The sequence below is a fragment of the Ensifer sp. Root1252 genome, from assembly GCF_001425885.1.
GTDB lineage: Bacteria > Pseudomonadota > Alphaproteobacteria > Rhizobiales > Rhizobiaceae > Ensifer > Ensifer canadensis.
Genome location: NZ_LMDT01000032.1, coordinates 1 through 40,936, shown reverse-complemented (window position 1 = coordinate 40,936; position 40,936 = coordinate 1). Strand labels below are relative to the sequence as shown.

Here is a 40,936-nt window from a genome sequence, read left to right as displayed (position 1 = left end):
GGCCGAGGCGCGGGCATATTCCCCGATCACGTCGTTGGTGTCGGACGGATTGATATTGGCAACGCCATCACCGCCAACCCATTCGCCGGCAATCAGGTTTTGGTGCAATGTCATGGGCCTCAGCCTCCTTCATCTACTTTTCGCGGGCAACCGCGCCTGTCGCGGCCTGCCACTGGCATACCGCATATGTCAGAGCTGATGTATGGCGACCGGTTCGGCGGCGGCGATTGCGAGCGGATTGCGCAAGGGAAGGCCGAATTCGGCAGCCTCGATCTCGAAGACATCCCCCTCTTCCGTGCGGATACCATCGCCGAAGGAGAGCGTCGCCGTGCCGAACATGTGGACGTGGATGTCCCCCGGCTGGCGGAACAGGCCATATTTGAAATGGTGATGCTCGAGGTTGGCAAAGCTGTGCGACATGTTGGCTTCGCCCGATAGGAACGGCTTTTCCCACAGAACCTTGCCGCTCCGCAGGATACGCGAGGTGCCTCTGATATCGTCGGGTGCTGCGCCGACGCGGATTTCCGGCCCGAAGCTCGCCTGGCGCAGCTTCGAATGCGCGAGCCAGAGATAGTTGACCCGCTCGGTCTTGTGATCGGAAAACTCGTTGGCGACGGCAAAGCCGATACGGAACGGCATGCCCTTGTCAGAGATCACGTAGATGCCGGCCATCTCCGGCTCCTCCCCACCGTCTTCGGCAAAGGCCGGAGAGACGAGCGCCGAACCGGGCGCGACGGCGGAGGTGCCGTTACCCTTGTAGAACCATTCCGGCTGCACGCCGGTTTCGCCCGGTTGCGGCTTGCCGCCTTCAAGGCCCATGCGGAACATCTTCATCGAGTCGGTCAGCGTCTCCTCCGCCGCCTCGGTCGTCTTTTTGTGCATGGCGTCGCGGGTCGCGGCTGAACCAAGATGCGTCAGCCCCGTTCCGGTCAGATGCAGGTGCGCGGGGTCGGGGTGGGTGATCGGCGGCAGAAGACGGCCTTCGGCATAGGCCTTTTCGAGATCGACGGCAGCACCAAGACCCTTTGCCTCGATCGTGTCCTTGAGGCTACGCCCGGCATTGGCCGCGTCCATCGCCAGTGCATAGACGCTCGCCGCGCCGTTGACTGCGCGGGCAACCTCGCCCGGCGCGCGTACCGCGACCGTTGTCGATCCGTCTTCGTTCCTGATCTGAGAAATCAGCACGATCCTGTCCTTCCTTGCATCGTTCGGGCCTTGCTCGCGCCTGATCTCAGGCAAACCGCGGCCCCTCGGGTGGCTCTCGCCACCCAATCCTGACAGTCCGGGCTGTCACTCCCGGCAGCCGGAGCTGCCCGTTCAATGGTACTGGTTCGATCCGGGCCGTTCGGTCGCTGGTCAGCCCTTGTTCTTGTTGTAGACGTCGAAGAAGACGGCAGCGAGCAGCACCAGACCCTTGATCAGCTGCTGGTAGTCGATGCCGATGCCCATGATCGACATGCCATTGTTCATCACGCCCATGATGAAGGCCCCGATCACCGCGCCGATGATCTTGCCGACGCCGCCGGACGCTGAGGCGCCGCCGATGAAGCAGGCCGCAATCACGTCGAGTTCAAAGCCTTGGCCGGCCTTCGGCGTTGCCGAGTTGAGGCGGGCGGTGATGATCATGCCGGCAAGTGCGGCCAGAACACCCATGTTGATGAAGGTGTAGAACGTCAGCCGCTCGGTGTTGATGCCGGAGAGCTTCGCCGCCTTGACGTTGCCGCCCATGGCATAGATGCGACGGCCGATCGTCGAGCGCGTGGTGACGAAGGTATAGAGCGCGATCAGCACGCCCATGGCAATCAGCACGTTGGGCAGGCCGCGATAGGTCGAAAGCTGATAGCCGATGAACAGCGCAACGACGGCGATGACCGCCATCTGGATGGCGAAGAAGACGAAGGGCTCGTTTTCGCTACCGTGCTGCTCGTTGACCCGGCGATTGCGCACGCCCGCATAGATGGCGTAGCCGACGAGTGCCAGCACCGCCACCAGCGCCACCATGTTCTGGATGAGGTCGGGCCTCGGATTGAGGAAGTAGAGGAAATCCGGAACGAAGCCTGTCGAAAGCAGCTGAAACTCCTTCGGGAACGGACCGATCGGCCGGCCGCCGAGCACCACGTAGGTGAGCCCGCGGAAGACCAGCATGCCGGCAAGCGTGACGATGAAGGACGGGATCTTCTGATAGGCGACCCAGTAACCCTGCGCCGCCCCCATGATGCCGCCGACAACAAGACAGGCAGGAATGACGACGAAGGCCGGCAGGCCCCACTTGACCAGCATGATCGCCGATATCGCCCCGATGAAGGCGACGATCGAGCCGACCGAAAGGTCGATGTGTCCGGCGACGATGATCAGCAGCATGCCCAGCGCCATGATGACGATGAACGAGTTCTGCAGCACCAGGTTGGTGATGTTGACCGGGCGGAACAGCACGCCGTTGGTGACGAACTGGAAGAACAGCATGATGACCACGAGCGCGACCAGGAGGCCGTATTCGCGGATGTTGTTCTTGAGATAGTCCCCGATCGAGGGTTTGTTCGGTTGGGTGCTCGTATCGGCGACCATTAGTGTTTCTCCCCTGAACGCATGATGGCACGCATGATGGATTCCTGGCTCGCTTCGGCCTTTGAAAGCTCGGCGACGATGCGGCCCTCGTTCATGACGTAGATGCGGTCGCAGGTTCCAAGCAGTTCCGGCATCTCCGATGAAATCATCACGATGCCTTTGCCCTCGGCTGCAAGCTGGTTGATGATGGTGTAGATCTCATACTTCGCGCCGATATCGATACCGCGTGTCGGCTCGTCGAGGATGAGGACTTCCGGATTGGTGAACAGCCACTTCGACAGCACCACCTTCTGCTGATTGCCGCCGGAAAGATTGACCGTTTCCTGATAGATCGAGTGCGAGCGGATGCGCAGCTTCGAACGATAGTCGGAGGCGACCTTGACCTCCTTGCGATCGTCGATGACGCCGTTGGACGCCACCGCCTTCAGGTTGGAGAGCGTGGTGTTCTCCTTGATGTTGTTGATCAGCACGAGACCCAGTTGCTTGCGGTCTTCGGTGACATAGGCGAGACCAGCGTCGATGGCGCGGGGGATGGTGCTGACGTCGACCGGCTTGCCGCGCATCAGGACGTCGCCGGTGATCTTGTGCCCCCAGGACTTGCCGAAGATGCTCATCGCCGTTTCGGTTCGCCCCGCCCCCATCAGGCCGGCGATGCCGACGACTTCGCCGGCGCGCACGGTAAAATTGACGTCGTGCAGGAACTGCCGGTCGCGGTGATGCTGGTGGAAGACGTTCCAGTTCTTCACTTCCAAGAGCGTCTCGCCGATCTTGGGCTCGCGCGGCGGGTAACGATCTTCCATCGCACGACCGACCATGCCCTTGATGATCCGGTCTTCGCCGATATCCTCGGTCTGACAGTCGAGCGTTTCAACGGTTCCGCCGTCGCGCAGGATGGTGATCTGGTCGGCGACCTTGCGGATCTCGTTCAGCTTGTGCGAAATGATGATCGAAGTCATGCCCTGCGCGCGAAACTCCATCAAGAGCTTCAAGAGCGCGTCAGAATCGTTTTCGTTGAGCGAGGCGGTCGGTTCGTCGAGGATCAGCAGCCGCACCTTCTTCGACAGCGCCTTGGCGATCTCGACCAGCTGCTGCTTGCCGACGCCGATGTCAGTGATCAGCGTGGCGGGCGGCTCGCTCAGGCCCACCTTTTTCAGAAGTTCCTGCGTGCGGGCAAAGGTCTGCGGCCAATGGATCACCCCATTGGTGGCGATCTCGTTGCCGAGAAAGATGTTTTCGGCGATCGACAGCAGCGGAACCAGCGCCAGTTCCTGGTGGATGATGATGATGCCGAGATGTTCGCTGTCAGAGATGGTCGAGAAGCGGCGAGGCTCGCCGTCGTAGTAGATCTCGCCGTCATAGGTGCCGGCGGGATAGACGCCGCTCAGTACCTTCATCAGCGTCGATTTGCCGGCACCGTTTTCACCGACCAGAGCGTGGATCTCACCTTCGCGAACCTTGAAGCTGACATTGTCCAGCGCCTTGACGCCCGGAAACGTCTTGGTGATGCCACGCATTTCGAGAATGATATTGTCCATGTTCAGTCATTCCAGCGGCAGTCGGCAAGAGAGTACAGGCTCCCTCACCGGGATAAAAGGGTCCGCGATGGATCGCGGACCCTCAGGTGCGTCATCCTATCAGTTGTTGATCTGATCTTCGGTGTAGTAACCGGAGGAGACCAGCACATCCTTGATGTTGGACTTGTCGACCGCGACCGGCTTCAGCAGGTAGGACGGAACGACCTTGACGCCGTTGTCATAGGTCTTGGTGTCGTTCACTTCCGGCTCCTTGCCTTCCATGATCGCATTGACCATGCCGACCGTGACCTTGGCGAGTTCGCGCGTGTCCTTGAAGATCGACGAATACTGTTCGCCGGCAAGGATCGACTTGACCGAAGGCAGTTCGGCGTCCTGACCGGTAACGGCAGGCATCGCCATGTCGCCGGAACCATAGCCGACGCCCTTCAGCGCCGAGATGATGCCGATGGACAGGCCGTCGTAGGGCGACAGAACGCCATCGACCTTGGCATCGGTGTAGTTGGAGGACAGCAGGTTTTCCATGCGGGCCTGGGCAACGGCACCATCCCAGCGCAGCGTGCCGACCTGGTCCATGCCCTTCTGGCCGGACTTGACGACGATCTTGTTGCTGTCGATCAGCGGCTGCAGGACCGACATCGCACCGTCGTAGAAGAAGAAGGCGTTGTTATCGTCAGGCGAACCGCCGAAGAGTTCGACGTTCTTCGGCTCGGTCGCGCCGTCGAGCTTCAGGCCCTGCACCAGCGACGTTGCCTGCTGCACGCCGACCTGGAAGTTGTCGAAGGTGGCGTAGTAGTCGACATTGCCCGAATCGCGGATCAGACGGTCGTAAGCGATGACCTTGACGCCGGCGTCATGGGCCTTCTGCAGGATGTCGGAAAGCGTCGTGCCGTCGATGGCGCCGATGACGAGAACCTTGGCACCCTTGGTCACCATGTTTTCGATCTGGGCGAGCTGGTTCGGAATATCATCGTCGGCAAACTGCAGGTCCGGCGTGTAACCGGCTTCCTTGAACAGCTTCTCCATGGTCTCGCCATCGGAGATCCAGCGGGTCGAGGTCTTCGTCGGCATGGAAATGCCAACCGTGCCTTTGTCCTGTGCGAAGGCGGGCGCAGCAAACGACGCGACGGAGATCGCGGCCGCTGCGAGAAGCGAAGTAATCAATTTCATCTGGTCTCTCCCAAAAGTGTTGAAGCCGGCAGGCCCGCAGCCTCCCCGTCCTATGCGCAGCGATCCACCGGCCCGGAGATCGCGTCTCCGGCGGTGGATCCAGGTGAAGGAAGTCCTCCCCGCCCGCATGCTCCCACATGCACTGGCACATGGGGAAAAACTGGAATCAAAAGCCATAACTGTCAAATACAATATCGCTTTGCTACCATACCAATATTGATATACTACTCGAAAACAGTGTGATTTTTGAAACATCCTGAAAACTGGATTGCCCACGATGATGAAAGAAGGAAAGCCCGGCACGACAGGGATTGCCGCCGAACAGTTCGACAGCGGGCTCTTTCGCTCAGGGCTGAAGATCAATCACCTCCGGCTGATCCTGGCGATCGACGATCATCGTCGCATCAGTGCGGCCGCCGAGACGCTCGGCATCTCCCAGCCCGCCGCCTCGCGCATGCTGGCGGAGATCGAGACGATCCTGAAGGCGCCGATCTGCGAGCGAGTGGCACGCGGCGTAGAACTGACCCGCTACGGCCAGGCGTTGGCGCGGCGGGCGCGCACGATCTTTCTGGAACTGCGGGAGGCCTCGCGCGAGATCAGCGAACTGAAGACCGGCAGCGGCGGCTCGGTGTCGATCGGCTCGGTGACCGGGCCGGCGCTCAACCTCGCCGTTCCGGCAATCCGCCAGGTCATCACCGCCTATCCCGGCATCGAGATCAACATCCAGATCGAAAACAGCAATGTGCTGACGCGCGAGCTGCTCGCCGCCCGCCACGACTTCGTCGTCGGACGCATCCCAGACGATCTCAGCCCGCGGCTCTTCAACATGGTCGAGATCGGCTACGAGGAGGTCTGCCTGATCGTGCGCGACGGCCATCCGCTGCTCGACAAGCCCATTGCCGGCGCCGAAGATCTGCCCGCCTACGACTGGGTGTTCCAGCCGCCGGGAACGCTGCTGCGCCGCGCCGTCGAAGACAGCTTCATGTCCGCGGGTGTGCGCCTACCGGCGACCGTCATCAACACCTCGTCGATCATCCTGACGCTGTCGATCGTGCGCAACACCAATGCGATTGCGCCGGTGGCGCTCGATGTCGCCAACCTGATCGCCGACAACGGCACGCCGGCCGGCGAGATCCGCATCCTCAAAACCGAGATCCCGATCCGCATCAAGCCCTATGGGTTGATCACCGCCGAGGGACGCGCGCTGCCGCCGAGCGCCAAGCTGCTCTACGACCTCATTCTCAAACAGGGACGAGCATGATCAGCCAGCATTGGTTGATCAGCCTGGGCATGATCAAGTTGATCAGCCTGGGATAATCTCCATCCGGCATTTTGCGCCGGGATAGCGGAGGCTGCATGTTCGGAATGTCGGTGTTTCAGTCCGTGCTCGAGCGGCTGAAGACGGAAGAAGACGAGGAAGAGACCGCCAATGCGGAGGTTTTCGCGACGTCGCGCACGCCTCTGTTCGCAACCACGTTCGTCGCCGGCGGCGCCGACAGCGCGTCTGCTGCGCGCAGCGCCGTCGAGCGAGCCTATTTCGATGCGTCCTTCGTCGAGCCGCCGCCGATAGAGCCGATGCCGGAATTTCTCAACCGCATCAGCCTTGCCGAAGTCGCCGAGGAACTTGACCTTGGTGAAGGGGAGACATTGACGACGCTCGCTGCCAAGCGGCGAAGCTTCGCCGCCGCCAATCATCCCGATCGCCTGCCGCAGGACTACCGCGCCAATGCGACGGTCCGGATGAAACTCGCCAACATGCTCATCGACGAGGCGTCGCGCCAATTGCAGGCGGCCTGACCGCCGCTCACGCGTCGTTGTCAGCCTTGGGCGTCTCGTCTTTTGACGCCGAGCCCTCAGCACCGGCAGTCTTGTCTGTCGGCTTGTAAAACAGCAGCAGAGAGGACCCGACATAGGCGGCGATCGCCAGAGCGATGATGCTGAAGAACGGCTGGTCGTGATAGAATTCGAGCGCCGCCCAGCCGGCGCAGACTAAAAAGATCAAAACCCGCCGCCACAAGGGACGGTAAAAGGCGTGGTCCGGGTCGATGAGTTTGATCATCCTGTCCTCTGGGTGCTTGCGCTCGTGATCGGCAACGGATGTCTTGTAGGGGAAATCCACCGGCCGCCGCAAGCCCGCGACCGCATCACGCCCTTGACGGGCACCATGAAAATAGAATAAAAATTCCGAAATTGTTTTCTTCGACCATTTCATTCCGAACAGATGGCGCCGGACGCCCGCACGGAAGAAACGGTCGGGCAAGGGAGAGGAAAGCGCGCGGCATCCGCTCGGGCACCATCGCTGACAACCACCTTGCAACCCAATCGCGGAATTGCCCCTCCGCGGCGCCTTTGCGCGATGAGCGCCGATCATCACGCACCTTCCCGGTCGAGGACCGGATTTCGAGAGAGACAGAGATGACAGTGAGATTTGGTCTTCTGGGCGCCGGACGCATCGGCAAGGTTCACGCAAAGGCCGTCAGCGGCAATCCCGATGCCGTGCTCGTCGCCGTGGCCGACGCCTTTCCGGCCGCCGCCGATGCCATCGCCAAGGCCTATGGCTGCGAGGTCCGCACCATCGAGGCAATCGAAAAATCGGCCGATATCGACGCCGTTGTCATCTGCACGCCGACCGATACCCATGCCGACCTGATCGAGCGTTTCGCCCGCGCCGGCAAGGCGATCTTCTGCGAAAAGCCCATCGATCTCGATGTCGATCGCGTGCGGGCCTGCATGAAGGTGGTGGCCGAGACCAAGGGCAAGCTGATGGTCGGCTTCAACCGCCGCTTCGACCCGCATTTCATGGCCGTCAAGCAGGCAATCGACGCCGGCAAGATCGGCGACGTCGAGATGGTGACGATCACCTCGCGCGATCCCGGCGCGCCGCCGGTCGACTACATCAAGCGCTCGGGCGGAATCTTCCGCGACATGACGATCCATGACTTCGACATGGCGCGCTTCCTGCTCGGCGAAGAGCCCGTATCGGTAACGGCGACCGCCGCCGTCCTCGTCGACAAGGCAATCGGCGAAGCCGGCGACTACGACAGTGTGTCCGTCATCCTGCAGACCGCCTCCGGCAAACAGGCGATCATCTCCAACTCGCGCCGCGCCACCTACGGCTACGACCAGCGCATCGAGGTTCACGGCTCCCAGGGTGTCGTCTCGGCGGAAAACCAGCGCCCGGTGTCGATCGAGATCGCCAATGGCGAAGGCTACACCCGCCCGCCGCTGCACGATTTCTTCATGACCCGCTACACCGAAGCCTATGCCAACGAGATCGAGAGCTTCATCTCCGCGATCGAAAAGGGCACGGAAATCACCCCGTCGGGCAAGGATGGCCTGGCAGCGCTCGCGCTTGCCGACGCAGCCGTGAAGTCGGTCATCGAAAAGCGCCAGATCAGCGTCGCGTAAAGCATTTCGAGGAAAAGTGCGAAGCGGGTTTCCGTTTGGCAAAGACAAACGGCCGGGCGCGACACGCCCGGCCGTTTCGTGTTTCAGTTCATTGCCTCAGCCGTCCGCGCGCAATGGCGCATTCTCCCATCCGCCTGACTGCTCCTCCTGCCCGGTGCTCGGGGCAACGCCGGGCCTGCCAGTGAGAAAGCCCTGAACCTGGAGGCAACCCTCGTCGACCAGGATCTGCCTTTGCCGCTCCGTTTCCACGCCTTCGGTTACGACAGGCAGGTTGAGGCTGTTGCCAAGCGCAATGATCGCCCTGACGATCGCGTGCGCCGAAGGGTCCTTGTCGATCACGGCAGTGAAGCTGCAATCGATCTTCAGCTTGTCGAACGGGAACGTCTGCAGGTTGCTGAGCGAGGAATGCCCGGTGCCGAAATCATCCATGACGATGCGCACCCCATGTATCCTCAGTCGTCCGAGGGTGGCGAGAACGTCTTCGCGATTGTGCAGAAGGGCCGCCTCGGTGATCTCCAGCTCCAACCGGCGCGGCTCCAGCCCCGTTCGCCGCAGGATACCAAAGATCTGATCGAAAAGATTGGGAAGCAGGAACTGCACCGGCGAGATATTGACCGAAACCGGTAGAGGCTCGTTCCATTTCGCCGCCTCCCTGCAGGCCTGCTCCAGCACCCATTCGCCGATCTGGATGATCGAACCGCTTTGCTCGGCGATCGGGATGAAGACATCGGGGCTGATGAGGCCACGCTCCGGATGCATCCAGCGCAAGAGCGCCTCGTAGCCCAGGATCCGATCGCCGCGCAGATCGACAAGCGGTTGATATTCAAGGAAGAGCTGCCGGCGAAGCACGGCATGGCGCAGGTCGTTTTCGATCTGCCGTCGCGTGCGCACGGTCTCGTCCATTTCCGTGTCGAAGAAGCAGGCGATCCCCTTGCCCGATTGTTTGGCGCGGTAGAGAGCGGTGTCGGCATTGTTGCGCAGCCGGTCAGCCGTGTCGCCATCAGCAGGGTAGATCGCAGCACCGATGCTGACGCCGACGGCGGTCGGATCGCGGTTCGTATCCATCTCGGCGGCAAAATAAGTCAGGATGCGGTCCGACAGGTGACGCGCCGCGTCGGGCTGTTCGCCACCCACCTGAAGAATGGCAAACTCGTCGCCGCCCAGCCGGGCGACGGTATCCCCCTCGCCGACCGCCTTGCGCAGGATGTCGGCGACCTTCATGAGGATGCGGTCCCCCTCGCCATGGCCGAAAATGTCGTTGACGGCCTTGAAGCGGTCGAGGTCGAGGCAAAGGATGGCAAGCTGCTCGTTCTTCGCCGCCGCCACCGTCATGACCTGGGCCAGGCGCCGGTCGAAGAAACCACGATTGGGAAGATCGGTCAGCACATCGTGGTGGGCCAGATGCTCGATAGTGCGCTCGGCTTCCTTGCGCGCGCTGAGGTCGCGCACGAAGATCACCTCGCATTCGCGGCCGCGATACTCGACCGTCCGGCACATGAACTCGACCGGCACGGACTGGCCGGCCACATTGATCAGATCGATTTCGCCGGGGCCGTCGCCGCGATGATGGCTCTGCAGCCCTTCCTCACCGAAGGCGAAAACCTCCGCCGGTTCTCGGCCGGTGAGCTCCGAAACCTTCCATCCCGTCAGGCGCGCAAAACGCTCGTTGGTGTCGATGATGCGGCCTTCATGCACGATGGCCATGCCTTCCAGCGATGCATTGGCAAGCCCGCGCAGGTCGGTCAGATGCCGATCGACGAACAGCGCGCCGAAGGCCAGGATGATCAGCATGGTCGAGGCAGCAATGACCCCGCCGGCAAGCCAGGCCGGATGGATGGTATCGGCTGCCGGAATATCCGGCGCCGGTACCAGCGTGATGCCACTCATCGAGGTGAAGTGCAGGACGCAGATGGCAACGACGAGCAGCAGCGTCGAGACGACAAGCCTGCGGGCGTTGCGCAGCACATGAAACGCATGCAGCGCTGCCATCGCCAGCAGGGTGCCGGCGACGATGCCGAAAACCGTGAACCTTGCATCGTAGACAATGTGTCCCGGCATCTCGAGCGCCTGCATGCCGGTAAAGTGCATGGCGGCAATGCCGCCGCCCAGGATGACACCGCTAGATGCAAGGGCGTAGTGCGAGCGAGCGCCAAGCCCGACCGTGAAAGCAACCCAGGCGGCCGCGATCGCGAGAACGATCGAAAGCGTCGTCCCCCAGGCGCCATAGGAAACCGTCATCCCGCCATCATAGGCGAGCATGGCAATGAAATGAGTGGACCAGACGCCGATGCCGCAGGCAAAACCACTGACGGCGGTCCAAAGACCGCGCTGACTGCCTTCGCTTCGCTGGGCACGCAGCAGCAACAGCATGGTTGCGACGCAACCGGCCAGGCAAACCACGGCCGCCACCAGCACCAGACGCCAATCGTGATCATCGCGTATGCATGCAATCACTGAAAACATCATCGTCTCCCGCGTCAATGTCACATTGACAAGGAGTTGCTAAATAACTGTAAATTGTATTAGCTGGTTTGTTCGCCCTTGATACAACCCCAAAAATGGTTGCCTCGCCCGTCTCGCCAAAGCGGCTGTTCCTTAGTGCGATCCGGCCGTAGCAATCTCGCTGTCGATCTTGCCCAGAGCACGCTCGAGATGGCCGTCGAACACGAGCCGCTGTTCGTCGAGCACGACCGATATCTCGGGCGCGCCCTGAAGCCTGAGCTGGAGTGACTGGGATACGCCCTCCTCCAACCCGCCGCGCAAGAGATCGAAGTAGCGCGTGCCGGGGCCGGTAACGTAGATCGGCATACGCTCGTAAAGACTGAGCATGCGCGAGACGCCGTTGCCGAGCGCGATGCCAGCTTGGCGAAAGGCATAGCCGGCCATGCGATGCCCCTGGCGCGCACTCGCTGCGATCTTGTCCATTTCGGCAATTGGCACGAATTTCGCCGGGATCGTGTCGGCCGGCACTTCGAAGGCGGCCCGCAGAATGCCGTAGAAACCGGCAGCCGCTTCGATGCAGCCATAGGCGCCGCAACGGCACAGTCCGGCCGATGGCGCATGCAGCATGTGGCCGAAATTCGGCGCCGTCACGTCGATCTCGCCGAACCTGCCCTTGCGGGCAACGCCGAGGCCGATGCTGTGGCCGAGCGAGATGGCGGCAAGCGATCGAAATCCGCCGTCCGGCGCGCGCTCCGCTTCGGCCGCCAGCGCCTGTGCCACCAGCAGGGTCTCATTGTTGAGCATCACCCTCGCTCGCCATTCCGGCGCAAGCAACGCGGCAAAGTCGAGCTGCTCGCTGCCGAACACCGGAGACCAGAGCAGCCGTGCCGCGTCCGTATCGGCGTCGACCAGCCCCTTGCTGCTGATGGAGATGGCCAGCACGCGGTCGCGCGTCAGGCGCGAGCGCTGCAGCAGGCGCTCCAGCGCCTCGACGAAGGTGCGCGCAAACGCGTCCGTGCCGCGCTGGTCGTGATTGCGGCCCTCCTCGAAGCGGTCGAGCAGCGTGCCGCCATAGTCGGTCAGCGAATACTGCACCACATCCGAAGAGATACGCACGACGACGATGTAACCGCAGTCGCGACGTGGCGTGAACAGGACGCGCGGGCGCCCTCGTCCGCCCTGCACATGCTGTTCCGCCTTGGCGATCACTCCGGCGCGCTCGAGCTCGGCCGTGATCGCCGACACCGTCGCCGAGGCGAGCCCGGTTGCGGCGGAAATTTCGGTATGCGAGAGATTGCGGGCGCGCCGGAGCGCGGCAAGGACCAGCGCACTGTTCTGCTGACGCACGAGCTCAGTGCTGGACTTGGTCAGCATCATACGTCCTTGCCGGTGGCGGGTCCTTCGAACACATGCCCTCCCAAAGCATCTGTTGCACGGCGAGGCAAGGCACTGATCGCCTTGTCGACACCTCGTCAATCTCTGCCATTGATTTTCTCGACTGTCGAGAAATAATCCACAGACCCTTTCCGGCAGCGATGAGTGGCAATGAACTTGCTCGGCGCTGAGCGAGAAGGCTGTCATCAGAGCTGAAACGCACGGCCATTGATCAAGACCGAGCGGGATCGCCGGCAAATCACGCGGCACCCGACCCGAGCTTGGCGGCCGGAACTGTTGAAATGACACAACAATCCCCTTCCCGCCTGCGTCCGTTTCACCCGGACCCTCACCGCACCCCCGGTGACGAGCCCAGGAAACCGGCGCATCGGCAGTCCATACGCAACCGGGTCGGCCGTGTTGACAGGCCGTGGATTCTCTGACATTCATTTTCTCGACTGTCGAGAAAATAAAACCGGACGATGTTTACGGTGGCATTTCGACAGCGTTGCAAGGCTGGTCGAGGATGGTGCGGGAGGTTCGCACGCTCAGCCGGCCGCCACTCGGGAGGATGAAATGAAATCCGTTTTGAAGCTGATGGCAGGGGCTGCCATCATCGCGTCGATGCATTCCGCAGCCATCGCCAAGGATCTGGTGGTCGGCGTTTCCTGGTCGAACTTCCAGGAAGAGCGTTGGAAAACCGACGAAGCCGCCATCAAGGCAGCACTTGAGGCATCCGGCGACAAGTACATTTCCGCTGACGCCCAGTCTTCCGCTGCCAAGCAGCTGACCGACGTCGAGTCGCTGATCGCCCAGGGTGCCAACGCTCTGATCGTGCTTGCACAGGATAGCGACGCCATCGGCCCGGCCATCGAAAAGGCTGCCGCCGAAGGCATTCCGGTTGTCGGCTACGACCGCCTGATCGAAAATCCGGCCGCCTTCTACATCACCTTCGACAACAAGGAAGTGGGCCGCATGCAGGCTCGCGAAGTGTTCAAGGTCAAGCCGGAAGGCAACTATGTCTTCATCAAGGGCTCGTCTGCCGACCCGAACGCCGACTTCCTGTTCTCCGGACAGATGGAAGTGCTGAAGGAAGCTGTCGACGCCGGCAAGATCAAGAGCGTCGGTGAAGCCTACACCGACGGATGGAAGCCGGAAAATGCCCAAAAGAACATGGAGCAGTTCCTGACCGCAAACGACAACAAGGTCGACGCGGTCGTCGCTTCCAACGACGGCACCGCTGGCGGTGCGATTGCAGCCCTCGATGCCCAGGGCCTCGCCGGCTCCGTTCCGGTCTCCGGCCAGGACGCCGACAAGGCAGCCCTCAACCGCGTCGCCCTCGGCACCCAGACCGTTTCGGTCTGGAAGGACTCGCGTGAACTCGGCAAGCGCGCAGCCGAAATCGCCGCCGAACTGGCGAGCGGCAAGAAGATGGAAGAAATCGCCGGCGTGACGGCCTTCAATGGCGGCCCCAAGGGCGTCGCCATGCAGTCGGTCTTCCTCGCACCGCTTCCGATCACCAAGGAGAACCTCAACGTCGTCATCGACGCCGGCTGGATCTCCAAGGACGAAGCTTGCCAGGGCGTCAAGGGCGACGTCGCTGCGTGCAAATAAGCCGCCCGGACAGAGTTGAGCTCTAACCTTCGACAAGCGCCGCAACGCAACCCGTTGCGGCGCTTGCGCAAGGTGTGACCGGGGCGGACAATGCCCGCTGCATGATCCCTTAAATCGGAAGCGATCTGAGGAGAGGATCATGAAGCATGCTTGAAGTTTTACAGCGTCCTTAGCGCGTCATATTTCACACGCGGCGCTGTAAGACCTTCAGGCACGCGTTGGCACGAACGAGAGAAGCGCTCGACAACTGTCTTCATCATCAGACTTGTCGCGTCCCATTCCGGTCTTTGGCGCCGGCGGATGCGGTGACATCAACAGAAAGTGGGGGGAAGGCACGTCCATGGCCGACATCACACAAGGCAATCAGACACAGAGCCAGGCCAACCGTGCCCGCAACGCGGACGAGAACCCGGTGAAGCGCTTCTTCCGCGCCACCGAGATCGATACCCGCTTGCTCGGCATGGTCGGCGCGCTGGCCATCATCTGGCTCGGCTTCGAGATCATGACCGGCGGCCTGTTTCTGACGCCGAGAAACCTTTGGAACCTGACGGTTCAAACCTCGTCCGTCGCCGTGATGGCGACCGGCATGGTACTGATCATCGTCACCCGCAACATCGATCTGTCGGTCGGCTCCGTGCTTGGCTTCTGCGGCATGATCATGGCGGTCATGCAGGTCAAGGTCCTGCCGCAATATCTCGGGCTCGAGCATCCCGCCATCTGGATCATCACGCTTGCCTGCGGCATCGCCGTCGGCGCCGCGATCGGCGCGCTCCAGGGCTCGATCATCGCCTTCCTCAACGTGCCGGCCTTCATCGTCACGCTCGGCGGCCTGCTCGTCTGGCGCGGTGCCACCTGGTTCGTCACCAGCGGCCAGACTGTTGCACCGATGAATTCCACCTTCCGCCTGATGGGCGGTGGCACCGAGGGGTCCATCGGGGCGACAGCCAGCTGGATTGTCGGCATCATCGCCTGTATCGCCATCGTCGGGGCCATCCTCAACTCGCGCAAGCAGCGCAAGCGCTTCGGCTTTCCGCTGCGCCCGGTCTGGGCCGAATATTTCCTCGGCATCCTCGGCTGCATCCTGGTGATGGGCGCGGTGGCGATCGCCAACCACTATTACTGGCCGGTCAACATTGCTCGCAAATATGCCGACGCCAACGGCATCGCCTGGCCGGACGGCGGCTTGCTCATCTCGCACGGTATCGCCATCCCCGTGCTGGTCGCCATCGCCGTCGGCATCGTCATGACATTCATCGCCACTCGCCTGCGCTTCGGCCGCTATGTCTTTGCGCTCGGGGGCAATCCTGAGGCAGCCGAACTGGCGGGGATCAAGACCCGCTGGGTCACCGTCAAGATCTTCATGCTGATGGGCGTGCTCTGCGCCATCGCCGCGGCGATCTCGACGGCCCGCCTCAACGCCGCAACTAACGCGCAAGGCGAGCTCGACGAGCTCTACACGATCGCAGCCGCGGTCATCGGCGGCACGTCGCTTGCCGGCGGCGTCGGCACGATCGCCGGCGCGATGATCGGCGCACTCGTCATGCAATCGCTGCAGTCGGGCATGGTGCTCTTGGGGATCGACTCGCCGTTCCAGCGCATCGTCGTCGGCGTGGTTCTTGTCGTCGCCGTCTGGCTCGACACGATCTACCGCGCCCGTGCCAAGTAAGAAGGAGTCCGACCAATGAAAGACCAACGCACTCCGCTCGTGGAAATGAAGAACATTTCCATCTCCTTCGGCGGCATCCATGCGGTCGACAACGCTTCCGTCGACCTCTACCCCGGCGAGGTCGTGGCGCTTCTCGGCCACAACGGCGCCGGCAAGTCGACGCTGATCAAGATCCTGTCGGGCGCCTACAAGCGCGACGGCGGCGAGATCCTGATCAATGGCGAAGCCGCCGACATCAGCAACCCGCGCGACGCCAAGAAATACGGCATTGAGACGATCTATCAGACGCTTGCCGTCGCCGATAACGTCGATGCGGCCGCCAACCTCTATCTCGGCCGCGAGCTGCGCACCCCCTGGGGCACGCTCGACGACGTGGCGATGGAGGCCAAGGCCCGCGAAGTCATGGGGCGTCTCAACCCCAACTTCCAGCGCTTCAAGGAACCGGTGAAGGCGCTTTCGGGCGGCCAGCGGCAGTCGGTGGCGATCGCCCGCGCGATCCTGTTCGACGCCCGCATCCTGATCATGGACGAACCGACGGCAGCCCTCGGGCCCCAGGAAACCGCCCAGGTCGGCGAGCTGATCAAGCAGCTGAAGCGCGAAGGCATCGGCATCTTCCTGATCAGCCACGACATCCACGACGTCTTCGACCTCGCCGACCGCGTCTCGGTGATGAAGAACGGCCAGGTCGTCGGCCAGGCCCGCACAGAGGATGTGACCAAGGACGAGGTGCTCGGCATGATCATCATGGGCAAGGTCCCGCCCAAGGCGATCCCCGGCCCCGGCGCCATGCAGACCGCCTAACCAACGACGCCACATGGCCCGGCAATCGCCGGGCCATGTGTTTCATCGGTTTAAGCGGAACCGAGTAGCAAGCTTCAAGGGCTTCAGCTCGCTTTACGAGTCATGTTCGACTCCGGTGCAGACCACCTCGACATCCCCACTGATCCATTCTGCATGCCCGACCTTTCCCCTCACCCGCACCGCCATGCCTGACACAAAGGGCACAGCTTGTCCCGCCCCGCCCGGCAGCCACATCAGGCCCATTCCAAAGCTCGACCATCGGCTGGCTTCCGCATCAATTTGTGAGCCGCTCGCAAATTCCCCTGCGAACTCCGTCATTTCACCATTGAAGCGACGCGCAAGCTAAGCTATGAACCGCTCACAGTCCGCTTCGGCGGCCTTGCTGCAAACGGATGCACCCGTAGCTCAGCTGGATAGAGTGTTGGATTCCGATTCCAAAGGTCACAGGTTCGAATCCTGTCGGGTGCGCCATCTTTCCACCATTCCAGAACAATGATGGTGCTAGGTCCGCGCCCGCCGCCGACCGGACGTTTTCCTTCTATCAGTTGCCCAGGGCCGTATTTCCGCCGAAGACGTCATGAACTGCCCAGCCAGTATGTCCGTGACAGGCTGACGTGGCTCGCGCGCCTTGAGCATCCTCACCCCCTCAAGAAGACGATCCTCTGCGAGCCCGCTCGTTACCGCCAGCCGCTGCCATTTGTCCTCGTGTTGTCGCCGAGTTGATACAAACGCGGTATCTGCGGCCATGGCGTGCCAAGAAGCTATCCCGCCAGAGGGGCTTCCATGAAGATGAGATGGTTGCACAGTTCAGGAGGTGCGTCGTAATAAGGCGCGATCTCCTGGAATCCGAGAGAGCGGTAGAGGCTCAGCGCCTCATCGTGGTTGCGGCCGGTATCCAGCCGCATGGTCGCGTAGCCCCGCTCAGCAGCCACGCGCACGATGTTTTCGGCGAGACGGCGGCCCAGCCCTAAGCCTCGGCCCTCGGGGCTGATGAACATGCGCTTCATCTCGCATGTGTGTTCATCGATCCGCTGCATCATAACACAACCGACCACCTTTCCGTTCAGGCGGGCAACAAGGATCTCGCCATGTGGAGCCGAGTGGATCCTCGGCAGGCTGTCCAGGAGCGCGGCCCATTCTTCTGGTGTGTAATAGCGGTCGACGAACCAAGCGTTTTCGCCGTAGCGTGACCGGCACCAGTCGATGAAGCTGTTGCACAAGGCTCGAATGGCAGGGAAGTCGTCAGGCCCGGCTGGGCCGATCTCCGAGTTCTGTTCCACCTCTGTGCCCCACTCACAAATTTTGCATCGGCAAAGCGGGCGCTCCTTCCCGAGTTCCATGGACGCCGAAAAGGAGGCCGGGATCGAGTCGGGCTCAAGCAATCGCCCGCTGGCATTTGGAAATTTTCCTGCCCAGTGGCTCCATCGAACTTCGTGGATTGTGCTCACGCTATAATCAACTGTAGTCGAAAAAGGTCTTGCTGACTATCTGCCAGCGCTTTTCGGTTGTCAGACGAAGACCGCCGAAAATTCGAGCTGTTGGTTGAAGAGTTGCGGATTGCCACAAACTAGGTTTTTGCCAGTAGCCGTTCACACGGCCACTGGCAAAACACATCTCAAGCCCGAGTTGTCTCCCAGCCGAGGTTTGCTGTTCGAAAACTCACTGAGTAGCCAGGGCCGGAAGCTGCACCTTCCTGACGGGCGGCGGATTCCATTTTCCGATCAGCGCTTCGGATTTCGGAGCGTACATGCGCATCGTCAGAGTGAACGCTCCCTTCGGTGTAGGCAGCCAGTTGGCCTCCTTATCCGGACCGGGGGACTCGTTTTGAATGTAGAGATCAAGCGAGCCATCTGCGTTGTCTTTGAACGGCATCCAGCTACTGAGTGCGAAACGTTCGAGGCTGTTGCCAACCTGAAATCCGGCTGCGTCGTACAGCGTGATCGACCAGAAAGCGTTGACGGGCGGCATGGCATTCTTTTCGAACGCTATCGTGTATTTATTCGCGCCATCGAGCGGCTGCCCTGACTCGTCGGCGAGATTGAGAGGGTAGATGGCATCTTCCGGCAGATTCGCGCCAAGGCCTTGCTGCGCAACAATGGCCCGCTTCAAATAGTAGTTGCCGTATACTCCCATCGTATCGGTATTCATCGACCAGCCGTTCTCTACCCTCGCCAACGTCGCCAGCTTCCATTCCATCAGTCTCTGGGCGACTTGCGGCGCGCTCTCCAAGGCTTTCTGTACGGTCGGATCGAGCTTGCTCATGTCAAAGCTCTTGCCGGGTTCGATGCCGATCTTCTTCATCTCCGCGAGGATCGGTTGATCGGTCAGGTGGGGCGGCTCGACCTTGAGCAGTTCGGCGGCATATGCGAAATACTTGCCAGCGTCCATCGTATCGACCTGGATCTTTGGCGGTGTCTTCATGTCGACGCTGGGATCGATTTTAACCTCAACCGGCTTCGCTGACTTGCCCCAGTCCGATAGGAGCGTAACCTTGTACCCCGCTTGGATCTTGTGTACGGCATCGTAGTCAGCCGGGCCGTCGGTCTTTGTCCGACCGATAACCCAGACATGCGTCGTCGGCGCTTCAATTCGCTGGGTGTTCTCGGGGAGCTTGAACTCCTCAATGAACTTGTCGCGCAAGTCGGGTCTCCAGCCCGGCGGCGTGACAAGGAATGTCCCTGCGGTTGTGCCCGTGGTCCGCCAACCCGGCGACGCAAAAACATCCGTCCACATGTCCAGCATCGGAAGCAGGTAATAGCGTCCGTCGGTATCCGGAGCACTGATGACTACGGGCTCCTTCGTCATGTCGAGCCACGCGGAGGAATACAGCGTGTCGAAGTTTGGGCGGACCACACCCTTGAAATCCGCCGGAGGATACTCGGGAACGTTGGTGAAGACGTTCATCGGACCCTTCCCGAATTCCTTGCCGGGTTCGACGTTGGTGAATGTCTTTCGGCTGATGTCCATGGACAACAGCGGGTAGAAATACACATAGGCGTCCACGGCAATAGAGTGCGCCTCTGCCTCGGTAAGAGCGGGCTGCGCGGCCTGAGCCATCGCTGACTGCCCTAAAACTAGTCCTAGGGACAGACCGATCACGTGCCTGTTCATGGTGTTCTCCCGTTGCTTTATTTAACGGCTCACGTGGGTGATGCCCGCCCGAGGCAGCCTTTTCGCAAAGCTCCGTAGTAGCAAGTACGTTACGGTAACTTACGGCGTTCGCCCCCTCCTTGGCGGCCCATCGTCCTGCGGGGCCGGAGTATCATGAATGCTCTGGACGACTGAGGGTGGAGCGTACTTTGGCTCAGCGACCACTGGTTAGCGTGTACGTTTTCAGGAATGCGCGAAAGAGCCCCCTCATCGTGTTAGCGCGATGTGTGTCGCCTGCGCCTTAAAGGGCTTGCCCTGTCGCGTCATGGCGGTGTTAAAACAGAGCGTTCGCCGTGGGAAAGTTCTACGAGATCTTCTTTCTGCGCGGGAGAAAGCACCGGGCATCCGACGCTTTCAGCCTAGAGGTATCATGCAGTCCAGCTTCTGGGCGATGCTGGGCGCCGCCGACGCCTTGTCCCATGCCGCAGCGACAGCAGAAATCACCGCTCAGCAGGCGCAAGACGAACTCTTTGAGATCATCGTGGCCATGGTCAGCAGGACACCAGGAAGCGCGCAACGAGTTGATTTCCAAGTAACGTTGGAAACCAAATCCCTTCTGCCGTCCCGATTACTCCGACACTGAGCCGCGCTGCACGACACCCAAGGCTATAGCGAGCCAAAACACTCAAGGGCAGAACAAATCTATCGATACGCATCGGGAGATTGGCACAGCATATCGGCTGGCGCCGAGCGACTACCCCTCTGCACCCGCCCGCGCATACCGTCCCGGCGCCTGTCCAACGTGCCGGCTGAAGGCGGTGCTGAAGGTGCTGGCCGAGCCGTAGCCGACCCGTTCGGCGACATCGGCGATTTCGGCGTTGTGGCTGCGCAGCAGGTCCTTTGCCATCGCCATGCGCCAGGCGAGCAGGTATTCCATCGGCGCCAGGCCAACATTGCGCGTGAACCTTTCGAAGAACGCCGAACGAGAGAGCCCGGCCGCCTTCGCAAGCTCGGCCACTGTCCAGGAGCGCGCCGGGTTGCCGTGCATCACCCTGATCGCTTCCGCCAGCCGTTGATCGGCGAGCCCGCGCAACAATCCCGGCGGAGCGTCCGGCCGCTGGGTCAGCCGCAGCGCCTCGATGAGCAGCACTTCGACCAGGCGCGCCAGTACCAGATCGCGACCGGCGCGCTGTTCGGCGGCTTCTTCTGTCAACAGCCGAACCAGGATCGAAAGTCGCTCGGCGCCGCGCACATGCACCTGCGCCGGCAGCAGCGACACCAGCAATCCCGCATCCTCCGTTGCAAAGACGAAGTAGCCGCCGAGCAGCCGCACGCTTGGCGGTCCATCGAGGTCGCCGTGGCGAACCTCGTCGCCCGGATCAGGTGTTGCCTTCGGGTCGATGAATTCAGGGGTAACCGGCTCGAAGCCCGACATGGTGAAGCCCGGCGTTGTCGGCAGCAGGACGAAATCGCCCGCCTCAAGCGCCAGCACGTCCTGACCGTCGACCGCCAGACGGCAGGCACCTTCGAGAACGGTGCAGAAGCCGGGATGACCGAAATCGGAATAACGCACGCCCCAGCGGCCGGCACCGCTGATGCTTTTCGTAAACACTGCGCGGGGTCGCAGCAGCGTGATGATTTCCGAGAGTGGATCGATCATTTCCGGACTATCGCAAATCAAATACGGACTTTCAATTATATATCGTCCGGTTTTCGCTCGGTATCATGACACCATCTGAACCGAACAAGGAAATTGTCATGAAAACCGTATTGATCACTGGCTGCTCGTCCGGCTACGGCCTCGAAACCGCCCGCCTCTTTCACGCCAACGGCTGGAACGTGGTCGCGACCATGCGCACGCCGCGCGAGGATATCCTGCCCCGGTCGGAGCGCATGCGTATCGTGCAGCTTGACGTCACCGACCCCGACAGCATTTCGGTGGCACTGGAGGTAAGCGGTCCGATTGATGCGCTCGTCAACAATGCCGGTATCGGCGTGGTCGGGGCTTTCGAGGCAACGCCGATGGCTCATGTGCGGAAGATCTTCGAGACCAACACGTTCGGCGTCATGGCAATGACACAGGCGGTGATCCCGCAATTGCGCCGCAGGCGGTCCGGCGTCGTGGTCAATGTGACATCAAGCGTGACGCTCGCCGCCATGCCTCTTGCCGCCGCCTATACCGCCAGCAAGACGGCAATCGAGGGGTTTACCGGGTCGCTTACCCACGAGCTTCGCGCCTTCGGCGTGCGCGCCAAACTGGTCGAGCCCGGCTACGCTCCGAGCACGCGGTTTTCGCAAAATGTCGGCGTGCGCATCGAAGATCTGATCCCTGAAACCTATGCGGCCTTCGCGCAGCCGATCTTTGCCGCTTTTGCAAACCCGGCCCTGATTACCACGGAGAGCGATGTGGCGGACGCGGTATGGCGCGCTGCAAATGATACGTCGGAACAGCTGCATTTCCCGGCGGGGGCCGACGCCGTGGCTTTGGCGCGCGCGAGCTGAAACCGAGGGCGGCGTCATCCGCCGACAGCGCCATCAGGCCAATGGCAAGCCCGCGGCATGCACGCGATCGACAAGCGCTTCGGTGATCGTCCGATCCCTAAAGAACTCCTGGGTGCGGATATAGCCGGCCGTCAGTTTTGGATCGAGCGCCTGGATCTGCGCCACCAACTGGCGCGCCCGGTCAATATCGCCGCGCGCCATCCGCGCGGCGATACGATAGATCAGCGTGCGCCGGGTCTGATAGGGAAGCGCCCGCGCCACGGCAAAAAGCTCGTCATGCCGGCCGAGCACATAGAGCGAGGCGACGCGCTCCTCTACAATCCACACCGGTAGAAACGGGTCCAGCATCTCCGCCCGGTCGAGCAGCTCGAGCGCCCGCTCCGCCTCGTTCGCATAGGTGTAGAAAGCCGCACAACGGCCCGCGATGTAGGCATCGTTGGGCGCCAGGTCTATCGCCCGCTCGTGATGATGCCGCGATGCCGCGAAGTCGCCTTCCATGCACTTGATCGCACCCATGATGCGATGGGAGTCCGGGTCGGTAGGATCGAGATCGAGCGCGTGTGCGACCTGCTGCTCGCCGGCCGAAAGGTCGAAATCGGGCAGGTTGCTCCAGGCGCACACATGCATGGCGACCGGCCGTCCGAAGGTTGGATCCGCATCCATCGAGCGCTCGAACCAGTGCATGGCTTCGCCGATATGCCGATCGGCGACACCGATCAGGCGATGGTGGTCGAGGCCAAGCAGGTAGTACTCGTAGGCCGACATGTTGTCCGGCCGCTTCAGCCGCGCGGCGACCAGCTCCGCCTGCTCTATCCGTCCTGCCACTGTTGCGGCGATGCGGGCGGTCACCTCGTCGATGATGGCAAGCAGCTCCTCGAACGGCCGCTCGATCCGGTCGGACCAGACCAGATGCCCGTGGGTCGTCTCGCACAGCGACACGTTGAGCCGCACGAGGCTACCCAGTTTGCGCACGGAGCCCGAAACGACATAGCGCACCCCCAGTGCCCTCCCCACCTCGACGGGATCACGGATGGCAAGGACCACGGAGGCCGACCGCGAGCTGACGAACAGGCTCTTCAGCCGGCCGAGCTCCAGCGTGAGGTCGTCGGTCAGCCCCTCCGTCAGGAAGGACTGGTCGTCTTGACCGGCAGCGAAGGCGACGAAGGGCGTGACGATCACCGAATTGGGCCGCATCGCGGCCGGCGGCGCCTCGCGCGTCGGCGCCGAGAGAAACCGATGCCTGTCGATCGTCGTCCCGACCCGATAGACACGCATCGGCTCGCTGACACCCTTGAAGCGACGCTCGCCGATCTCTTCGAAGGCGCAGGGCGAGACCCGCCGCACCTGCTCGTACAGAGCTTGGGAAACTTCGATTTCGCCGGCGGCAGCACTCGATTGCAGCCTGGCGGCGAGATTGACACCGTTGCCCCTGAGGTCGTCGCCGACGGCAAGCACATCGGCAAGATGCAACCCGAAGCGCATGTGGTTGGGCGTGGCATCGGGGATGGCCGCAAGCGAGCTGCGCGCCTCCATGGCTGCGCGAAGGGCGTTGACCGGGCTCGTGAACTCCGCAAGCACGGCATCGCCGGCGGTGTTGAAGACCCGGCCATCATGGCGCGCGACCGTGTCGCCCACGGCCTTCAGGCACGCAGAGACGCATTCGACGGCTTCTTCCTCATGGGATTCCATCGCCGCGGTCGACCCGACGAAATCCGCCACCATGATCGCAACCAGCTTGCGCTGCATCTCCATCGCCTCGCCGACACTCGGCCGCCAGCGCGAGAGGATAGCACAATGCAAGGGATCAGGCAGCAGACGCTATTTTAGCAATCGCTTCATATATAGGTGAATGCCTGGTCGCGCGCCGACATCTGGGCGACAGGCAACGGCCAGCCGATCGCCAGCTTCGGATCGAACGCATTGAGCCCGCCCTCCGCCTCCGGCGCATAGGGTTTGTCATGCAGGTAGATCAGTTCGCAGTCTTCGCAGAGCGTCTGAAATCCATGCGCAAATCCACCGGGGATCATCATCGATCGCGCGTTCTCTGCGCTCAGAACCTCGCCGTGCCATTGCAGGTAGGTGGGCGAACCCGGGCGCAGATCGACGGCGACATCGAAGACGGAGCCGGCGAGACAGGACACGAACTTGGCCTCGTCATGCGGCGCACGCTGAAAATGCATCCCACGGATCGTGCCCTTGAGGTGCGTCATCGTGTGGTTGATCTGGGCGATCGTGCCATCGGCGCCGAAATCGGCAAGCTCTTCGCGGCAAAAGAAGCGCGAGAGGAACCCGCGCTCGTCGCCAAAGCGCTGACGCTCGATGACCAAAAGATCGGGGATAGGTGTGGCGATACGATTGAAACGCGACATCGGCTTTCTCGTGGAACGGGTCGGTGGGCAGAACAAGGGTCGTGTTCCAGCCCGCAGATATTGACGGCCAACAAATTCTCAGGACATAAGACGCGCGGAAATGCAAGCACGGACAAGCGTAGTGTGACCCTGCAGGGTGCGACTGGTGCAGGCCGTGCACAGCGAACGGCTTGAACAATGATCGAGGCACACCTCACGGCGCGGATAAGCGACCTGGCTGATTTGGAAGCCTCCGTGCGCGGTTCGAAATACGTGATCGGCGAGAACTCGGTCATCGACAGTTTCGTGAAGTTCAAGCCGGCCGGCGGCAGTGGCGACATCGTGATCGGCCGCAACTGCACGATCAACAGTGGATGCGTTTTCTACAGCGGTCACGGCATCACCATCGGCGACAATGTCTTGATCGCCGCGAATTGTACGCTTGCACCCGTCAATCACGAATTCCGCGACAAGAGCCGCCCGATACGTGAGCAGGGCTTCCAGGAAAGCAGAGGCGGTATCGTCATCGAGGACGATGTCTGGCTTGGGGCCAATTGTGTGCTTCTCGATGGAACTATCCTGCGCAAGGGCTGCGTGATCGCGGCAGGCAGCATCGTGCGCGGCACGGTCGAGGCCTATTCGATCACCGGCGGGAATCCATTGAGAACCCTGGGATATCGATCTTGAGATTTACCCTGCTCGGCGCCCGCGGCTTTGTCGGGCGCCACCTGTTGACCTATCTGACGTCACTCGGCCACGAAGTGATCGCCCCTGCACGCGACGCCCGCCTGACCGAGGCCTGCCATGGCACGCATGTGATCTACGCCATAGGGCTTACGGCCGACTTTCGGCAGAGACCTTTCGATACGATCGAGGCGCATGTCAGCTTGGCCGCCGAACTGCTGCGAGACTGCGACTTCACGTCGTTTCTCTATTTGTCGTCGACGCGGGTCTATGCCGGCAGCACGAACACGGACGAATTGGCAGCTTTGACCGTTCGCCCCGGCAACCCATCGGATCTGTACAATCTCTCCAAGCTTTCAGGTGAGGCAATCTGCAATGCGTCCGGCAGGCCGAATGTGCGCATCGCCCGCCTGTCCAACGTCGTCGGGCCGGCATCGGCCACATCGGAGAGTTTCATCGGCGATCTCTGTCGGGAAGCAGCGGCCGGTCACATCACGCTGCGGAGCAGTATGGCGTCGGCCAAGGACTATATCTGGATCGACGACGCGGTTAAACTCTTGACGCAAATTGCCGAAAATGGACAGGAAACGATCTACAACGTGGCGAGCGGTCAACAGACCAGCAATGCTGACTGGGTGACTGGGCTCGCTCGCCACACGGGCTGCCGGGTTGACGTCGCCGACCATGCTCCGACAATCACATTCCCACCGATAGACATCGACCGCATACGGGCCGAGTTCGCGTTTAAACCAGAGCGCGTTATCGACAGAATTGCGGACATACTCTCGTTTGCCCCTTAAAACACGCTGGCGATCCTCAGCATCGACCGAAAGGACTTCGGATGGACCCGATCAAGCAATTCTCCGCAGAGCGCATGGCTGCCATTGCCGGCTACGGCACCGACGAGGCGTTCACCGCGCTGTCGTCGCAATGGCGGCAGATGTCCATGGACAAACGCTACGTCTACAATTTCGACTGGATGGGGCGCCCGATCATCCAGTATCCGCAGGACATCCAGGCGATGCAGGAACTGGTCTGGGCGACAAAGCCGGACCTGATCATCGAGACCGGTATCGCGCATGGCGGCTCGATCGTTCTGAGCGCCTCGCTGCTGGCGATGCTGGATATGTGCGATGCGATCGAAAAAGGCGTCACGATCGATCCGAAGGTCTCGAACCGCAAGGTGATCGGCATCGATATCGACATCCGCAAGCACAATCGCAAGGCCATTGAAGAGCATCCAATGGCGTCGAGAATCCAGCTGATCGAAGGTTCCTCGATCGCCAAGGACGTCGTTGACCGGGTTCAACAGGCGGCGCAGGGATACGAACGGGTAATGGTGTGCCTCGACTCCATGCACACGCACGATCACGTGCTCGCCGAACTGGAAGCCTATGCCCCCCTCGTCACCTCGGGATGCTACTGCGTGGTGTTCGATACATTCGTCGAGGACCTCCCACGGGACTTCTTCAATGACCGTCCGTGGAACGTCGGCGACAACCCCAAGACGGCCGTGCGCGCCTATCTGGCGGACCATCCCGAATTCAGCGTCAATGGCGAAATTGACGGCAAGCTTCTGGTGACCGTGGCTCCGGAGGGCTTTCTTCTCAGGGCCTAGCAGCCCGTTGGAGAACCCACTCGTCAGCGTATCGATCGAAAGTGTGCGTCAAAAAAAGCGATTTCTCGCTGCCAATAAACCGAAATTGCGTAAGCGATTGCAGATGTAGATCGGGCAAGCGGCTGCTGATATAGAGGGGCCGTCCGCGGCAGATAGCGCTATTGGAGCAATCCTTCACGGTATTATATCGTAAACTGCGTCAAGGGGCAGTCGTATGAAAGTTGTCATTCTTGCGGGTGGCTACGGGACCCGCATCTCGGAAGAGAGCCATCTGCGCCCGAAGCCGATGATCGAGATCGGCGGGCGGCCGATCCTCTGGCACATCATGAAGATCTATAGCCACTATGGCTTCTCGGACTTCGTCATCTGCCTCGGTTACCGTGGCTATATGATCAAGGAGTACTTCTCCAACTACATCCTCCACTCATCCGACGTGACCTATGACATGGCGACGGGTGAAACGCTGTTTCACTCCAACAAGGCTGAACCTTGGCGCGTGACACTGGTAGATACGGGCACGGAATCGATGACCGGTGGACGGCTGAAGCGCGTGGCGGACCACTTGGGTGATACGTTCTGCCTGACCTATGGGGACGGCGTTGCCGATGTCGATATCAAGGCGCTGACCGACTTTCATCTTCGCCACGGCAGAGAAGCAACGGTTACCAGCGTCATGCCGCCGGGGCGTTACGGTGCGCTGGCGACCCATGACGGCGAGGTGCGAAGCTTCACGGAAAAGCCGGCCGGCGACAACGGCCGCATCAATGGCGGCTTCTTCGTGCTGAACCGAAGCGTTCTCGATCGCATCGAGGGCGACAGCACGTCCTTCGAGGGCAAGCCACTGGAGGGCCTTGCCAGAGACCGGCAACTGATGGCCTTCCCCCACGATGGCTTCTGGCGACCGATGGATACCCTGCGCGACAAGACCCAACTCGAAGAGCTCTGGCAGCAGGGCTCGGCGCCGTGGAAAATCTGGGCATGAGCCGCCTGGCAAACCGGAACTTCTGGGCGGGCAAGCGCATCTTTCTAACCGGGCATACCGGGTTCAAGGGAAGCTGGGCGCAGCTGTGGCTCAGGCAAATGGGTGCCGACGTCACCGGCTATGCGCTGGCGCCGCTCGCCGAGCCGTCGTTGCACACCCTTTTGCGACAGGCTGACGGCAAGGAGCATCTCGGCGACATCCGCAACGCCGATGCGCTCGCGGCCGCGGTGCAAAAGAGCAATCCCGAGATCATCCTGCACATGGCGGCACAGCCGCTGGTGCGAGAAAGCTACAGAACCCCTGCCGAAACATTCGATGTCAATGTCATGGGCACCGTGCGCCTGCTCGAGGCAGCACGCATTGCTCCGGCATTGAAGGCAATCGTCGTGGTCACGACCGACAAGGTCTACCGCAACGACGAAAGCGGAAGGCACTTTCCCGAAGATGCGACGCTCGGCGGGCACGATCCCTATTCCGGCTCCAAGGCCGCCTGTGAACTGGTCGTCTCGACCTGGCGTGATGCCTTCCTGCGTGAGCGCGGCATCCGGGTAGCGACAGCACGCGGCGGCAACGTGCTCGGTGGCGGCGATTTTTCGACCGACCGACTGGTGCCCGACATTGTCCGCGCTGCTCTGTCCGGCAAGGCGCTCGATATTCGCAGCCCCATGGCGACGAGGCCGTGGCAGCATGTGCTTGACTGCCTCAACGGCTATTTCGTCTATGCCGAAGCGCTCTATGCCGGCGAGACTGCCGTTGATGCCCTGAACTTCGGCCCCTCGCCTGCCGAGCGTCAGATCCCCGTCCGTGACGTCGCCTCAGCGGTCCAGGCCGCGATGGGCCTGCCGCCGCAATGGCGCGATGTTTCCTCGACCGACCAGCCGCGGGAAATGCAGACGCTCGGGCTCGATCCGGCGCTTGCCGCCATGACTCTCTCTTGGGCCTCCCGACTTTCGCAAGACGAAGCGATCGCGTGGACGGCAAACTGGTACGACGGTTGGCGCAAGGGCGGCGACGCTCGCGCTCTGACGCTCGACCAGATCGACGCATTCATGAAAGGCTGACGACCCAATGTCCCACAACTGCCGCTTCTGCTCGACCCCGCTTAAGACCGTCGTCGCCGATCTGGGATCGACCCCCTGGTCCAACTCCTTCCTGGAGCCGACCGAGGAAGCGATCGCGCGTGAACGCGCCTTCCCGCTAAAGGCAATGGTCTGTTCCGAGTGCCTGCTCGTTCAGACGACGGAAACCGTGCCGGCCGATGAAATCTTCACCGATGGCTATGCCTATCTCTCCTCCTTTTCGAGCAGCTGGCTCGATCACGCCCGTCGCTACGCCGATGCCATGACCGAGCGCTTCCAGCTCGATGGAGCCTCGCAGGTGGTGGAGATCGCGTCCAATGACGGCTACCTGCTGCAATATTTCGTCGCCAAGGATATTCCGGTTCTGGGCATCGAGCCCGCAGCCAACGCGGCCAAGATCGCCGAGACCCGCAACGTTCCGACCGAGGTCGCCTTTTTCGGCCGGAAGACGGCAACGGACCTGGTTGCCCGCGGCATCCGTGCGGACCTGACTGCCGCCAACAATGTGCTGGCGCACGTGCCCGACATCGCCGATTTCGTCGCCGGCTTTGCAATTCTGCTGAAGCCGGATGGCGTCGCAACATTCGAGTTTCCGCATCTGCTGCGCCTGATGGAAGGCGTCCAGTTCGACACGATCTATCACGAACACTATTCCTATCTCTCACTGGCGGCGGTTGAACGCATTTTTGCAGCATCCGGCCTGAAGGTCTTCGATGTGGAAGAGTTGCCGACCCACGGCGGCTCGCTACGGGTTTTCGCCCAGACCGAAACCGGCACGCGCCCGGCGACGGAGCGCCTGGCATCGATACGTGCGAGCGAAGAGGCCGCTGGCCTCACGCAGATGGAGACCTACGCGAAATTCGATACGCGCATCGCCGCTGTCTGCCAGGGATTCCGTGACTTCCTCGCTCTCGCCAAATCCGAGGGCAAGACGGTCGCTGCCTATGGTGCAGCCGCGAAGGGCAATACCTTCCTCAATGTCTGCGGCGTGAAGCCCGGCGAGATCGCCTTTGCGGTCGATCGCAACGACCTCAAGCAGGGCAAGCTTTTGCCCGGCACCCACATCCCGGTGCATGCGCCGAGCCACCTGGAGGTGGCCAAGCCGGACTATCTCGTTATCCTTCCCTGGAACCTGACCGACGAGATCGTCGCTGACAATGCCACCATCCGCGCCTGGGGCGGTCGTTTCGTCGTCGCCATACCATTCGTCCGCTTGATTTAGGCCAACTCTTCATCAAAATCCGCGATAACGGCGAAGGAAACGGCATCGGGCAGGAGCACAATGTCCAGGATCGATCTTTGCATTGTCGCAACCAGGCGACCGGAGTTGCTTTCAGCAACGCTGAACAGCTTCCGTGAAAAGGTCCTATGCCGTTTTGATGTGGGGATCGCCCATCTCAATCTCGATCCCGTCTTCGGCTCGCCGGAGGATCATGCCGCCTGCGTCGACATCGTTCGCGGCCATTTCCCCGACGCGACGATCTCCGAACCGCAGCATCCGGGTTTTTGCGCCGCAGTCGCAAGAGTATGGGCCGCGACCACGTCGGACTATGTCTTCCATCTGGAAGACGACTGGGTCGCGCTGCGCGACGTGGGCGAGGATCTGCTGGCCCCCTTTGCCGATCCGTCGATCATGCAGGTGTCGTTTCACACCGCCGATCAGAACTGGGATATCCGCCGAAAAGGGCACTTCCATCAGCGAAACGAGTATGGCCGCCTGCTTGGGATCAAGATCCCGCTCTTCCGCACCTTCCCGAAATTCACGACCTCGCCATCTATCCTGCGCGGGACGTTCGCGCGCCGCTGCGCCGAGATGATGGACTTGTCGCGCGACCCGGAGAAGCAGTTCTATTCCGGCGTCAACCCGGCATTGGAAGGCTACGTCGCAGGCTACCGCAACTACATCTTCTCGCCGGAAAGAAAGCCGGTCATTCGCGACATGGGACGCGAGTGGCGCGAGCAGCGCAACATCCGCAAGGTCATTGCCAACGCCACATCGATCTGGGAGAAGGCAAGCTAACGCCTTATTTTTCTTCCAAAATCGGAATCGGTTGCGGGAGAAATCAATGCCACGTGCTTAAAGGCGCCATGGCGTCCATATGTGACGCGCGCTCCTCGTCGCGCGCTGCGCGCCTCAACGAGAGGCCCAACTATTCCAGGGTCCTTGGACCACAGTCGGGCCCTGTCAGGCCCAACTGTGCAACCCTTGAGGTCAGGCAGCGGCACCCTTGCGCTGGAAGCCCTTGCTCGCAACCATCAGGTTGCGCGTGTACTCTTCGCCGATCCGCCCGGCGACAAGATCCGCCGAGGACAGGCGTTCGACCACCCGTCCGTTCTGCATCACCGCCAGGCGGTCGCACATGTGCGTGACGACGCCGAGGTCGTGGCTGACCATGATGAAGGTGAGCTTTCGGTCGCGTCGAACCTGTTCGAGCAGGTTCAGGACCTCGGCCTGCACGGAGGCGTCGAGCGCCGAAGTCGGCTCATCGAGAAGCAGGATCGAGGGCTCGAGGATCAGCGCCCGGGCAATGGCAATGCGCTGGCGCTGGCCGCCGGACAGCTGATGCGGGTAGCGGAAGCGGAAGCCCGAGCCGAGGCCGACTTCATCGAGCGCCTTCAGAATGCGGCGTTCGCCATCGGCAACGCCGTGAATGGCGAGAGGTTCGAGCAATTGGCGGTCGATCGTCTGGCGCGGATGCAGCGAACCATAGGGGTCCTGGAACACCATCTGCACGTCGCGATAAAACGCCTTGTCCCGGCGGTTGCCGATCAGAACCCGGTCATGCACGCGGACCTTGCCTGACGTCACCGGCGCAAGGCCGGCGACCGCGCGAAGCAAGGTCGACTTGCCCGAACCGGATTCACCGACGAGCCCGAAGGATTCACCGGGCGCGACGTCGATGCTGACGTCGTCCAGCGCCTTGAACTCGTCATAGGTGACGACAAGATTTTCGACGGATACGGTGGCGGTCGTCATAGGGCCCACTCCGGTTTGCGATCAAGAACCGGCAGGGGATGGCGATCGGAACCGATGGCCGGCATGCAGTTCAACAGGCCCTGGGTATAGGGATGTTTGGCGTTTGCGAGGTCGGAAGCGGCCAGTTCCTCGACGATCTTTCCGGCATACATGACGATGACGCGGTCGCAGAACGACGACACCAGCCGCAGGTCGTGCGAAACAAAGATCAGGCCCATGCCGCGATCGGCGACCAGCTTGTCGAGGATCGACAACACTTCGAGCTGGACCGTCACGTCGAGCGCCGAAGTCGGTTCGTCGGCGATCAGAAGTTCCGGGCCAGCCACCAGCATCATCGCGATCATCGCGCGCTGCCCCATGCCACCCGAGACTTCGTGCGGGTAGAGATCATAGACGCGCCCGGGATCACGGATCTGCACGGCCTCCAGCATGTCAAGCGCCCGCTCACGCGCTTCCGCGCGGCTGACGCTCTCATGGCGTTTGAGGGTCTCGACAATCTGCCGGCCGATGCTCATCACCGGGTTCAGCGAGTATTTCGGGTCCTGCAGGATCATGGCGATGCGCTTGCCGCGCAAATCCCGACGCACCTTCGGCGCGGCCGAAAGCAGGTCGATGCCTTCGAAGGAAAGCGTCTTGGCCGTGACCCGCGCATGCGCCGGCGTCAGACCCATGATCGCCCGCCCCGTCTGCGACTTGCCGGAGCCGCTCTCGCCGACAATGCCGAGGCGCTCGCGGCCGAGCGTGAACGAGACCCCGCGCACGGCCTCAACCACCCCTGTGCGGGTTGGAAACGAGACCTTCAGGTCGTCAACGGTCAGAAGCGGGTTCATTGTCCGCTCTCCCGCGGGTCGAGCGCGTCGCGCAGGCCGTCGCCAAGCAAGTTGAAGCCGAGGCTGATGATCAGGATCGCGACGCCGGGCATGGTGGCAACCCACCACTGGTCGAGGATGAAGCGGCGACCGGATGCGATCATCGCGCCCCATTCCGGCAGCGGCGGCTGTGCGCCGAGGCCGAGGAAGCCGAGGCCCGCGGCCGTCAGGATGATGCCGGCCATGTCGAGTGTGACGCGCACGATCAGCGACGACATGCACATCGGCATCACATGCCGGAAGACGATGCGGGTCGGCGACGCGCCCATCAGTTGCACCGCGGCGATGTAGTCGGAATTGCGCACCGTCAGCGTCTCGGCGCGCGCAATGCGGGCATAGGGTGGCCAGGAGGTAATGGCGATGGCGATGACGGCATTCTCGATGCCCGGGCCAAGCGCTGCCACGAAAGCGAGAGCCAGAACCAGCTTCGGAAAGGCGAGGAAGATATCGGTGATGCGCATCAGCACCGCATCGACCCATCCGCCGGCATAGCCAGCGACCGCGCCGACGATGAGGCCGACGGGTGCGGCGATGATCGCGACCAAAAGCACGACGGCAAGCGTCAGCCGCGAGCCGTGGATGAGCCGAGAGAGAATGTCTCTTCCGAGATCATCGGTGCCGAGCAGATAACCCTGGGTGCCGGGCGGCAGCAAGCGGGCATTGGCGAGGTCGCCGATATAGGGCGAATGCGGTGCCAGCACGTTGGCGAAAGCGGCGACGAACACCAATGCCAGCAGGATCAACAGGCCGAGAACGGCCAGCTTGTTGGCGGAAAAGCGCTGCCAGGTCATGTAGGCGCGGCCGAGGCGCGCCTGGGTGCGCGATTGCGGCCGGTCGGACAACAGCCATTCGCGGCGTGTCATCGGGCGTGTTTCAGTGACGGTGCTCATCGCTGGCGCGTCCTTGGGTCAAGCGTCCGATAGAGAAGATCGGACAGCAGATTGATGCCGATGAAGACCGAACCGATGACGATGGTGCCACCGAGAACGGCATTCATGTCGGCATTCTGCAGCGAATTGGTGATGTAGAGGCCAAGGCCCGGCCAGGCGAAGACGGTTTCGGTCAAGACCGAACCTTCGAGCAGCCCGGCATAGGAAAGCGCAATCACGGTCACGAGCGGCACGGCGGCATTTCGCAGCGCATGGCCCCAGATGATGCGGGATTCCGAGAGCCCCTTGGCGCGGGCGGCAACGATGTATTCCTGCTGCAACTCATTGAGCATGAAGCTGCGCGTCATGCGGCTGATATAGGCCAGCGAGAAATAACCGAGCAGCGATGCCGGCAGGATGATGTGGCGGAAGACGTCCCACAGCACATCCCACTGACGTTGCCAGAGCGCGTCGAACAGGTAGAAGCCGGTGATCGGCGTGAAGGTGTATTCGAAAACGATATCGATACGGCCGGGATAGGCGACCCACTTCAGCCGGGCGTAGAACACGAGGAGCGACAGCAGCGCCAGCCAGAAGATCGGCACGGAATAGCCGACAAGGCCGATAATGCGCACGATCTGGTCGGCGATGCTGCCGCGCTTGACGGCAGCGAGAACACCGAGCGGCACGCCGAAGATGGCGCCGAGCAGGGTGCCGAGCGTCGCAAGCTCCATGGTCGCCGGGAACACGCGGCGGATATCGGTCATCACAGGGTTGGTCGTCAGCACTGAAATACCGAAGTCGCCGGTCAGCGCCTGGCGCACATAGATCAAGAATTGTTGGTACAGGGGCAGGTTCAGCCCCATCGCCTCGCGCGTCCTTTCGACGACATGCGTCGGCGCCCGGTCGCCGAGGACGGCGAGCACCGGGTCGATCGGGATCACCCGGCCGATGAAGAAGGTCACGGCCAGAAGGCCGAGATAGGTGGTGACGACGATCACGAGGAAGCGCAACACGGCGCCCATGATCTTCGCCGGACGGGCGCGTCGGCGCCCGCCCATCCGTTCTGTTCCGCTCATGCTCAAGGGAACTATCCTTTCGGGTTATTCCTTCGAGATGCCAGCAACGAAGTTGGTGTCGAAGCTCGGGCCGAGCTTCAGGCCCTTGACGTTGCCGCGGTAGCCGGCAACTTCGGTCTGCTGGAAGATGATCACGAACGGGCTTTCGCCGAGAACGGTCTTCTGCAGTTCCTTGTAGGTTTCCGCACGCTTGGCGCTGTCACGCTCGAGCAGGGCATCCTTGGTCTTCTTCGTCAGTTCCGGAACGTCCCAGGCATTGCGCCAGGCAAGCGTCTTGTTCTTGCCTTCGTCGGAGTTGTCCGGGTTGCTGGTGAAGGTTTCGGCATTCGAGTTCGGGTCGAAATAGTCCATGCCCCACTGACCGATATACATGTCGTGGTTGCGGGCGCGGTACTTCGTCAGCGTCTGCTTGCCGTCGCCGGGGATGATCTCCAGCTTCACGCCGGCCTGGCCGAGTGTCTGCTGGAAGGATTCGGCAATGCCGGTGACCGGCTGGCCGTTGCGCACGTCCATGGTGACGGTGAAGCCGTCAGCGAGACCGGCCTTGGCCAAGAGTTCCTTCGCCTTGGCGACGTCGAACTTGTAGGGGTTCTCGTCGAGGGCACCCAGCACGCCCTTCGGCAGGAAGCTCTGGTGGATCTCGCCGATGCCCTTGATGATCGTCGAGCCGATCGCATCGTAATCGACCAGATACTTGAAGGCCTCGCGCACCTCGGGCTTGGCAAGGTTGGCATTCTTCTGGTTGAGGCTGATGTAATAGACCGTGCCCTTCGGCGCATTGGTCGTGCCGAGGTCGGCATTCTTCGCAACGGCGTCGAAATCGCCCGGCTCCAGGTTGCGCGCGATGTCGATGTCGCCGGCTTCCAGCGCCAGGCGCTGGCCCGAGCTTTCCTTCATGTGACGATAGATGACGCGGGCGAGCTTGGCCTGTTCGCCATAGTAGTTGTCGTTGCGCTCGAGAACGATGACTTCGTTGGCGCGCCATTCGCGCAGCTTGAACGGACCCGAACCGGCATAGCCGGTCTTCAGCCATTCGTTGCCGAAGTCGTTGTCGTACTTGTAGTCATCCGTTGGCGTGACCGGCTTGACGTTTTCGAGCACCAGCTTCTTGTCGAGCACGGCACCAACGGTCGCCGTCAGGCAGTTCAAGACAAAGCTCGGCGCATAGGGTTGGTCGACGGTGAAGACGAAGGTCGTATCGTCTGCGGCCTTGGCCTTTTCCGTCACGTTGTCGCCGGTAAGGCCGAACTGGGTGAGGATGAAGGCGGGGCTCTTGTCGAGCTTGACAGCGCGCTCGAACGACCAGGCGACATCAGCAGCGGTTACCGGGTTGCCGGAGGCGAACTTCAGGCCGGACTTCAGCTTGAACGTATAGGTCAGACCATCATCGGAAACCGTCCAGCTGTCGGCGAGATCGCCGACAATCTTGGTGGTGTCGTTGATGTCGAGGCGCACCAGCATGCTGTAGGTGTTGCCGGTGATTTCGGCCGCGGTCAGCTCGAAGGCTTCGCCCGGATCCATGGAAATAACGTCGTCGATCGCAAAGGCTTCGACCAGCGTGTCCTTCGGCGTTTCGGCAAAGGCCGGTGCGGTCGCGGCCATCACCATGGCCAGCGCTGCCGAAGCGGTCAGAAGACGAAGACGTCCATTGAGCTTGTGCATCATTTTTTTGCAGTTCCCTCGTTTGTGCCCTTTGGGGGCTCTTCTTCATGGATCAGGCGGCCTCGTGCCAAGCCTGCCCCAGAACTCTCAGCCAGTTCTCCCGGCATATCTTTGCCAGTTCGGCGTCACCATATCCGGCGCCACTAAGCGCGGCAACGAGCTTCTGGCTGCCCGCAGCGTCGGCGATGTCTTCCGGTATCGTCGCGCCGTCGAAGTCCGAACCGAGCCCGACGCAGTCGATGCCCATGCGCTCGACCATGTAGTCGATGTGGCGGACCATATCGGAAAGCGGTGTCGCCGCATTTTCCTGCGCGTCGGCGCGCAGCATCGTGGTTGCGTAGTTGAGGCCGACGAGCCCCTTGCTCTCGCTGACGGCATCCAGCTGCTTGTCTGTGAGATTACGCGCAACCGCCGTCAGTGCATGGGCGTTCGAATGGCTGACAACCAGCGGCTGGTCGCTCGTCTTGGCGACATCCCAGAAGCCCTTCTCGGTGATGTGGGCGAGATCGATCAGGATGCCCAAGCGGTTGCACGCCTTCACCAGTTCGAAGCCGGCCTCGGTCAGGCCAGGCGCCGTATCGGGCGACATCGGGAAGGCAAAGGGCACGCCGTGGGCAAAGACGTTGTGGCGGCTCCACACCGGTCCAAGCGAACGCAGGCCAGCGGCGTAGAAGGTTTCGAGTGCGGACAGATCGGCACCAATGGCTTCGCAGCCTTCCATGTGCAGAACGGATGCAAAAGTGCCCTGCCCGGCTGCATCGCGGATCTCCGCCGTCGACCGGCAAAGCTTCCAGGCACCGGCGCGGTCGAGACGAACCGCAATATCGGCCATCTCGACGGCAACGCCGAGCGACGGCAAATGCTCGAGCGGTGCCGAGAGCGGCGTGACATAGTGGCCGTTCTCGTCCGGCCCCGCCAGCACCAGATCGCCGGAGGGCACGTAGATGGCGCAGAGACCGCCAATGAGACCGCCGGCTTTCGAACGTGGCGCATCGATATGCCCCTTATCGGTACCCTCGACGAACTCGGCAACGGGGTCGCTTCCCTTGCGTGCGTTCTGCCACAGCCGCAGAAGCACGTCATTATGGCCATCGAAAACCGCCTGCATTCCGGATTTCCTTATGTTTTCAGGGAGATCAGATGAGGCATGCGATGCCGCACCGAAAGAAGGAAGATCGGATGCTATTGAAAGGTCAAACCCTTTTCAATGAATATCGAGGGGTTTTACCCAGGGCCGCCTGTCGCGAAATGTTGCATGTTTGCCGCACGTGCGACGCCAGAAAGGTCCCGAACAGGCCGAAAAGCTATTCCGAGGGCAGAAATCCTGCCATTTCTCAGGCAAGAGAATTGCCTGGTCCCGATGACGGATCGGCACGCCGCATGATGCGGCATTGGGGGTTTTGTTGCTGCGTTTGTTCTCTCTGGCTGGCCGACCGGGCCAAATCAGCCGCGTCGCCAGCATATTGTTCCTGGCATCCTTTCTCGCAGCCTGCGCCAGCCGGCCCGTCGGCGTGCTCGTTCCCTCGGGAACGGCCGGCGGCGCTTCGGAGGTCGACCTGCTGGTCGCCACCACCCGCGCGCCCTCTACTGAGCCGGGCGTGCTTTTCAGCGGTGAGCGCTCGGACGAACTCTCATTGACGGAAATCGTCGTCTCGATCCCGCCGGGCAAGAACCGCGAGGTCGGTCAGGTTCAATGGCCGAAGAAACTGCCGGCCAATCCCGAACGCGAGTTTTCAACGGTCAGCGTAACGCCGCTCAAGGGCAAGGATGATGCGCAGTCCTGGCTGAAGGGCAACCTGCCGAAAAGCCGGCGCGTGCTGATCTTCGTTCACGGTTTCAACAACCGTTATGAGGATGCGGTCTATCGTTATGCCCAGATCGTCCACGATTCAGGAACGGACGTCGCGCCGGTGATCTTCACCTGGCCGTCGCGCGCCAGCGTCTTCGACTACAATTACGACAAGGAAAGCACCAACTATTCCCGCGATGCGCTGGAAGATTTGCTGCGCCGCGCTTCCCGCGACCCGAAGGTCGGCGAAATCACCGTCATGGCCCACTCGATGGGATCCTGGGTCACGGTCGAGGCGCTCAGACAGATGGCAATCCGCGACGGCCGCATTGCACCGAAGATTACCGACGTCATTCTCGCCTCGCCGGATCTCGACGTCGACGTGTTCGGCAAGCAGATCCAGGCGATGGGCAAGGCACGGCCGAAATTCACGCTGTTCGTGTCACGCGACGACCGCGCGCTCAACCTCTCGCGCCGGATCTCCGGCAATATCGATCGGCTCGGGCAGATCGACCCGACGGTCGAGCCTTATCGCACCCAGCTGGAACAGGCCGGTATCACCGTTCTCGACCTGACGGCACTCAAGGGCGGCGACAAGCTGAATCATGGAAAATTCGCCGAAAGCCCTGAGGTTGTGCAACTGCTCGGCAACCGGCTGATCGCCGGGCAGACGGTGACCGATTCCGATGTCGGCCTCGGCGAACGCGTCGGCGCGGTGGCGCTGGGCACCGCCCAGACCGTCGGCAGTGCTGCCAGCATCGCGGTGTCCACGCCGATCATGATCTTCGACCCGCGTACCCGCGCCAACTACGGCAATCAGGTCCGTCGTCTTGGCCAATCAGTGGAAAATACCGTCGGCTCGACTGTTGCCCCCTGACGCCATGCCTTGTTGCACGGGCAAAGCCCGGTAGGCTATGATCTCCACGGCAACGGGAAAATGAAATGAATCTCAAGGAGTTCGCAGGCCGGCTGGGGCTATCTCAAACGACGGTCAGCCGCGCGCTCAGCGGCTATCCGGAAGTCAAGAAGGCGACGCGCGAACGGGTGCTGAAGGCGGCGGCCGAACTTGGTTACCGACCGAACACCAGCGCGCTTGGGCTTGCGACCGGACGCGTCGGCACCATCGGCATCGTCTTTCGCGGCGGCGGCGATTTCGGCCCGCACACCAGCGAGTTCATGGGTGGGCTCGGTAGCCGGCTGCAACAGGCCGACGTCGATATCCTGCTTTCAACCGTCGACAGTCGGGAAGCGGAGCTTGCGACCTATCGCCGGCTTGCAGCCAGCAAGCGCGTCGATGCGGTGATCCTGCATTCGCCCGCGGTCGACGATCCCCGCATCGCTCTGCTGACAGACCTGCGGCTGCCCTTCGTCCTGCACGGACGAACCGAGACGGCAGGCAATTTCGCCTTTCTCGACATCGACAATTACGGCGCGATCCGCCAGGCAACCGACCTACTGACCGCGCTCGGTCATCGCCGCATCGCGCTCGTCAACGGCCATCGCGGCTATACCTTTACCGAACACCGCCAGGATGGCTATGCGGCGGCGCTTGGCGCTCGCGGCATCGGCATCGATCCCAACCTGCTCGGCAACGGCGATTTCACCGACGAGATGGGCTTTCGCCTGATGCAGGGGTTTCTGGCTCAGGAGAACCGGCCGACGGCGGTGCTGGCCGGCTCGATGATGTCGGCACTCGGCGCCATGCGGGCAATCCGCAGCGCCGGAATGACGGTCGGCGAACATATCTCGCTGATCGCCCACGACGACGTCTTTCCGTATCTCAGCCCCGAGAACCTGATCCCAACGCTCACCACCACACGCTCGTCAATCCGCGCTGCGGGAACGCGGATCGCCGAAATGGTTCTGGATCTGCTTCAGGGCACGCCGGCCGCCGACCTCAACGAGGTCTGGCCGGTGGAGCTGGTCATGCGCAACTCCACCGCCCCGCCGGCCGGCTGAGGCGTTTATCAGACCGAGAGTTCGCGCCTTTCCGCCTCGGTCTCCATCGCCAGATCGAGCACCTTCTGCAGGTTTGCCGCATGGCGGAAGCCGGGCTCGACCGTCTTGGCATCCCGAACCGCGGCGACGAAGCGCTGGTAGTTGGTCGGCACCGTGCCGGCATCGACATCACGCCAGGTTGCCGTTTCAACATCCGTGCCGAGGCAGGCGCGAAGCGTCGAGCCATCGGGCGTATGAACCACTTCGAGCGCCCCCTTGTCGCCATGCAGCCGCAGCCGCANCCGTTTCAACATCCGTGCCGAGGCAGGCGCGAAGCGTCGAGCCATCGGGCGTATGAACCACTTCGAGCGCCCCCTTGTCGCCATGCAGCCGCAGCCGCAGCTCGTTGAGATGGCCGGTGGCCCAGCGGCTGGCATGGATCACGCCCATGGCGCCGTTGCCGAACTCGGCCGTCATGACGAAGCTGTCATTGGCGTCGAGGTCATATTCGCCGATGCGGTTTCCCGGCGCCTTGTCGAAGGTCTTCAGCCGCGCGAAGATCCGCTCGGCCTCGGTGCCGGCGCCATAACCGGCAAAATCGAGGATATGGATGCCGACATCGCCCAGCACACCGTTCGAGCCGTGTTTGGTCGACAGCCGCCAGAGCCATTGCGATTCCGTCGCCCAGTCGCCCCACGCCTTGGAGACGAGCCAGCTCTGCAGATAGGACGCCTCCAGATGACGCAGTTTGCCGACGTCGCCGGCCAGCACCATCGCCCGCGCCTTCTGCAGCGGCGCGACGTTGCGATAGGTCAGATTGACCATGGTCACCAGCCCCGATCGCTCCGCGGCATCGGCCATTTCCGCCGCCTTGGCGT

At 61.9% G+C, this 40,936-nt stretch carries 35 protein-coding genes, 1 tRNA gene and 2 pseudogenes; 18 read left to right on the top strand and 20 right to left on the bottom strand.

Going from position 1 to position 40,936, the window contains the following annotated elements; all coding sequences use genetic code 11:
* Nucleotides 1-189: 189 nt before the first annotated feature.
* The 4 genes from araD1 to chvE form a co-directional block, all read right to left on the bottom strand.
* Nucleotides 190-1,185: an AraD1 family protein gene (gene araD1, locus ASD02_RS26600; RefSeq protein ID WP_025428042.1), complete on the bottom strand. Its 996-nt coding sequence runs from the start codon at nucleotides 1,183-1,185 to the stop codon at nucleotides 190-192.
* 171 nt (nucleotides 1,186-1,356) lie between these two features.
* Nucleotides 1,357-2,565, bottom strand: a complete 1,209-nt coding sequence (gene mmsB, locus ASD02_RS26595; protein WP_025428043.1) for a multiple monosaccharide ABC transporter permease — start codon at nucleotides 2,563-2,565, stop codon at nucleotides 1,357-1,359.
* A complete protein-coding gene (mmsA, locus tag ASD02_RS26590) occupies nucleotides 2,565-4,100 on the bottom strand; it encodes a multiple monosaccharide ABC transporter ATP-binding protein (protein ID WP_025428044.1) in 1,536 nt (511 codons plus the stop codon). Before mmsA ends, mmsB begins: the two co-directional genes overlap by 1 nt.
* Nucleotides 4,101-4,199: 99 nt before the next feature.
* Nucleotides 4,200-5,267, bottom strand: coding sequence for a multiple monosaccharide ABC transporter substrate-binding protein (gene chvE / locus ASD02_RS26585; RefSeq protein WP_025428045.1), 1,068 nt, complete (start codon nucleotides 5,265-5,267; stop codon nucleotides 4,200-4,202).
* A gap of 280 nt (nucleotides 5,268-5,547) precedes the next feature.
* Between chvE and ASD02_RS26580 the strand changes: the two genes are divergently transcribed.
* Complete coding sequence (locus tag ASD02_RS26580; protein ID WP_025428046.1) at nucleotides 5,548-6,528, top strand: LysR family transcriptional regulator; 981 nt, start codon at nucleotides 5,548-5,550, stop codon at nucleotides 6,526-6,528.
* A gap of 95 nt (nucleotides 6,529-6,623) precedes the next feature.
* Entirely contained in the window at nucleotides 6,624-7,064 is a 441-nt protein-coding gene (locus ASD02_RS26575; protein ID WP_025428047.1) for a hypothetical protein, read from the top strand.
* A gap of 7 nt (nucleotides 7,065-7,071) precedes the next feature.
* Here the strand turns inward: ASD02_RS26575 and ASD02_RS40645 are convergent, their stop codons facing one another.
* Nucleotides 7,072-7,638 carry a hypothetical protein gene (locus ASD02_RS40645; protein WP_309141689.1) on the bottom strand — a complete coding sequence of 189 codons (567 nt, stop codon included), beginning with the start codon at nucleotides 7,636-7,638 and terminating at the stop codon, nucleotides 7,072-7,074.
* A 44-nt stretch (nucleotides 7,639-7,682) separates the two neighbouring features.
* On the opposite strand from ASD02_RS40645, the gene iolG reads away from it, so the two are divergent.
* Nucleotides 7,683-8,675 carry an inositol 2-dehydrogenase gene (gene iolG, locus ASD02_RS26565; protein WP_025428049.1) on the top strand — a complete coding sequence of 331 codons (993 nt, stop codon included), beginning with the start codon at nucleotides 7,683-7,685 and terminating at the stop codon, nucleotides 8,673-8,675.
* Nucleotides 8,676-8,771: 96 nt separating this feature from the next.
* Here iolG and ASD02_RS26560 read toward each other — a convergent pair whose 3' ends face one another.
* Complete coding sequence (locus ASD02_RS26560) at nucleotides 8,772-11,138, bottom strand: EAL domain-containing protein (RefSeq protein WP_057221388.1); 2,367 nt, start codon at nucleotides 11,136-11,138, stop codon at nucleotides 8,772-8,774.
* Between the two features lie 132 nt (nucleotides 11,139-11,270).
* A complete protein-coding gene (locus ASD02_RS26555; protein ID WP_025428051.1) occupies nucleotides 11,271-12,491 on the bottom strand; it encodes an ROK family transcriptional regulator in 1,221 nt (406 codons plus the stop codon).
* Nucleotides 12,492-13,067: 576 nt separating this feature from the next.
* Here ASD02_RS26555 and xylF point away from each other — a divergent pair.
* The 4 genes from xylF (at nucleotide 13,068) to ASD02_RS26530 (ending at nucleotide 17,043) form a co-directional block, all read left to right on the top strand.
* The gene (gene xylF / locus ASD02_RS26550) at nucleotides 13,068-14,105 is read left to right on the top strand and encodes a D-xylose ABC transporter substrate-binding protein (RefSeq protein WP_025428052.1); all 1,038 of its coding nucleotides are present in this window, start codon (nucleotides 13,068-13,070) and stop codon (nucleotides 14,103-14,105) included.
* A 340-nt stretch (nucleotides 14,106-14,445) separates the two neighbouring features.
* Nucleotides 14,446-15,771, top strand: a complete 1,326-nt coding sequence (locus tag ASD02_RS26545) for a sugar ABC transporter permease (protein ID WP_025428053.1) — start codon at nucleotides 14,446-14,448, stop codon at nucleotides 15,769-15,771.
* A 15-nt stretch (nucleotides 15,772-15,786) separates the two neighbouring features.
* Nucleotides 15,787-16,572 (top strand): ATP-binding cassette domain-containing protein, encoded by a 786-nt coding sequence (locus ASD02_RS26540; protein WP_025428054.1) that lies wholly within the window; start codon nucleotides 15,787-15,789, stop codon nucleotides 16,570-16,572.
* Between the two features lie 394 nt (nucleotides 16,573-16,966).
* Nucleotides 16,967-17,043 (top strand) — tRNA-Arg (locus ASD02_RS26530).
* Nucleotides 17,044-17,333: 290 nt separating this feature from the next.
* Here ASD02_RS26530 and ASD02_RS26525 read toward each other — a convergent pair.
* Together ASD02_RS26525 and ASD02_RS26520 are read right to left on the bottom strand one after the other, a co-directional pair.
* The gene (locus ASD02_RS26525) at nucleotides 17,334-17,852 is read right to left on the bottom strand and encodes a GNAT family N-acetyltransferase (protein WP_081788909.1); all 519 of its coding nucleotides are present in this window, start codon (nucleotides 17,850-17,852) and stop codon (nucleotides 17,334-17,336) included.
* 379 nt (nucleotides 17,853-18,231) lie between these two features.
* Nucleotides 18,232-19,683 (bottom strand): DUF1254 domain-containing protein, encoded by a 1,452-nt coding sequence (locus ASD02_RS26520; RefSeq protein WP_025428058.1) that lies wholly within the window; start codon nucleotides 19,681-19,683, stop codon nucleotides 18,232-18,234.
* Nucleotides 19,684-20,083: 400 nt separating this feature from the next.
* Here ASD02_RS26520 and ASD02_RS40050 point away from each other — a divergent pair.
* A pseudogene (locus ASD02_RS40050) lies at nucleotides 20,084-20,305 on the top strand (hypothetical protein); the annotation flags it as partial.
* A 111-nt stretch (nucleotides 20,306-20,416) separates the two neighbouring features.
* Here the strand turns inward: ASD02_RS40050 and ASD02_RS26510 are convergent.
* Complete coding sequence (locus tag ASD02_RS26510; RefSeq protein ID WP_025428060.1) at nucleotides 20,417-21,322, bottom strand: AraC family transcriptional regulator; 906 nt, start codon at nucleotides 21,320-21,322, stop codon at nucleotides 20,417-20,419.
* A 98-nt stretch (nucleotides 21,323-21,420) separates the two neighbouring features.
* On the opposite strand from ASD02_RS26510, the gene ASD02_RS26505 reads away from it, so the two are divergent.
* The gene (locus tag ASD02_RS26505; RefSeq protein WP_025428061.1) at nucleotides 21,421-22,164 is read left to right on the top strand and encodes an SDR family oxidoreductase; all 744 of its coding nucleotides are present in this window, start codon (nucleotides 21,421-21,423) and stop codon (nucleotides 22,162-22,164) included.
* Between the two features lie 33 nt (nucleotides 22,165-22,197).
* On the opposite strand, the gene ASD02_RS26500 is transcribed toward ASD02_RS26505, so the two are convergent.
* Entirely contained in the window at nucleotides 22,198-23,910 is a 1,713-nt protein-coding gene (locus tag ASD02_RS26500; protein ID WP_038577375.1) for an adenylate/guanylate cyclase domain-containing protein, read from the bottom strand.
* Nucleotides 23,911-23,999: 89 nt separating this feature from the next.
* Nucleotides 24,000-24,533, bottom strand: coding sequence for a dTDP-4-dehydrorhamnose 3,5-epimerase (gene rfbC / locus ASD02_RS26495; RefSeq protein WP_025428062.1), 534 nt, complete (start codon nucleotides 24,531-24,533; stop codon nucleotides 24,000-24,002).
* 234 nt (nucleotides 24,534-24,767) lie between these two features.
* Here rfbC and ASD02_RS26490 point away from each other — a divergent pair, with 234 nt between their 5' ends.
* From ASD02_RS26490 to ASD02_RS26460, 7 genes are all read left to right on the top strand, one after another.
* On the top strand, nucleotides 24,768-25,199 hold the full coding sequence (locus tag ASD02_RS26490) for an acyltransferase (protein WP_239637559.1): 432 nt from the start codon (nucleotides 24,768-24,770) through the stop codon (nucleotides 25,197-25,199).
* Nucleotides 25,196-25,996: an SDR family oxidoreductase gene (locus ASD02_RS26485; protein WP_025428064.1), complete on the top strand. Its 801-nt coding sequence runs from the start codon at nucleotides 25,196-25,198 to the stop codon at nucleotides 25,994-25,996. The genes ASD02_RS26490 and ASD02_RS26485 overlap by 4 nt, the downstream gene beginning before the upstream one ends.
* Nucleotides 25,997-26,037: 41 nt before the next feature.
* Nucleotides 26,038-26,814, top strand: coding sequence for a cephalosporin hydroxylase family protein (locus ASD02_RS26480; protein WP_057221387.1), 777 nt, complete (start codon nucleotides 26,038-26,040; stop codon nucleotides 26,812-26,814).
* A gap of 214 nt (nucleotides 26,815-27,028) precedes the next feature.
* Complete coding sequence (rfbF, locus tag ASD02_RS26475; RefSeq protein ID WP_025428066.1) at nucleotides 27,029-27,796, top strand: glucose-1-phosphate cytidylyltransferase; 768 nt, start codon at nucleotides 27,029-27,031, stop codon at nucleotides 27,794-27,796.
* Nucleotides 27,793-28,857 (top strand): CDP-glucose 4,6-dehydratase, encoded by a 1,065-nt coding sequence (rfbG, locus tag ASD02_RS26470; protein ID WP_025428067.1) that lies wholly within the window; start codon nucleotides 27,793-27,795, stop codon nucleotides 28,855-28,857. The genes rfbF and rfbG overlap by 4 nt, the downstream gene beginning before the upstream one ends.
* A 7-nt stretch (nucleotides 28,858-28,864) precedes the next feature.
* A complete protein-coding gene (locus ASD02_RS26465; RefSeq protein WP_025428068.1) occupies nucleotides 28,865-30,097 on the top strand; it encodes a class I SAM-dependent methyltransferase in 1,233 nt (410 codons plus the stop codon).
* A 60-nt stretch (nucleotides 30,098-30,157) separates the two neighbouring features.
* The gene (locus tag ASD02_RS26460) at nucleotides 30,158-30,895 is read left to right on the top strand and encodes a hypothetical protein (RefSeq protein ID WP_038576354.1); all 738 of its coding nucleotides are present in this window, start codon (nucleotides 30,158-30,160) and stop codon (nucleotides 30,893-30,895) included.
* A gap of 192 nt (nucleotides 30,896-31,087) precedes the next feature.
* Here the strand turns inward: ASD02_RS26460 and ASD02_RS26455 are convergent, their stop codons facing one another.
* From ASD02_RS26455 to ASD02_RS26430, 6 genes are read right to left on the bottom strand one after another with little or no spacing between them, the layout of a single operon-like run.
* Complete coding sequence (locus ASD02_RS26455) at nucleotides 31,088-31,852, bottom strand: ABC transporter ATP-binding protein (protein ID WP_025428070.1); 765 nt, start codon at nucleotides 31,850-31,852, stop codon at nucleotides 31,088-31,090.
* Nucleotides 31,849-32,682 carry an ABC transporter ATP-binding protein gene (locus tag ASD02_RS26450; protein WP_025428071.1) on the bottom strand — a complete coding sequence of 278 codons (834 nt, stop codon included), beginning with the start codon at nucleotides 32,680-32,682 and terminating at the stop codon, nucleotides 31,849-31,851. Before ASD02_RS26450 ends, ASD02_RS26455 begins: the two co-directional genes overlap by 4 nt.
* Complete coding sequence (gene nikC / locus ASD02_RS26445; protein WP_057221386.1) at nucleotides 32,679-33,611, bottom strand: nickel transporter permease; 933 nt, start codon at nucleotides 33,609-33,611, stop codon at nucleotides 32,679-32,681. Before nikC ends, ASD02_RS26450 begins: the two co-directional genes overlap by 4 nt.
* The gene (locus tag ASD02_RS26440; protein ID WP_025428073.1) at nucleotides 33,608-34,651 is read right to left on the bottom strand and encodes an ABC transporter permease; all 1,044 of its coding nucleotides are present in this window, start codon (nucleotides 34,649-34,651) and stop codon (nucleotides 33,608-33,610) included. The genes nikC and ASD02_RS26440 overlap by 4 nt, the downstream gene beginning before the upstream one ends.
* Nucleotides 34,652-34,693: 42 nt before the next feature.
* A complete protein-coding gene (locus ASD02_RS26435; protein ID WP_057205798.1) occupies nucleotides 34,694-36,334 on the bottom strand; it encodes an ABC transporter substrate-binding protein in 1,641 nt (546 codons plus the stop codon).
* Between the two features lie 49 nt (nucleotides 36,335-36,383).
* Nucleotides 36,384-37,439, bottom strand: a complete 1,056-nt coding sequence (locus ASD02_RS26430; RefSeq protein WP_057205801.1) for a dipeptidase — start codon at nucleotides 37,437-37,439, stop codon at nucleotides 36,384-36,386.
* A 334-nt stretch (nucleotides 37,440-37,773) separates the two neighbouring features.
* Here ASD02_RS26430 and ASD02_RS26425 point away from each other — a divergent pair, with 334 nt between their 5' ends.
* On the top strand, nucleotides 37,774-38,997 hold the full coding sequence (locus tag ASD02_RS26425; RefSeq protein WP_239637579.1) for an alpha/beta hydrolase: 1,224 nt from the start codon (nucleotides 37,774-37,776) through the stop codon (nucleotides 38,995-38,997).
* 65 nt (nucleotides 38,998-39,062) lie between these two features.
* Nucleotides 39,063-40,079 (top strand): substrate-binding domain-containing protein, encoded by a 1,017-nt coding sequence (locus ASD02_RS26420; protein WP_025428077.1) that lies wholly within the window; start codon nucleotides 39,063-39,065, stop codon nucleotides 40,077-40,079.
* Between the two features lie 8 nt (nucleotides 40,080-40,087).
* Here the strand turns inward: ASD02_RS26420 and ASD02_RS40045 are convergent.
* A pseudogene (locus ASD02_RS40045) lies at nucleotides 40,088-40,359 on the bottom strand (gfo/Idh/MocA family oxidoreductase); the annotation flags it as partial.
* Between the two features lies 1 nt (nucleotide 40,360).
* Nucleotides 40,361-40,936: Gfo/Idh/MocA family oxidoreductase (locus ASD02_RS26415; protein WP_244494299.1), on the bottom strand; the 576-nt coding region annotated here is incomplete at both ends.

Coding starts and splice junctions, on each gene's coding strand:
- mmsB (WP_025428043.1), bottom strand. CDS start 2,565: ATGGTCGCCGATACGAGCACCCAACCGAACAAACCCTCGATCGGGGAC.
- mmsA (WP_025428044.1), bottom strand. CDS start 4,100: ATGGACAATATCATTCTCGAAATGCGTGGCATCACCAAGACGTTTCCG.
- chvE (WP_025428045.1), bottom strand. CDS start 5,267: ATGAAATTGATTACTTCGCTTCTCGCAGCGGCCGCGATCTCCGTCGCG.
- ASD02_RS26580 (WP_025428046.1), top strand. CDS start 5,548: ATGAAAGAAGGAAAGCCCGGCACGACAGGGATTGCCGCCGAACAGTTC.
- ASD02_RS26575 (WP_025428047.1), top strand. CDS start 6,624: ATGTTCGGAATGTCGGTGTTTCAGTCCGTGCTCGAGCGGCTGAAGACG.
- ASD02_RS40645 (WP_309141689.1), bottom strand. CDS start 7,638: ATGATCGGCGCTCATCGCGCAAAGGCGCCGCGGAGGGGCAATTCCGCG.
- iolG (WP_025428049.1), top strand. CDS start 7,683: ATGACAGTGAGATTTGGTCTTCTGGGCGCCGGACGCATCGGCAAGGTT.
- ASD02_RS26560 (WP_057221388.1), bottom strand. CDS start 11,138: ATGTTTTCAGTGATTGCATGCATACGCGATGATCACGATTGGCGTCTG.
- ASD02_RS26555 (WP_025428051.1), bottom strand. CDS start 12,491: ATGCTGACCAAGTCCAGCACTGAGCTCGTGCGTCAGCAGAACAGTGCG.
- xylF (WP_025428052.1), top strand. CDS start 13,068: ATGAAATCCGTTTTGAAGCTGATGGCAGGGGCTGCCATCATCGCGTCG.
- ASD02_RS26545 (WP_025428053.1), top strand. CDS start 14,446: ATGGCCGACATCACACAAGGCAATCAGACACAGAGCCAGGCCAACCGT.
- ASD02_RS26540 (WP_025428054.1), top strand. CDS start 15,787: ATGAAAGACCAACGCACTCCGCTCGTGGAAATGAAGAACATTTCCATC.
- ASD02_RS26520 (WP_025428058.1), bottom strand. CDS start 19,683: ATGAACAGGCACGTGATCGGTCTGTCCCTAGGACTAGTTTTAGGGCAG.
- ASD02_RS26510 (WP_025428060.1), bottom strand. CDS start 21,322: ATGATCGATCCACTCTCGGAAATCATCACGCTGCTGCGACCCCGCGCA.
- ASD02_RS26505 (WP_025428061.1), top strand. CDS start 21,421: ATGAAAACCGTATTGATCACTGGCTGCTCGTCCGGCTACGGCCTCGAA.
- ASD02_RS26500 (WP_038577375.1), bottom strand. CDS start 23,910: ATGCAGCGCAAGCTGGTTGCGATCATGGTGGCGGATTTCGTCGGGTCG.
- rfbC (WP_025428062.1), bottom strand. CDS start 24,533: ATGTCGCGTTTCAATCGTATCGCCACACCTATCCCCGATCTTTTGGTC.
- ASD02_RS26480 (WP_057221387.1), top strand. CDS start 26,038: ATGGACCCGATCAAGCAATTCTCCGCAGAGCGCATGGCTGCCATTGCC.
- rfbF (WP_025428066.1), top strand. CDS start 27,029: ATGAAAGTTGTCATTCTTGCGGGTGGCTACGGGACCCGCATCTCGGAA.
- rfbG (WP_025428067.1), top strand. CDS start 27,793: ATGAGCCGCCTGGCAAACCGGAACTTCTGGGCGGGCAAGCGCATCTTT.
- ASD02_RS26465 (WP_025428068.1), top strand. CDS start 28,865: ATGTCCCACAACTGCCGCTTCTGCTCGACCCCGCTTAAGACCGTCGTC.
- ASD02_RS26460 (WP_038576354.1), top strand. CDS start 30,158: ATGTCCAGGATCGATCTTTGCATTGTCGCAACCAGGCGACCGGAGTTG.
- ASD02_RS26455 (WP_025428070.1), bottom strand. CDS start 31,852: ATGACGACCGCCACCGTATCCGTCGAAAATCTTGTCGTCACCTATGAC.
- ASD02_RS26450 (WP_025428071.1), bottom strand. CDS start 32,682: ATGAACCCGCTTCTGACCGTTGACGACCTGAAGGTCTCGTTTCCAACC.
- nikC (WP_057221386.1), bottom strand. CDS start 33,611: ATGAGCACCGTCACTGAAACACGCCCGATGACACGCCGCGAATGGCTG.
- ASD02_RS26440 (WP_025428073.1), bottom strand. CDS start 34,651: ATGGGCGGGCGCCGACGCGCCCGTCCGGCGAAGATCATGGGCGCCGTG.
- ASD02_RS26435 (WP_057205798.1), bottom strand. CDS start 36,334: ATGATGCACAAGCTCAATGGACGTCTTCGTCTTCTGACCGCTTCGGCA.
- ASD02_RS26430 (WP_057205801.1), bottom strand. CDS start 37,439: ATGCAGGCGGTTTTCGATGGCCATAATGACGTGCTTCTGCGGCTGTGG.
- ASD02_RS26420 (WP_025428077.1), top strand. CDS start 39,063: ATGAATCTCAAGGAGTTCGCAGGCCGGCTGGGGCTATCTCAAACGACG.